This window comes from Noviluteimonas lactosilytica (assembly GCF_020866925.1).
Classification (GTDB): domain Bacteria; phylum Pseudomonadota; class Gammaproteobacteria; order Xanthomonadales; family Xanthomonadaceae; genus Noviluteimonas; species Noviluteimonas lactosilytica.
Window position 1 is genome coordinate 111,506 of record NZ_JAJGAK010000001.1, and the last position, 55,029, is coordinate 166,534.

Here is a 55,029-nt window from a genome sequence, read left to right on the forward strand (position 1 = left end):
CCGAGGAAGCACGCCGACCAGCCGACGCCGAACAAGGCTTCGGGGTTGGTGCCGGGCTTGCCGCTGCCCGGCATGGCGAGCTTGACGTCGAGGTGACCGTCCTCGGAACGGCCGGTGCCGTCGTGGCGGCCGCCGACGACGTGGGTGTGCATCGTGAAGAGCGCCTTTTCGATCGGCGCGACGTTGGACGTGGACGAGTTCATCGCATGGCTCCTGTCGTGGGGGATGACGCGTTGGAAGTGCGTGCATCGATCAGTTCGCGTGCGAGCGTATGCACGAGTTCGCCTGCCGGCATCGCGCGTGCGAGCGGCGCGCCCTGCCCGGCCCACTGCGCACCGTAACCGCTGGAACCTGCTGCCTTCGCGGCGGCGTGCAAGGCCTTCCCCGCTGCGTAAGCGATCGGGTAATCGGGAATGTCGGCGTCGTCGAGCGTCGCGCCCAGGCGCGTGAAGTCGTTGGGCAAACCGCGCGCGGGGCGACCGGAGATCGCGCGCGTCATGACCGTGTGGTGCGCATCGGACCCGAGCAGGCGCTCGCGATAGGCAGCATCGGCGAGCGATTCATCGGTGGCGACGAACGCGGTGCCCAGTTGCGCGGCGCTCGCACCCAGCGCCATCGCGGCCGCGATACCTGCGCCAGCCATGATCCCGCCCGCCGCGACGATCGGCAGCGACACGTTGCGCGCGAGCACGCGCGTCAACGCGAAGGTGCCGAGACGCGCGTCTTCAGCTTCCGGATCGAACATGCCCCGATGTCCGCCAGCTTCGTACCCCTGCGCCACGATGGCGTCGAGTCCCGCGGCTTCGATCGCACGTGCTTCGTCGAGGTTGGTCGCGGTCGCGAGCAACACGATGCCGGCATCGCGCAGCGCCGCGACCTGCGCCGCGTGCGGAAGACCGAAGTGGAAGCTCACCACGCGCGGGCGTTCTTCGACGAGCAGCGCAAGCACGTCTGCGTCGTCGAGGAACGACACGTACGGCGAGCGCAACGCCTCCGGCGGTTGCGCGCCGAAGCGCTCGAACCCGGGACGCAGGCGTTGCAGCCACGCCGCTTCCCTGCGCGCATCCGCGACCGCGCTGCGGTGCACGAACACGTTGACGTTGAGGGGTCCCGTGCACAGCCGCTTGAAGGCATGGATCGCTTCGCGCGCCTGCGTGGCATCCATCGCGCCGACCGCGATCGCACCCAGGCCGCCGGCCTGCGAAACGGCCGCTGCCATCGCGGGCGACGACACACCCGCCATCGGCGCCTGCAGGATCGGAAGCGGGATGCCGAGCGATTCGAGCAAGGGGCGCATCGCGCGATTGTGTCATCCGCCGCCGCTCCCGGCATGGTGCGGCCGGGCACGACCAGAATCGAGGGATCTGCGACATTCAGGCCATCGGTCTCCGCGCGTAGATTGCGGCCTCGCCCCCGCCCCATCACGCGGGGCAATCAAGACACGAGGTGCTCCATGTTCGAGAACGAATCCCCCGCCCGCAGCGCGTCATCGCACGAGGCCGACAAGCTCGCCGAACTGGGCGTGGCGAGCGCAGCAGCGGCCATTCGCGATGGCGCGATCTCGTCGGAGCGCTATGCCCTCGCCCTGTTGCAGCGCGCTCGCGATCACGCGAACTTGAATGCCTTCATCACCATCGATGAAGCGGCCGTACTCACCGCGGCGCGCGATGCGGACAAGGCGCGCGCCACTGGCGCCACGGCCCCGTTGCTTGGCGTTCCGTTGGGCGTGAAAGACAGTTACCTGACGCGTGGCATTCGCACCACGCTCGGCGTCGGGAACCTCGCGCACTACGTGCCCGATCGCGATGCCGCGCTCGTCGCGACGCTCAAGCATGCAGGCGGCATCGTGTTCGGCAAGAACAACCTCGTCGAGATGTCCTATGGACTCACCGGCAACAACGCGCCCTACGGCCAGGCGAGGAATCCGCGCAACCCCGACCATGTCACCGGTGGTTCGTCGAGTGGCGCAGGCGCTTCCGTCGGCGCGCACATCGTGCCTGCCGCGTTCGGTGGCGACACGGTCGGGTCGATCCGCGTGCCGGCTTCGCTGACCGGCGTGGTGGGCTTCAAGCCCACGCCGGGGCGCTGGTCGGGCGATGGCGTCGCGCCGATTTCGCACACGCTCGACACGCCGGGCGTGCTCGCGCGGTCCGTCGAGGATTGCCTGCTGATCGACCACGTCGTCACGCGTTCGCCTTTCACGGCGACGCGCGGACCCGCCGATCTGCGTGGCGTTCGCTTGGCCTATGCGCCCAGGCAGCATCTCGAACGGATCGAACCGGAGGTCGAGGTCCGTTTCAACGAAGTGCTGCGTCAGTTGCGCGCGGAAGGCGCGGACATCGTCGAGATCGATCTCGGCGACGACTACGCGTCGATCGTCGAACGGTCGACGTGGCGCATCTTCTTCCACGAAACGATGGACGCCGTTGCGGAGTTCCTGCGCATCAACGACGTGCCCGTCGTGTTCGAGGAGATCCTGCGCGACCTCAAGCCCGGGCTGAAGGAAGCCTGGGGGCACATGGTGCTTCCCGGTGGCGCAGGCTTCTCTCGCGCGGAGTACGACCAGGCAGTCACCGTCGATCGTCCGGAGATCCAGCGCCGATACGACGCCGCATTCACGGCCGGCAACGTCGACGCGCTTCTGTTCCCCACGACGCCCACCACGGCGCCGTCGATCGCGCACCAGTCGAACTTCTTCATCGCGGGCCACGAGGTCACCGACCTGGCCCTGGCGAAGCACACCATCGGCGCAAGTCTGGCCGGCTTGCCGGGCATCAGCCTTCCGATGGGCCGCTCGAGCGTTAGGCTCCCGCTGGGCTTGGAACTGGATGGTCCGCGCGGCCAGGACGGCCGCTTGCTCGATCTCGCGCGCCGCGTGGAAGCCGTCCTGGGAGGATCGAGCCCCGGATGAAACACCCTGAAACCGAAGGAATTTGGCGGAGGGAGTGGGATTCGAACCCACGGTGACATCGCTGCCACGCCGGTTTTCAAGACCGGTGCCTTAAACCGCTCGGCCATCCCTCCGAAGGCGCGCCGCGCCTCGCGGCCGCCATGCTACCGGCTGTCGGGGGTCGGCGACCACGCGGCGATTTTCACATCCCCCCCGCTACCATCGTTCGCTATCCAGCGTCGAAGGATCCGACCGATGCCCCAAGAGACCCCCGTACAGCTGCTCTGGACTGGCGGGTGGGATTCGACCTACCGGCTGTTGATGCTGCTCCTGCAGCTTCGCCTCCCGGTGGCGCCGATCTACATCTACGACGCCAAGCGCGCCTCCGCGCCCGTCGAAATGCGGACGATGGAGCACCTGCGCGAGGCGATCGCGACATCGTATCCGCACGCGCGCGCGTTGCTGCAACCGACGACGGTCGTGTGCATGGAAGACATCGCACCCGACGAGGACATCGAACGCGCGTTCAATCGCGTCCTCCAGAAGGTCCGCATCGGCGACCAGTACGCGTTCATCGCGCGCTACTGCAAGCAACATGGTTTGGACGGCGTCGAGTTGTCCGTCGAGAACGCGCCGCGCGGCGCGCACGCGGCCCTCGAGAGGAACATGGAGTTGGTGGCATCGCCCGCGGGCCCCACCTATCGCATGCGAAACGACGCGGAAGACGACATCCGCAAAGTCTTCGGCCCGTTCTCGTGCCCGATCTTCATGACGCGCAAGGAAGACATGTCCGCAGCGGTTACCCGCAACGGGTGGCAACCCTTGATGGCGATGACGTGGTTCTGCCACAAGCCTTCACGCAAGATGGAGCCGTGCGGCTTCTGCAATCCCTGCCAGTATGTCCTGCAACAGGGCATGGGACATAGGATTCCGCGCAGTCGGCGCACGTTGTCGCGCCTCTACAGTTTCACGTTGATGCCGTTGCGTGCACGCACGCGTCAATGGTTGCGACGCATGCGCGCGCAGACTTGAACCAAAATTCCCCGAACCGGGGGATACACAACCAACCCCACTATTGGCGAGTATGCGGCCACTCCCGCGTGGCTGCTTACGAATGTCCGAGACGCTCAACGTCTACTGGCACGAGGATGGTCATTATCTTTTCGTACCAGGTCCACCCGTCGACAAGATGATCGGCGCCAAGATCGCATGGCTTGGCACCATGCAGCGCGAGTGCATCGGCCCCGTGTTGCGCAAGGGAATCGAGGAACAACTGCAGTTCCGCACGTGCGCCACGATCACTGCGGCGCAGTTCTACGCTCCGTCGCACGCGCACCACCGCGCGAAGACGCATTGAGCGCCTTCTGTTCCTCCGGCGGGCAGTTGCGGCAATGCAGTCGCGACTCCTCGATCAACTGCGGCATGCGTTCGGCGAGGAAGTCGATCATCGCGCGCACCGCGGGCAACAGGCCGCGACGCGATGCGAACACCAGGTGCGCGATGCCCTGCGGCAGGCGCCAGTTCGGCAACACGACTTCGAGTTCGCCGTTGCGGATCGCTTCGGCGCACACCGTTTCGGGCAGCATGGTGATGCCGATGCCCTGTCGCGCGAGCGCCATCAACATCGGGAAATCGAAGCCGGCCAGGCGCGGCTTGAGTTCGACGCGGCGCGTGTCGCCGCCGGCGTCCTGCAGGTCCCAGCGCTGGCGCGCTTCGTCTTCGCTCATGCTGAGCGTGACGTGCTCCTTCAGATCGTCCGGATCCTTGGGGCGTCCCATGCGATCGAGATAACCGGGGCTGGCGACGAGCAATTCCTGGATCTGGCCGAAGGTGCGCATCACCAGGCTGCCGTCGTCGTCGAGCTTGTTGCGCACGCGGATCGCGAGATCGAAGCCTTCGTTGATCACATCGACGCGGCGGTTGCTCACGTGGAGCTGCACGCGCACCTGCGGATACTTGGCGAGGAACTCCGGCATCAGCTTCGGAATCATCTCCTGCGCGATGCTCACCGGCAGACTGAGGCGAATGGTGCCGCGCGGTTCGGAGCTCAGGCGATCGACGACTTCGCGCGCGGCCTTCGCTTCCTCGAGCATCGTCTGCGCATGGCGATGCACCGCGCTGCCGACGTCGGTGACGGCGAAGCGCCGCGTCGAACGTTGCAACAGGCGCACGCCGAGTTCATTCTCCAACGCGCTGATGCGCCGGCTCAGGCGCGACTTGGGGATGCCGAGCGCACGCTCGGCGGCGGCGAACCCACCGTTGTCGACCACGGCGGAGAAGTAATAGAGATCGTTGAGATCCTGCATGACCCGTCTCCCGGCTCATTCATGAGGTCGTTGCATCACAAGCAACGATGCGTGGCATTGGACCACCTTTATCCCATTCCTGCAACGGCCTAAAGTCCTCCCCAACGCAGCAGCCCCGCTGCCGAGCATTGAGGACCGGACCATGAAACTGCTCCACCTGGATACCAGCGCCCTGGGCGCCAACTCCGTCAGCCGCGAACTGAGCGCAGCGATTGTCGCGCGCTGGCAGGCGGCCGTGCCGGGCCTGACCGTCGACTACCGCGATCTCGACGCCAATCCGCTCCCCCACCTCACCGGCGCCGAGCTGACCGGTGCGAACGCCGAGGCCAAGGCCGCCGGCGACGCCACCATGGATCAGTTCCTCGCCAGCGACGTCATCGTGATCGGCGCGCCGATGTACAACTTCGGTATCCCCTCGACGCTCAAGGCGTGGATCGACCGCGTGGCGGTGGCCGGCAAGACGTTCCGTTACACCGAAGCCGGTCCCGAAGGCCTGGCGAAGGGCAAGAAGCTGATCGTGGCGAGCGCGCGTGGCGGCATCCATGGCCACGACGCCGACTTCCAGGAGAACTACCTGCGCTACGTGATGGGCTTCCTGGGTGTCACCGACGTCGAGTTCGTGCGTGCCGAAGGCATTGCGTACTCGCCGCAGCACCGCACCGACGCCATTGCCTCGGCGCATGCGTCGATCGGCGCCTCGAACGTCGAAGCGCGCGAACTCGAAGTCGCGTAAGCGCGTCCGTCGAAGCGATCAGCCGATCGCTTCGGCCCCGCCCATGTAAGGGCGCAACACCGGCGGCACCGTGATGGTGCCGTCGGCGTTCTGGTAGTTCTCCATCACCGCGATCAACGCGCGGCCGACCGCGACGCCGGAACCGTTGAGCGTGTGCACCGGCTCGGTCTTGCCCGACGCCGGATTCTTGAAACGCGCCTGCATGCGACGCGCCTGGAAGGCATCGCAGTTCGAGCACGACGAGATCTCGCGATACGTGTCCTGCGACGGCAGCCACACCTCGAGGTCGTACGTCTTCGCCGCACCGAAGCCCATGTCGCCCGAGCACAGCAACACGCGGCGATACGGCAGGCCCAGCTTTTCCAGCACGACTTCGGCGCAGCGCGTCATGCGTTCGTGTTCTTCGCCGGATTCCGCCGGGCGCGCGATCGACACCAACTCCACCTTCTCGAACTGGTGCTGGCGGATCATGCCGCGCGTGTCGCGGCCATGGCTGCCGGCTTCCGCGCGGAAGCACATCGAGTGCGCGGTCATGCGCATCGGCAGGCGCGCGTCGTCGATCATCACGTCGCGCACGATGTTGGTGAGCGGCACTTCCGAAGTCGGAATGAGATAACGGCGCGCCGCGTCGTCGCCATGGATCATCGTGGCGAACAGGTCTTCCTCGAACTTCGGCAACTGGCCCGTGCCGCGCATCGAGTCGGCGTTGACGAGCAGCGGCACGTTGGTTTCTTCGTAACCGTGCTCGCCGGTGTGCAGGTCGATCATGAACTGCGCGAGCGCGCGATGCAGGCGCGCGAGCTGGCCGCGCAGGATCGTGAAGCGCGCGCCGCTGAGCTTCGCCGCAGTGTCGCCGTCGAGCCAGCCGTTGCGTTCGCCGAGTTGCACGTGATCCTTCACCGCGAAGTCGAACGCGCGCGGCGTGCCCCAGCGATGCTGTTCGACGTTGTGCGCTTCGTCTTCGCCGGGCGGCACGTCGTCGTAGGGAATGTTGGGGATCACGAGCGCGAGCGCTTCGAGCTCGCCGCGAATGCGCTCGAGTTCGATCTCCGAAGCCTTGAGCTCGTCGCCGAAGCCGGCGACTTCCGCCATCAGCGCGGCGACGTCCTCGCCCTTCGCCTTCGCCTGGCCGATCGCCTTGCTGCGCGTGTTGCGCAGGTTCTGCAATTCCTGCGTGCGCACCTGGATCCGCTTGCGCTCGGCTTCCAGCTGTTCGATGTACCCGACCGGCAGGTCGAAACCGCGCGTGGTGCGGAGCTTCTCGGCAAGTTCGGCGGGTTGGTTGCGCAGCAGCTGGGGGTCGAGCATGGGGCCACACGATTCGATACGGGGGCTGAATTATGGCCTCCACGGGCGCTTCGTGCCGACCGGCAGTTGGGATCGCGCGTGACAGAATCGGGTCATGACGAGTTCGACCGCTGCCCTCACCCGCTGGATTCCATCGCACCGCGGGCTCATCGCCATCGGCGCCGCCTTCCTCGCGGGGCTCCTGTTGTTCCTCATCGTGTGGTCCGGCCAGCGCGGCGCCTCGCCCGCACCGGTCCGCGCGACCGCCGACGCACCCGGCTTCACACCGCTGCCCGCCCCCATGCCCCGCGACGCCGATGGCGCGAGCGGCATGGAGGAACCGGACGAACAGGCGCTCGCCGACCAGCCGCGCCTCGAAGAAGCCCCGCGCCCCGCGGCCGCACCTGCGGCACCCACCGCGCCGACCCCGTCGCGCGCACCGAACGCGATCGCCGAAGCTTCATCGCCGACACCGATCTCCTCGCCAGCCCCGCGTTACCCGCAACGCGCATTGCGCCGTCGCGAAACGGGCACGGTGCGCGTGCAGGTGGAAGTCGGCGCCGACGGCGTTCCGACCGACGTCAGCGTCGCCGCGAGCAGCAATTCGCGCGACCTCGACCGCGCCGCGCTCGACGCCGTCCGCAAGTGGCGCTTCGCGCCTGCGATTCGCGACGGGCAGGCGGTTGCGGGCACTGTCGTCGTGCCGATCGAGTTCCGCCTGTAAGCGACGAAGCGTAGGGTTGCGTCGGCCTCGGCAAAACAGGGGTCAGAGCACCATTTCCGTGGAAATGGTGCTCTGACCCCTGTTTTGCGCACGGGCCTTGCCTGGCCATTGATGGCGCTTGGCAGGACCGGCGGGGGTACATGCGCATGCACGCGCCGAGCCGCCGTTCAAACACTCGCGGCCTCCATTCCTCCAACCCGACCCTCAGGCGTCGCGCAACCCAAACCCTGCCGCACGCGCAAGTCGATCGAAGCCAGGGAATGAAGTGGCGACGTTCGCGACGTCGCCGATGCGCACGACGTCCTCGCACACCTGGCCTGCGATCGCGAACGCCATCGCGACGCGATGATCGCCCTGCGAGGCGATGCTGCCGCCACGCAACGGCCCGCCGTGGATAGTTGCGCCGTCGGGGGTTTCGTCGACGACGACGCCGAGTGCGCGCAGCCCCGCGGACATCGTCGCGATGCGGTCGGATTCCTTGACGCGCAACTCCGCCGCGCCGCGCACCGTCGTCGTGCCCGACGCGCAGGCGGCCGCGATGAACAACGCGGGGAACTCGTCGATCATGTCGGGCACCGCATCCACGGGCACGTCGATGCCGCGCAGCGGTGCGTGGCGCACGTGGAGGTCGGCGACGGCTTCGCCGCCTTCCTCGCCGAGCCCTTCGATGTCGATGTGCGCGCCCATCGCCCGCAGCACGCGCAGCAGGCCGGTGCGGCGCGGGTTCATGCCGACGCGGCGCAGCACGATGTCCGATCCCGGCACGAGCGTCGCCGCGACGAGGAAGAAGGCGGCCGCCGAGAAGTCCGCCGGCACCGACACCTGCGTCGCGCGCAGGCGATGCCCGCCCGACAACTTCGCGACCCCCGGCGAGAAATCGATCGGCCAGCCGAACGCGCGCAGCATGCGTTCGGTGTAATCGCGCGTCGGGTGCGGTTCGCGTACTTCGGTTTCGCCCTGGGCCTGCAACCCTGCGAGCAACACCGCCGACTTCACCTGCGCGCTCGCGATCTCCGACGAATACGCGATCCCGCGCAGCGCCTGGCCGCCCGCGATGCGCAGCGGCGGGAACCCGTCGTGCGACGCGATCGACGCGCCCATGCGCACGAGCGGATCGAGCACGCGCCGCATCGGCCTGCGCGTGAGCGACGCATCGCCGACCAGCACGCTGTCGAACGGTTGTCCCGCGAGCAGCCCCGCGAGCAGGCGCATGCCGGTGCCCGCGTTGCCGCAATCGAGTTGGTGCTGCGCGGCCTGCAGGCCGTCGAGCCCGACGCCATGCACGACGCGCGTGCGCGACTCGGGCGTTTCGATGCGCACGCCCAGGCGTTCGAAGATCGCCGCCGTCGCCAGCGTGTCCTCGCCTTCGAGGAAGCCTTCGATGCGCGACGTGCCGTCGGCCACCGCCGCGAGCATGATCGCGCGATGCGACACCGACTTGTCGCCGGGCGCATGGATGTCGCCATGCAGCGGCCCGCCGGGCGATGCGACCCAATCCTCGCGCAGCGCGACGCTCATCCGATCTCGTCCAGCACGGTCAGCAGGCGGCGGTTTTCGTCGCGATCGCCGACGGTGATGCGCAGGCACCCGGGCAGGCCGTAGCCGCCCATCGGGCGCGGGACGACGCCGCGTTCGAGCAGCGCGGCCTCGATGGCCTGCGTGCGATCGCCGAATTCGACCAGCAGGAAGTTCGTCTGCGAGGGATGCACGAACCAGCCGCGCGACGCGAGCGCATCGGCCAGCGCCGCGCGTTCCTCGGCGTTGCGCGCCAGCCCCCATTGAAGATGTTCGACATCGCCGAGCGCCGCTTCCGCGGCGGCCAGGCCCATGCAGTTGACGTTGAAACTCTCGCGCACGCGTTCGACCACTGCGATCAACCCCGGATCGGCGACGGCAAAGCCGACACGCAATCCTGCCAGCGCGTACGCCTTGCTGAAGGTGCGCGCGATCACGAGGTTGGGATGCGACGGCAACAACGACAGCGCCGTCGCGCCGCCTTCGACGAACTCGGCGTACGCCTCGTCGACCACGACGACGACGTCGCGCGGCACGCGCTGCAGGAACGCGTCGAGCGCGTCGCTGCCGAACCACGTGCCGGTCGGATTGTTCGGATTGGCGAGGTACACCAGCTTGGTACGCGGCCCGATCGACGCGGCCAGCGCATCGAGGTCGTGCCCGCGCGGCATCGACGATGCGCGCGACAACGCCGGGGCGGCGCGCAACGTCGCACCCACGGCCTGCGTCGCGATCGCATAGACGGCGAACCCGTATTGCGATGCGACCACCTCGTCGCCCGGCTCCGCGAACACCTGCGCGAACTGCATCAGCAACTCGTGCGACCCGTTGCCTAGGATGATCTGCGCCACGTCGACGCCGTGCTTCGCCGCAAGCGCACGCTTGAGGTCGCCACCGAGCGGATCGGGGTAACGATGCATCGCATGCAACTGGTCGAGCACCGCCGCGCGCGCCGCCGGGGATGCGCCCCACGGATTTTCGTTGGATCCGAGTTCGACCAGCGAAGGCCCGACGCGACGCCGCCACGCCACGAGATCGTGGCCCGGGTCGTACGCACGCAAGGCCTGGATCGCGGGGACCGCCAGGCGCTCGAAGCTCACGGCACCGCCACCGGGTACGAGCCGAGCACGGTCACGTTCTCCGCGAAGTCCTCCAGGTCCGAGACGACGTCGCGCAGCGGCGCGTCGTCGATGTGCCCGCCCACGTCGATGAAGAACGCGTACTGCCACAGGCCCGTATGCGCGGGCCGCGACTCGATGCGATTCATGCTGACGCCGCGGCGCGCGAGCGGTTCGAGCACGCGGAACAACGCGCCGGGCTGGTCGCGCACGAACACCATCAGCGAGGTGCGGTCGTTGCCCGACGGCGGGAACACGTTGCGGCCGATCACGAGGAAGCGCGTCGTGTTGTCGGGGCGATCCTCGATCGGACCGGCGACGATGCGCAGGCCGTAGACGTGCGCGGCGTTCTCGCCCGCGATCGCGGCCGCATCGTCGGCGTTGCGTGCACGGCGCGCGGCTTCGGCGTTGCTCGACACCGCGATCTTTTCCGACTTCGGCAGATGCTGGCGCAACCACGACTTGCACTGCGCGAGCGACAGACCGTGCGAATACACGCGTTCGATGTCTTCGATATGGCCCGTGCGCGACAGCAGGTACTGGTGCACGCGCAGCTCCACTTCGCCGCAGATCTTCAGCGGCGAGGAGAGGAACAGGTCGAGCGTCGACTGGATCGTGCCCTGCCCCGAGTTCTCCACCGGCACCACGCCGAAATCGGCGTGGCCCGCGGCGACTTCGTCGAACACTTCCTCGACGCTCGCCAGCGGCAGGCCTTTCGCCGAATGGCCGAAGTGCTTCTGCACCGCCTGCTGCGAGAACGTGCCTTCCGGCCCGAGGTAGCCGATCTTCAACGGCTCCTGCTGCGCCAGGCACGCTGACATGATTTCGCGGAACAGCCGCACCAGCACGTCGTCGGCGAGCGGCCCTTCGTTGCGATCCACGACGCGGCGCAACACCTGCGCCTCGCGTTCGGGCCGGTAGTAGTCGACCGCGGCGGCGAGCTTGCCCTTCGCCTTGCCGACCTGCCGCGCGAACTCCGCGCGTTCGGCGATCAGCGCCTGGATCTGGTGGTCGATGCCATCGATCTGCGCGCGCACGGCGAGCAGATCGGGCTTGACCTCGGGCGCTGCGACGGGCGCCGGCTTGGCGCGCGTCGCCACCTTCTTCGCCTTCTTCGCGGCCTTCTTGCGCTCAGCCATGTCGCTTCCTGAAGTCGTCCATGAAGGCCACCAGCGCCTGCACGCCTTCTTCCGGCATCGCGTTGTAGATCGACGCACGCATGCCGCCAACCACGCGATGGCCCTTCAGCGCGATCAGACCCGCCGCCTTCGATTCGGACAGGAACGCCTTCTCCAGCGCTTCGTCGTGCAGGAAGAACGGCACGTTCATGCGCGAACGCACGGCGGGGTCGATGTCGTTGCGATAGAAGCCGCCGGAGTCGTCGATCGCGCCGTACAGCAGCGCGGCCTTGCGCGCGTTGCGCTTCGCAAACTCTTCGACGCCGCCTTCGTCCAGCATCCACTGCACGGTCAGGCCGAGCATGTACCAGTTCCAGGTCGGCGGCGTGTTGAGCATCGACTCCGCCTTGAGCTGCGAGCGGTAGTCGAAGATGTCGGCACGCGGCTGGCCGTCGCGTTCGAGCAGGTCGCGGCGCACGATCACCACGCTGATGCCCACGGGGCCGAGGTTCTTCTGCGCGCCGGCGTAGAGGATCCCGAACTTCGACACGTCGAGCGGCTCGCTCGCGATCGAGGAACTGAAGTCGGCGACCAGCGGCACGTCGCCGACATCGGGAATGTCGCGGAACTCGCTGCCGTGGATGGTTTCGTTGGCGGTGATGTGGACGTAGGCCGCATCGCTCGCGAGCTGCCACGTGTCGCGCGCAGGAATCGTGCGATAGCGATCGGCTTCGCTCGACGCCGCCACGTGCGTGGCGACATACGGAGCGGCCTGCTTCATCGCCGTCTTGCCCCAGTGGCCGCTGATCACGTAGTCGGCCGGTTGCCCGGGCGCGGCGAAGTTCAGCGGGATCAGCGCCTGTTGCGTCGTCGCGCCGCCCTGGGTGAACAGCACCGCGTAGTCGTCGGGGATCGACAGCAGCTTGCGCAGCGCGGACTCCGCGGCGGCCGCGACTTCCATGAACTCCGGCCCGCGATGGCTGATCTCGACGATCGACGCACCGGCGTCGCGCCATTCCAGCATTTCCGACTGCGCGCGGCGCAGCACCGGTTCGGGGAGCGTGGCGGGACCGGCACTGAAGTTCCAGGCGCGTGGCATCGTGTATGGATCGCTAACGTGGGGTGGTCCCGCAGTATGCAATACCGAAATTAGTGCCGACACTCGGCCATCGCATCCGCTCGACGCTTTCAGGCGTAACTGTCGGACAGTCGAGGAGAACACCACCACCATGTCCCTGCGCGACGCCCTCCGGATTCCCCTGCGCGAAGTCACCGACGAAGCGGTGTACGCCGATCGCCGCCGCTTGCTCGCCGCCCTCGCCGCCTCGCCGGCGCTCACGCTCGCCGGTTGCACCGAAGCCGCGCCACCGCCGCCGCCCGCGAAGACCGTCATCACCCCCGAACAGGCGAAGGCGGGCTTCCGCACGGACGAGGAACTCACCCGTTACGAAGACGTCACGAGCTACAACAACTTCTACGAGTTCGGCAGCGGCAAGGCCGACCCGTCGCGGGCGCGCAAGACGCTGCGGACGAGTCCGTGGCACGTGCTCGTCGGCGGCGAATGCGCGAAGCCCGGCCGGTTGTCGCTCGACGATCTGCTGAAGGGCATCAAGCCCGAGGAACGCATCTACCGCCTGCGCTGCGTGGAAGGCTGGTCGATGGTGATCCCGTGGCTCGGCGTGCCGCTGTCCTCCGTGCTCAAGCGCTTCGAGCCGACGTCGAAGGCGAAGTACGTCGCCTTCGTCTCGCTCGGCGATCCGGCGCAGATGCCGGGCATCCGCGTGCCGATCCTCGATTGGCCGTATCGCGAAGGCCTGCGCATCGACGAGGCCATGCATCCCCTCGCCTTCCTCGCGACCGGCCTGTACGGCAAGCCGCTGCCGCAGCAGAACGGCGCGCCGCTGCGGCTGCTCGTGCCGTGGAAGTACGGCTTCAAGGGCATCAAGTCGATCGTGCGCATCGAGTTCGTCGAGAAGATGCCGGAGACCGCGTGGCACGCTTCGCAGCCGGAGGAATACGGGTTCTTCTCCAACGTCAATCCGGATGTCGACCATCCGCGCTGGAGCCAGGCGAGCGAACGCCGCATCTCCGGCACCGCGAGCAAGCTGTTCGCCGACCGCATCCCGACGCGGCCGTTCAACGGCTACGGGCCGCAGGTCGCGTCGCTCTACGCGGGCATGGATCTGCGCAAGTGGTTCTGAACCGCGTGGCCATCGCCAAGGGGATCGTGCATGCGCTCGCACTCGTCCCCGCCGCCTGGATCGGCTGGAAGATCCGCGAAGTCGCGCAGACCGGCAGCGGCCTCGGCGCGGATCCGGTCGCGGAGATCGAACACTTCCTCGGCCTGTGGGCGCTGCGCTTTTTGATGATCGCGCTGGCGATCACGCCGCTGCGGCAACTCACCGGGCAATCGGTGCTGGTGCGTTTCCGGCGCATGCTCGGGTTGTATGCGTTCTTTTACGCGTGCCTGCACTTCTCGGCGTTCCTCGTGCTCGACCTGCGCGGCTACTGGACGCAGATCTTCGAGGAGATCGTGAAGCGGCCCTACATCACCGTCGGCTTCGCGGCGTGGCTGCTGCTGGTGCCGCTCGCGATCACGTCGACGAAGGGCTGGATCAAGCGCCTGGGCCGCAACTGGGTGCGCCTTCACAAGCTCGTCTATGCGGTCGGCGTGCTCGCCGTGCTGCATTTCTGGTGGCTGGTGAAGTCCGACATCCGCGAGCCCGCGCTGTATGCGGGGATCCTCGCGGTGTTGCTCGGGTGGCGACTGTGGAAGTACGTCGCCGGGCGGCGGCGCAACGCGGCGCTCGCGGTCAGCCCGGCGAACCGAACAGCAGGATCGCGCTGAGCGCGGCCGCCAGCAGCAACGCGGCGAACAGCAGCCACGGCAGGCGGCGCGTCGCGTTGCGGCGGATGTTCGGCGCGCGGATCGGGGCGTCGGAGTGTTCGAGGTCGATGTCGTCGGGCAAGGCCGGCGCCATCGCATCGTGCAGGACGTTCGGGCGCCCGGGCGATTCGACGACGAAGCGATGGTGCGCGTCGAACACGATCTGGTCGCCCGTGCGCAGCACCGCGTCGCGCGCGGCCTCGCCGTTGACCTGGCTCGGCTCGGCGTCGGCCATGCCGCGCATCACCACGAGGCCTTGCTGCACGTCGATGCGCGCGTGGCGTTCGGGGAAGGCGGGATCGTCGATGCGGATGTCGCATTCCAGCCCGCGACCGACCAGGCGCGGGCGATCGAGCGTGAAGCCGCGTCCGTGGTACTGGCCGCCGACGCCGCGCAGCAACACGCGCGCATCGCCGCCTTCGCCGCCGGGTGCGGGCAACGTGTCGGGTTCGCGCTGCGCGCCGAGCAGCAACAGTTCGCGGCCGTCGATGTAGATCGCATCGCCGATGCGCAACATCGCCATGTGCTTCACCGGGCGCCCGTTGACGTGCACGGTGCGCACGTTCTCGCCGAGTTTCAGCCACGTGCCGCGGCGATCGATGCACAACTGCGCGAGCATGCGCGCGCCGTCGGACACGGGCGCGAGCGCGCCATCGGCGTTGCGGCCGATGCCGTGCAGGCCCGGACCGACCGCAACGTCGGCCTGGTTCGAGTCGGGAAAGCGCAATCTGAGGGTATCCACCGCGAAGAAATCTAGCATGCGGCCGCGTTAGCATTGCGCCTTGTCTTCCATTCGAGCCTCTCGCCCATGTCCCGCATCGACATCCACCACCCGCATTCCCTGACCGCGGCCAAGGCGCGCACGGCGGTGCAGGAGGTCGCAGACAAGCTGGACGCCCGCTTCGGCATGCAGAGCCGATGGGAAGGCGACACGCTGCATTTCACGCGCTCGGGCGTCGACGGCCACATCGCGCTTGCGCCGAACGAACTGCATGTCACCGCGCAGCTCGGGTTCCTGTTGTCGGCGATGAAGGGGTCGATCGAACAGGAAATCCGGCGCGTGCTGTCCGAACGCTTCGGCTGATCGGCTCGCTAGACGCCGAAGGGATCCGGCGCGTCGGCGACCAGGCGCGCGGCCACTTCGCGTTCGACGCGCTGGATCTCCGCGAGGAACGCCTCGACGTCGCCCAACTGCTTGAACGCCGCGACCCCGCGCTCGAGGAACCCCTGCAACTCCGCCAGCCCCGCCGCGTGCGCGGGCCCGCGCGACATGCGCAGCAATGCCGTGATCCCGGGCAGGCGCAACGCGCCGCCGAGGCCGTGGCCGACGTCGTGGATCAGCGCGATCTGGCGTTCGCGCAACAACGGTTTGCCCACGAGGCGATAGGCCTCCCCGTAGCGCGCGGCATCCAGCTTGCGCCCGTTCGGCGACAGTTGGCCGAGCGCTTCGGCCATGCGCAGGTCGAGCGCATGCGTTAGCGCGCCGAGCGCGATCCCGTCGGCGACCGTCGACAGCAACGACGACGGCAGCAGGCGTTGCATCGTCGGCAGCACGCGCGCGATGTCGGCGTCGCGCTGGCTGAAGTCGCGATCACCGTACACGTCGGTGAGGAAGAAGCGCGCCGCCGCCGCACGCCGCGGGTCGTCGAGGAAGCGCTTGAAGCTGCGCTCCAGCCGCGCCGTCTGCCACCGCCGCAGTTCCGGCAACCAGCGCAGCCCGTTGCGGGGTTCGCGCACGGGGTCCTGCAAGGCCTGGTGGCAGGCCAGCCGGCGTTGCAGGCGATGGACGACGTCGGCGTGGCGCGACATGGGGGGAAGCATAAGAGCGGGAAACGGGAAACGAAAAGCGGGAAACGGGAGGCAGGCCAACGCTTCGGCCGATGGACTTTCGGCCGAGGTGGGGCCCTCTCTCCCGCTCTTTGTTTCCCGTTTCCCGCTCCTTGTTTCCCGTTTCCCGCTCTTCATGCCCTCCCGCTAAACTCGCCGCGATGCTCTCCCTCCACACCGCCCGCCAACGCCCGACCCCCTCCACCCCCCGCATCGGCCTGGCGGTCGCCGGCGGCGGCCCCATCGGCGGCATGTACGAACTCGGCGCCCTGCGCGCGCTCGACGAGGCGATCGACGGGCTCGACCTGACCCGCCTGGATTCGTACGTCGGCGTGAGCTCCGGCGCCTTCCTCGCCGCGGGCCTGGCCAACCGCATGGACACGGCGGAGATGTGCCGCATCTTCATCACCGGCGACAGCGACGACGTCCAGTTCCGCCCGGAGACGTTCCTGCGCCCCGCGTTCTTCGAGTACATGCGTCGCGCCGCGGGTGCGCCGCGCCTGGCGATGGAATGGTGGCGCGACCTGATCTTCAGTCGTGGCGATTCGCGCTGGTCCGATGCGATCAACCGCTTCGGCGGGCTCGTGCCGACGGGCCTGTTCGACAGCACCGAGATCGAACGCTTCCTGCGCGACGTGTTCTCGCGCCGCGGCCGCAGCAACGACTTCCGCGAACTCGCCGCGCCGCTGTACGTGGTCGCGGTCGAACTTGACAGCGGCAAGGTCGTGCGCTTCGGCGGCGAAGGTTGGGACGACGTGCCGATCTCGCGCGCCGTGCAGGCCAGCGCCGCGTTGCCGGGCCTGTACGCGCCGGTGGAAGTGCGCGGCAAGCATTTCGTCGACGGCGCGCTGCGTCGCACGATGCACGCGTCGTTGCTGCTCGAACGCGGCGTCGACCTGCTGATCGGCGTCAATCCGCTGGTGCCGTTCGATTCGAGCAACGCGCGCAGCACGCCCGAAGGCATCGACCAGCGCCTGTCGGAAGGCGGCCTGCCCGTCGTGCTGTCGCAGACGTTCCGCACGCTGCTGCAGTCGCGCATGCAGGTCGGCCTGCAGCGTTACGCGAACACCTATCCGAACATCGACCAGCTCGTGTTCGAACCCAACAGCGACGACGGCGAATTGTTCTTCACGAACGTCTTCAGCTTCGCCGCGCGCCGCCGCGTGTGCGAACTCGCGTTCCGCAACACGCTCGACGACCTGCGCAAGCGCGCCGACGACCTGCGCCAGGTGCTCGAAGCGCACGGCCTGTCGCTGCGCGAAGACGTGCTCGCCGATCCCGCGCGCTCGATCCTCGACGGCCTGCCGAAGCAGCCGCGCGCGACCGAAACCACCGCGCGCCTGCGCCGCGCACTCGACGAAGTCGACCACTTCATCGCCGCCCGGCGCTAGGAGCAAAAACAGGGGCAAAAACAGGGGTCAGAGCACAATTTCAGAGAGCTGGAAATTGTGCTCTGACCCCTGTTTTTGCTTTGACCCCTGTTTTTGTTTTTTTGCTCTAGACGGCGGCCCGATTCTCGGAAGCAATCCTCCAAAGGCATCCGCCATGGCCAAGCTGAAGAAGACCGCCGCGAAGAAGTCCTCCGCCCGCAAGTCGGCCGCCGCCAACGCGGCTGCGCAGGAGCAGGCCGATCGTCTGTCGAAGTCCATCAGCGAGTCGGCGCAGCAGATCTGGCTCGCCGGCGTCGGCGCCTTCGGGCGTGCGCAGGCCGAGGGCACGCGCCTGTTCGAAGGCCTGGTGAAGGAAGGCCTCAACTTCGAGCAGACCGCGCGCAAGATCGCCGGCAACCGCGCCGACGTCGTGCGCGACGCCGTCGAAAGCCGCGTGGGCGTTGCGCGTGAACGCGCCGTCGACACGTGGGACAAGCTCGAGAAGGTGTTCGAAGATCGCGTGCAGCGTGCGCTCGTGAAGCTCGGCGTGCCGGGCCGCGACGACCTCGCCGCGCTCGCCGATCGCGTCGATGCGCTCACGGCTGAGCTTCGCCGCGTCGGTCCGGCGCGTCGCACCACGACGTCCGCCGCGCCCGCGAAGAAAGCCCCGGCCAAGCACGCACGCAAGAAGGCGACGAAGAAGCAGCCCGTCGCCTGATCCCGGCTCCACCCGCCGCCCGCGGCGGAACAACTTACGGCCCGCCAGTCCCGAGCTCTCCCGTCGCTCCCCTCCCCTGACGGTTTCGGACTGGCGGGCTTCTTGTTGTTTGCCGTCCGTTGCACAAGCGGGCATGGGGGCTGGCGTATAGTCGCGGTCCCGATTCGGCCGGCAAAGACCCTGCATGTTCGACGTGCGTTCGATTTTGGTGGCCCTGCTCGTCGCTGCCGTGCTCGGAACGCTCGGCACGCTGTATTTCTGGACGATCCGCCGCCGCCAGGACGAAGCGCTCAACGGCGTGCGCGCGCTGTCGGCGATGCGCTGGCGCGAGTTCTCGCACTTCATCCTCGATGCGATGCGCCATCGCGGATACGACGTGCTCACCGCCGACGACGACGCCGACCGCGGCCAGCAAACCGAATTCCTCCTGTCGCGCAACGGCGAACGCGCGTTGCTCGGCGCCAAGCATGGTTCGGCGTATCGCCTGACCAGGCAGACGGTGGGCGAGTTCGTCGCGGCGATGAAGTTCCAGGGCGCACGCAGCGGCGTACTCGTCACGCCGGGCTCGATCGATCCCGACGCACGCAAGCACGCCGAGGAAGCGCGCGTCGAACTCATCGACGGCAACGCGTTGTGGCCCGAGGTCGCGCCGCTGCTCCCGCAGAGCCTGGGCGAGGACGTGCGCCGCGACGCTGCGCAGAAAGCGAAACGCCACGTGGGCATCGCGTGGTTCGGCGCGCTGGTCGTCGGGTTGATCGTCGGCTGGTTCGCGGCGGGCGAAGCGCCGCCGCCGCAAGCCGATTTGAGCGTGCTGAAGCCGAAAGCGACACAGGCCGTTGCGGCGCCTGCGATTGCTGGCCCATCCACCGCTGGTGCATCGCCTGCTGCTGCATCGCCGGCGACCGTCGCGGGCGCGACTGCCGCGAAGCCGCAGGTCGCGAACCCCGCGACCACCCTCGTCATCCCGATCACGCCGGAAGAAGAAGACCTGCAACGCGCCGAAGTCGTGCGCCGCGTCGCCTCGCTGACCGGCATCTATCGCGCGGTGTGGTCGACGAAGTCCACGCTGCTGGTGCAGGTCGACGAAACCTCGACGCAACGCTTCGACGAGATCTGCACGGTACTGATGCGGTACGACACGTTGCGCACGGCGCGCGTGCATTTGCAGCCGCCGGAGAACAGCGAGCAGATGTCGCGCTTCAAGCAGTGCGCAACCTACTAATGAAAAAAAAGGGGGTCAGAGCACTATTTCGCTTGGCGAAATAGTGCTCTGACCCCCTTTTTGCTCCTGCTTACCAGTGCACGCCGCGCATCAATGCGGCGAACGCGATCTGCTCGCCGCTCGGTTCGACTTCGCCCTTGAGCGCTTTCTTGTCGCCCTTCGCGGCGGCCGAATCGGGGAACAGTTCGAACGCGGTGTTCATGACGACTTCGTAGGCCTTCGGGGCCAGTGCGTTGATCACCGAGGCGAAGATGCCCAGGCGCGTGGCGATGCGGCTCGGGCGTTCGATGATCGCCTTCACGCACAGGTCCGCGGCTTCTTCGGGCGTCAGCGTCGGCACACTGTCGTACATCTTGGTCGGCGCAATCATCGGCGTCTTCACCAGCGGCATGTTGATCGTGGTGAACGCGATGCCCTTGCCCGACAACTCGCCCTGCGCGCAGCGTGAGAACGCGTCGAGCGCCGCCTTCGATGCGACGTAGGCGGAGAAGCGCGGCGAGTTCGCCAGCACGCCGATCGACGAGATGTTGATGATGTGGCCGCGGCGGCGATGGGTCATCCCCGGCAGGAAGCCCATGATCAGGCGCAGCGAGCCGAAGTAGTTCAGCTGCATCGTGCGTTCGAAGTCATGGAAGCGGTCGTACGACAACTCGATCGAACGCCGGATCGAACGCCCCGCGTTGTTCATCAGCACGTCGACGTGGCCGTGTTCCTCGAGCACCGTCTTGATCAGGCGATCGCAGTCGCCCATGTCGGCGAGGTCCGCCGTGTAGGCGAACACCTTGCCGCCCTTCGCCTTCATCTCGTCGCGCGCCTTGAACAACTCGGCCTCGCCGCGCGCCACGATGACCGTGATCGCGCCGGCTTCGGCCACGCGCTGCGCGGTCGACAGGCCGATGCCCGACGAACCGCCCGTGATCACCACGACCTTGTTGCGCACCTTGCCCTTCAGCGAGCGGTCGACGAACAGGTCCGGATCCAGATGGCGTTCCCAGTAATCCCACAGGCGCCACGCGTAGGTGTCGAGCTTCGGCACGTGGATGCCGCTGCCCTTGAGCGCGCGCTCGGCTTCGCGATTGTCGAAGCGCGTGGGATAGGTGATGAACTTCAGCGTTTCCTTCGGAATGCGGAAGTCGCGCAGCAGCATGCCGATGAAGCGCCGCACCGGCGGCAGGTTGCCCACCGCCATGCGCACGCCGCCCGGCACGAACGCGAACATGCGTGCGTCGATGCGCATCGTCATTTCGGGTGCGTGGCCGGCGCGCGCGAACGCGTTGAGCACTTCGCCGACACGCATCGGTTCCGGATCCGTCAGGTGGAACGTGTGTCCGTCGAGCTTCGGCTTGTGCGCGATGTGGTCCATGGCGTCGACCACGAAGTCCACCGGCACCAGGTTGATGCGCCCGCCTTCAAGACCCAGCATCGGCATCCACTGCGGCAGCATTTCGCGCAGCTTCTTGATGAAGGTGAAGAAGTAGTACGGGCCGTCGATCTTGTCCATCTCGCCGGTCTTCGAGTGACCGACGACCATGCCCGGGCGGTAGATGCGCCACTTGATGCGCTTTTCCTTGCGCACGAGGCCTTCGGAGTCGTGCTTGGTGCGCAGGTACGGATCGTCGAGGCCTTCGGCTTCGTCGAACATGTCCTCGCGCCACACGCCCGGATACAGGCCGGCGGCGGCGATCGACGAGGTGTGGTGGAAGCAGCCGGCGCCGATCGCGGCGGCGAGGTCGAGCGCGTTCTGCGTGCCGTCGACGTTGGCGACGCGCTGCGCCTCGGCCTTCGCGGTCAGGTCGTAGATCGCGGCGAGGTGGAAGAAGTGCTTCACCTTGCCGTTGAGCGCGCGCAACTGCGCGGCGGACAGCCCGCACTTCGGCGCGGCCATGTCGCCTTCGACGACGACCACGCGCTTCATGTCCCAGCCCATTTTCGCGGCGATCGCGTCGAACTTCTTGCGCGAATCCTTGCGCACCAGCACGTGGATCGGGCCCTTGCGCTTGAGCAGGTTGCCGACCAGGTGGCGACCGAGGAAGCCCGTGGCTCCGGTAACGAAATACGTCATGTGCAGCATGCTCCCCGATGTCCTGCCATCAACGTTGCCAGAGGCGGGCCGCGGCCACAATTCCCCCGCGTATTGAAAACGTCGACAACGCGTGCTGTGATGCCCGCCTGCCGCCAAGGGAGCGCCGCGCATGTCCGACCTGAAAGCCCGTTTCGAGCAGGCCGCCAAGGATGTCCAGGGCCTGTCCGAGCGCCCCGACAACGACACGCTGCTGCGCCTGTACGCCTTCTACAAGCAGGGCGCCGAAGGCGACGTCACCGGCCCGAAGCCGGGGTTCTTCGATTTCGTCGGCACCGCCAAGTACGAAGCGTGGGCCAAGTTGAAGGGCACCTCGCAGGACGAGGCGATGCAGAAGTACATCGACCTCGTGAAGAAGCTCACCGCGTAAGCGCGGCGCCCCGCGCATGGCCAGGCAAACCCGACAACGCATCCTCGATGCGTCGCTCGCGATGTTCAACGCGCAGGGCGAGCCCAACGTCACGACGAACCACATCGCCGACGAGCTGGAGATCAGCCCGGGCAACCTGTACTACCACTTCCGCAACAAGGACGACATCATCGAGCACCTCTTCGGCCGTTACGAAGAGCGCATCGATGCCGCCCTCGGCGCACCCGCCGACCGCCTGCCCGGCCTCGAAGACATCTGGCTGCAGTTGCACCTGGTGTTCGAGTGCATCTGGGACTACCGCTTTCTGTATCGCGACCTCGCGAACATCCTCAGCCGCAACCGCCGCCTGCGCATCCGCTTCGCGCGCATCCTGCGCCGCGCGGACGAACAGGCCCACGACGTGATGCGCGGCCTCTCGCAGGCCGGCGTGATGCGTGCTTCGGCCGACGAACTCGACGCCGCGGCGACGAACGTCCTCGTGATCGCGACATTCTGGCTGAACTACGCGAGCGCGCGCGGCGACAAGGACGAACAGCAGTCGATTCGCGCAGGCATCGTGCAGGTCATGATGTTGCTCGCGCCGTTCCTGCGCGATGCGGAGCGGGTGCATCTCAACACACTCACTCGGGCGTACATCGACTGAGCAAAAGGGAAACGGGAAACGAAAAGCGGGAAACGGGAAACGGGAGAGAGGACTTCGCTTCGGCCGATAGTCCATCGGCCGAAGCAAGGTTTTCTCTCCCGTTTCCCGCTCTTTGTTTCCCGTTTCCCGCCTAATGCGTCAGCGACCTTTGCCGGCAATCCTCCGCTGCGCATCCCGCTCCCCCGCCTTCCTCGACCCCGACGAATGCGCACTGCGCTTCGCCACCTTCTGCGTCGTCACGAACGGCGGCTCCACCGGCGGCTCCTCCGCGATCGGCGTGCGCCCGGCGATGCGATCGACCGAGCGGCGGAAGCGCGCGAACACGCCCAACCCAGCGAGCCAGACGTGGCGGAACGTGGTTTCCCTGGACATGCGTGCCTCCTTCGACTGCTGGCCGCGCAGCGTGCCGGTCTGCGTGTCGAGCAATCACACCACGGCCGATGCAAGTAACTTGCGAAGACCACCCGGCGGCGGGATGCTGCCGCTTCCCTCAACCCCCGAGGCACGCATGGCCAAGTCGAAATGGGCGCCCTTCCCTCTTGATTCGAAAGGATTCGCCTACGCCGGCGATGCGTTGAAGAAGGCCTGGCCGCAGCTGCATGCGGGCGACGCCGAGCCGTTCCCCGATGCGAAGCACGCCGCCGCGCTGCTCAAGGCCGCCGGCAAGACCGCGCCCAAGCTCGACGCCGACGCCCTCGCCGCCGCCCTGCAGGACGCCTGGCGCGCCTTCCATCGCGGCGACTTCCAGGCCGCGTTCGAAGCCGGCGAAAAACTCGGCCCCATCGGCGCTTCCGTCGCGGTGAAGGCCATCGGCATCCACGCGACCTACCTCGTCGACGGCGAAGCCGAAAAACAGAAACGCTTCGAACAAGGCGCGCAACTCGCCGAAGCCGCCATCAAGGCCCTCCCCGACGAAGCGAACAGCCACTACCGCCACGCCTTCGCCCTCGGCCGCTACAGCCAATCGCTGTCGATCGCCAAGGCGCTGAAGCAAGGCATCGCCGGCAAGGTGCGCACCTCGCTCGACAACGCACTGGAACGCGCGCCGAAACACGCCGAAGCCCACACCGCCCTCGCGCTCTACCACGCCGAGATCATCGGCAAGATCGGCGCGATGATCGGCGGCCTCACCTACGGCGCGAAGGCCAGCGAGGCCGAATCGCACATCAAGACCGCGCTGAAGCTGACGCCCGACTCACCGATCGCACACGTCGAACACGGGAACCTCATCCTGCTGCTGCAGGGCGAGAAAGGCGAAGACAAGGCCGCGGGCGCGTACGAGAAAGCCGCGAAGTGCAAACCGAAAGACGCCATGGAAGCGCTCGACGCCGCGTGGGCGCGCGACCAGATCGAGTAACCCATGCTCAACAAACTCGAAACCAAGGTACCGCCCCTCGTCGTGCTGCTCGCCTGCATGGCGATCGCATGGATGCTCGGCCATGGATTGCCGGGCCGCCCGATCGAACCGCCCTTCCAGGGCGCGATCATCGTGCTGCTGATCGCCGCGGGCCTGTACCTGAACCTCGCGCCGAAGTTCGCCTTCGACCGCGCCGAGACGACGGTCAACCCGCTCTCGCCCGAGAACGCGAGCACGCTGGTCACCACCGGCCTGTACCGCTGGACCCGCAACCCGATGTATCTCGGCCAGGCCGTGCTGCTGACCGCGTGGGTCGTGTTCGTCGACCGCCCCGGCGCCTGGCTCGCGGTGCCGCTGTTCGTCGCCTACATCACGCGCCTGCAGATCCTGCCGGAGGAATACATCCTCCACCGCCGCTTCCCGGGGCTGTATGTCTCGTTCTGTGAACGCACGCGGCGGTGGTTGTGAAGACCCGTTGCCCGAATGGCCGCGCTTCCGTAGAATGCCGCGCCTGCACCGCCTCAAGCGGCACAGCACGACCGGGCGGTTAGCTCAGCGGTAGAGCATTGCCTTCACACGGCAAGGGTCGCAGGTTCGAACCCTGCACCGCCCACCATAAAATCAAGTACTTAGGCCACCCGTCGCGGTGGCCTTTGCTTTTGTACGGATCGGTGTACGGATTTTCATCGGGGTTCGAATGCTCTACGGTGTGCTCAACACCAGTGGAGCAGGAGTCCGGCGTGCCGCGAGTCTCGTATGCAATGAAGCCGTTGGTCGAGGTTCGGAAACTCGCCCCCGACGCTCAGCTCTTGAAGTCGCAGTGCGTGCTCATCGTCGCGCAGCGATTGCGCGCGGGGCACTCGCCCCAGCAGCACACCTACGCGGCCGATCGGGTGAGGAAGCGTATCGCCGACCACGTTCGCGCCGGCGCACTGTCGATGTCGCAGCAACATCCGCAGCGCTTCGAGTGGCGACCGTTCGCGTCGTGGGTAGTCGCTCAGGACGACTGGAATCGTCAAGCCCGATTCGACGACATCCGTGCGTCGCTGCACCTGCACACGAGGACAGGGACGGTCTCGGTGACGTTGGGAGACGCAACGGTGAATGCGGTGGCGTCGGCGACGGCAACGAGCCTCGACGCGGAATCGGCGACGTTCATCAAGCGGATGCAACACGAGTTGGCCGAATCGAATCGCGATCGCGCCGACCTCCAACGCGAAATTACTTTGCTGCGCTCGAAACTCGATCGCGCGGAGCGGATCGCGGGCGTCCGCCAACAGAAGGTCGCTGGCGGCCGCAAAGGTGGTAAGGCTGGCAAGGGCGTGTCGAAAACGGGGAATTTTTAAAAAGCTTCCACCCTGAAACTCCCCGCGTATTCTGCGAGGGCATGTCTTCCAAACGCCTAGGAGCGCGGGACATGCCCAGCACCATCCTCAAGCTTCCCGAAGTGCTCGCGCGGACGAAATTGTCCCGCAGCCAGTTGTACGCGCTGATTGCCGAAGGCGCCTTCCCTCGCCAGCTTCGCCTGGCGTGCTCCGCCGTCGGCTGGCTCGAGTCTGAGGTCGACTTGTTCATTGCCGAACGAGTCGCCGAACGCGACGCCGCGTCCCCGAGTTCGGTCGCCTCCGTTGCTTCCTCCGAGGCCGCCTCGCCGAAGGGGGGCCGAATGACCGCCCGGCGCGATCTCGATGACCTCCACGATCTGATGCGACTGATGCTACTCGCCGAAGTCGCCCGCCTTTTCGCACGCGGCTACCTGCGCCGCCGGCGCGCGCCGAATCGCAAGAAGTCCGGACCGGCGCGCCAGCGTTTGCGACCGCCGCAGACTCTTGACTCGACGTGCACGCAGATCAAGTTGCTGGGCAACCAGGATTTGAGCCTCGTTGGGGAAGACGATTCCCCCGGGGGTGTTCAATGACCCGGCTCCGGACCCTGGCGAAGGTGAAATTGGTCGCGGCTCGTTGCGATCACCGGATTCCTGCATGGCCGGTGTCGCTCGCATTCCGGCTCCTGCGGCTGAAGGCGCTCTGATGGCCACCGAGCACTGGTTCCGCTGGCACCACGGCACGGTCAACGACCCCAAGTGGCAGGCCGTCGCCGCGCGTGCCGGCCGCACGTTGTCACGCAAGGTCACGGTTGGTCACGTCGTCGCGGTGTGGGCGGCGATGTTGGAGTGCGCCTCGCAAGCAACACCGCGCGGAAGCATCGCTACGTGGGTCGATGAGGACGTGGCCGCCGGCCTGGATATGGACGAGGCGGAGGTTTGCGCGATCCGCGAAGCGATGGCCGGCAAGACGCACGCCGGGGGCGCCCTGACCGCGTGGAAGACCCGCCAGCCCGTGCGCGAAGATGCGTCGGCGATGGAGCGCAAGCGCGTCCAGCGGGAGCGCGAACGCCGCGACGAGGGGAGCGTCACGCACGGTCACGAATCGTCACGCGCGGTCACGCTAGAGGAGAAAAGAGAAGAGGAGATAAGAAAGAAGCAAGAGCAGGAGCTTTGCGCATCGCCTACCGGCTCGCGCCTGCCGACCGATTGGTCCTTGCCGGACGACTGGCGGGAATGGGCGCAGGCCGAACGTCCCGAGCTGGACATCGGCGTCGAGGGCGAGCGCTTCGCGGACTACTGGCGCGGGATCGCCGGAGCGAAGGGCCGCAAGGCCGACTGGCTGGCGACGTGGCGCAACTGGATTCGCAACGCGAACGCACCGCGCGGCATGCGCGGAGCCGTTAGCGGTGACGTGTTCGCGGGGGCGCAGTAATGCGCGCGGCGGACCTGGCAACCATGCTGGCGCAACGCGCCGAGGATGTGGCGGCGATGCTGCTACCGGAAGGCGCGCGACAGGGCCGAGAGTGGTGCGTCGGCTCGCTCGGTGGCGAAGCGGGGGCGAGCCTCAAGGTGCACCTGGGCGGCAGCAAGGCCGGGGTGTGGGCGGATTTCGCCACCGGCGAATCAGGCGATCTGCTGGACCTCTGGGCCGGTGTGCGCGGACTCACGCTGACTCAGGCCATCGCGCAGGTGCACGCATACCTCGGGCTACGCGAACACCGGATTGAAAACCCGGGTCGAAGTTATCGCCGTCCATCGCGCGAAGGCGTGTCTTCGCTGCCTCCGCAGATTGCCGAGTGGCTTTCGACGGTGCGCAAGATCAGTCCGGAGACGGCAGTCCGATTCAAGCTCGCCAGCCGCAAGGGCGCGCTGATGTTCCCCTACCTGCGCGGTGGCGAACTGGTGGCAGCGAAGTACCGCAAGGTGCCCGCGAAGGAGTTCTTCGTCGACGCCGACTGCGAGCCGTGCCTATTCGGCTGGCAGGCGCTGACGGGACGTGAGCGAAGCGTCGTGCTGTGCGAGGGCGAAATGGATGCACTCGCCTTCGCCGAGTACGGCGTGCCGGCGCTGTCCGTGCCCTTCGGCGGCGGAAACGGAGCAAAGCAGGCGCGCTGGATCGAGAGCGAGTTTGATCGGCTGTCGCAGTTCGACACGCTGTTCCTGGCGCTGGACGACGATCTGGCGGGCCAGCAGGCCACGGCCGAAATCGTCAAACGTCTGGGCCGGGAGCGCTGCCGACTCGTCACCCTGCCCCGCAAAGATGCGAACGCATGCTTGATGGATCAGATTCCTCGCGACGAGATCGTGGCCGCGCTGTCGGCGAGCCGCACGCTTGACCCGGAACAGTTGCGGCAGGCCTCGGAGTTTGCCGACGCGCTCGTTGAGGAGTTCGCCGCCGCAGTCGGACAGGAAGCCGGCATCCGGTTGCCTTGGCAAAAGGCCGGCGATCAGGTGGTGCTGCGTCCCGAGGAAGTGTCGATCTGGCTCGGTGTGAACGGTCACGGCAAGTCGCAGGGCATGGGCCAAGTAACGCTGGGCGCGCTTGTGCAGGACTACCGTTGTTGCGTGGCGAGCATGGAGTTCAAGCCGGTGAAATGGCTCAAGCGCATGGTCCGGCAGGCCACGGCTACCGAGCAGCCGACGGCCGGCTACGTGCGCCACGTTGCTCACTGGTTCCACGACAAGCTGTGGGTGTTCGACACAACCGGCACGGCGAAGGTGGACGTGATTCTGGAAGTATTTGCCTATGCCGCGCGTCGCTACGGCGTGCAGTTCTTCCTGATCGATAACCTGGCCAAGTGCGGCTTCGACGAAGACGACTACAGCGGCCAGAAGCGCTTCGTGGACCGCCTGACCGACTTCGCGAAGGAGTACAGCGTGCATGTGGCGCTCGTGCACCACATGCGCAAGGGCGAAACCGAGGACAAGCCTGGCGGCAAGCTCGACGCCAAAGGCAGCGGCGGCATCACCGACATGGTCGATACCTGCGCGGTGTGGTGGCGCAACAAGCCTAAGGAACGGGCGATCAAGAAGGCGCGGCTCAAGCGTGAGGAGCCGGAGGAGGACGTGCTGGGCAAGCCCGACGCGCTGCTGTTGTTCGACAAGCAGCGCAACGGTGAGTGCGAGCCGACCTTCGCGCTGTGGTTCGACCAAAGAAGCACCCAGTTTCTCGCCCATGTGCGCGAGCGTCCTACCCGTTTTGTGTGCCCTGCTGTTGCCGATGACCTCGGCCCCACCCGTGCTTAGTCAAGGAGATGCAGAATGACCACCGAAATCAAAGCGTCCGAATTGGTCGCACTGGCCAAGGAGCTCAACCGCCAAATCTGCGACCTCAACGCGCAGGTGAACACGTTGCGAGCTCAGTTGCTGGAAGCGGCACACACGTCGCGAGCACGCGATCGATCCCGCATGACGCGGCGCCCCCTCGGCCGCGGCGCTTCGGCATCCCCGACGATCTGGCACTTCGGACCCGAGCCGGGCGAACTGTCACTCGATGGTCGTTGTCACCTGTTGGAGCTCCCGCATGACGCGCGCGATTAACTTTGGTGGTGATGACGTCGAGCCAGAGTCGCACCGCGTCAAGGTCCCCTGCGGAGGCCGTCGGCGGTGCGACGGCCTCCCGTGCGAGGCCCCCAGCATCCCTGGTAAGCGACGATGCAAATGGCACGGCGGCTGCTCAACCGGCCCACGAACGTCGAAGGGCAAGGCAAAGGTCGCGTTCAATCTGCCTCGCATCCGCGCCGCGCGAAATCGATAGGCACCTAGTTCCTTTGCTGCGCAGGCGATCATCGTTGTGGGGCCCCATTCCTGGGGGGGGCTACCTTGAAACCACCGGAAACCGGGGGGGCTTCTAGCGGGGGAGCCCTAACCACGTTCGCGAAATGTGGGACCACATGCACAGCTCAATGACGTGTACGCGCAAGCAACCCTCACCCGCCAGGCGGCCGGCTTTGCGAAGCGTCGTCCGCCAAGCCGCTTCTTCGCCTTCCCCTCCGCTTACCTTGAATCGCGAGATGCGCTATCGCAGACTCGCCGCGCCCTTCCTGCCCAACTTCTCCGCAGGCTCACCGCGTGTTGCGGCGGTTCATTGCAACAAGCAGATTGGTGACGGCTCAAGGCAATGGCTCAACGCCAAGCTCCGCAAGAAACGCGTTGTAATGCTGCTTCGCTTCGACGATTTCCAGTTGGATTGCCTCCAACTTGGCGTGCACTGCGCTGAGCTGAATCTCCTTCTCCGCTTCAGAAGTGCTGACATAGCGCGAGATGTTGAGGTTGTAGTCATTGTCGATGATCTCCTGCATCGGCACGCGCCGAGCATACCTTTCGACAGGACTCTCTGGGCGTTGCCGGTACGTCTCAATGATCTTGGCGATATGCTCCCGCCCTAGCTGATTCTGTCGGGTTCCCTTGATGAAGTGCTCCGCGGCATTGATAAACAGGATGTCGTCCGGCTTCTTGCACTTCTTTAGCACTAGGATGCAGACCGGGATGCCGGTGGAGTAAAACAAGTTAGCTGGCAGGCCAATTACAGTATCGATATGTCCGTCGGTGATCAGCTTGGTGCGGATATCCGCTTCTTTTCCGCCGCGAAACAGCACGCCGTGCGGCAGGATGATTGCCATCACGCCGTCGTCCTTCAGGTAGTGCAGCCCATGCAGCAAGAAGGCGAAGTCGGCGGCGCTCTTCGGTGCCACGCCGTGATTCTTAAATCGCATGTCCTGCGCCATCGCCTCGCCTGGCTCCCAGCGGTAGCTAAAGGGAGGGTTGGCCACTACGGCGTCGAACTGCGGCCTCTTTGCAGGGTTGGTCTCACGCAGCCAATCCCAGTCGTTTGCTAGGGTGTCTCCATGCCAGATTTCAAACTCGGTGTCCTTCACCCCATGCAGCAGCATGTTCATGCGCGCCAGGTTGTAAGTAGTTACGTTGTACTCTTGGCCGTAGATTTTTCCGATCGTTCCGCCGCTTTCTTTCATGCGATGGCGGATGTTGAGCAATAGCGATCCGGAGCCACACGCAAAGTCGAACACGCTTTCCAGCTTGCTGCGTGGCCCGGTGGACGGCTCTTGGCTGTCCAGCGTGACGATTGCGGAGAGGACATTTGAAATCTGCTGCGGGGTATAAAACTCGCCAGCCTTCTTGCCTGATCCAGCGGCGAACTGACCGATTAGATACTCATACGCATCGCCCAGCGTATCGCTGTCTGTAGAGAACAACGCCATGCCACCGGCGATATCGCTGATAACCGCGCACAGCTTCGCGTTGCGGTCTGAATACTTTCGCCCCAGCTTGTCCGACGCCAGGTTGATTTCCGAGAAAAGGCCTTGAAACTTGCTCTCGAACGAGTCTTCCTCGATGTACTTGAACCCTCTTTGAAGGGTATTAAGCAGCTCGTCGCTCTGCGATTTCGCAAGAAATACGATGTGGCCCCACAGGTAGTCGGGCTTAATCACATAATGCACTTTGCGGCGCATCTGCTGCTCGAACTGCGGCACATCACCTTCGTTCTGCGCATACCAAAGTTGCAGCGGAGTGGTGGCCTCGCCGTTGACCAGATTTGGGTAGTCCGACCCCAGCTCCTTCCTCGCCGCCGCTTCGTAATTATCCGAGAGATAACGCAGGAACAAAAACGACAACATATAGTCGCGGAAGTCATCCGCATTCATCGCGCCGCGCAGCTGGTCAGCGATGGACCATAGAGTCTTTCCGAGTTCTTTCTGGTCTTTATCGTTCATTGTGCCGGGTCTGCGTCAGCGATGGGGTCAGCGGGGAATAGCGCCTTGTTGTACGGGTAGCGATCGAGAAAGTCCCGCACGATCTTGCGGAAGAACCTCTTAGTTTCGTCTCCCATTTCGACAGGCTCGTAGAGCGAGTACTTTCCATGACTAAGAAGATCAACGAATCGCTGATGCAAGACGCCATCAGCGTCACCAGGGTCCTTCTTGATGCAGGCGCCGAAGTGCGTGTAGCCGTGAAAGAGCGCCGTCTTCTCAAGAACAGCACGCAGCATATTGAAATGATGGGTTTGAATCGCTTGCCCCCGCGCAACCTTGTCGAGCTCGACGAGCGCTGCTACATGATGAAAGGCGGGGGTGTCTCCGAGCTGTTGGCGCAAGTCATATCGATTAGTCAGCCGCTCCCTGCCAAGCACGTACTGCGACGCCTTCCCTTTGAAGTAGTTCTTTAACTCATAGTGCAGCACGTTGAAAAAGAGATTGTGATGGGTGGAGATGACAGTCCCGACCTCGACCTTTTCCGCCTCCCTATACAACTGGATCAGGTGGTTGGCCACGACGATGGCGTTATGCTCGTCCAGCGACGAGATCGGGTCGTCGATATAGACAAACTTCACCCACCTGTAGGCTTCTGCACCGTCTAGCACCAACTGCACGATTGCCAGAAAGAAACACCAGATAAAGATGTTTTCCTCACCACGCGAAACCTTTATCGGGATCGGGTCGCCGTTCTCCTCACGATCACGAAAGAACGTCACCGCGGGAGGAAGCGGATCGCCAGGCTCATCTGGGGAATCCGAGGGCTCGCGGCGATCGTAGTCAATGTAAAAGTTGAAGTCGGCATAGCGCTCCAACAACTTTCCGATCTTCACTTCCATTTCCAGATCGCGAAGCCCTGCGAAGAACTTCGAGTCAGAATTGAGCTGAAGCACTCGCTTCTTCTCGTAAGTAAGATCGTTATCCCAAGAAAATAGGTCTTCGGTGTACGCATTGAAGTAAAGCGTATCTCGCCGTGTCGTTTCCCCATCGGCGTTCACCGCGCGCCCCAAATCGCGAAAAGCGCCAGACAAACGCGTCTTTCCTACGCCGTTGTAAGCGTGAAGCAAAACAAACTTCTTCTTATCCAGGTCCTCTCGCACACGCTGCGCAAGCGTAGGCAAATCGGAGAAAGACGCAACGTCCATGTCTAGCGAGACTCCAACGAAGGAAACAGTTGTTGAATCAACGCCTGCTTGTGCACTTTCAACGCCGCAAGCTGGTCGGACTCGGCAGCAATCTGGGCGTCGACTGACAAGAGGCAATCCGCGATCCGTTCTTGCTCGTTGCGGCCGGGAAGGAAGAACTCCATCGCCTTCAACTTGTCGGTATCGAGCTTGCCGGTACCATGTCCCGCAATATCTACCAGCCTCAAAAGTCGCGCCTTACTCGCAATCAGCATGAAGGCGATGAACCGCCCATCGCTCGTCGGCTTCACGCGGAGGGCTTTCAAATCCTGATTGAAGCTCATCTCTCGAAGCAAGACGCAGATTGGGACGTCCTTGAGAAGCGTCATCCCGCGAGTGAGGATCAAGATCGCACGCGCTGGCGCGAGCTTGGCGCCGGCTTCGACTGCACTGGTGGAAATGTGATCTTGCGTGTCGTTGAGCAAGAAGGTCTTCATGTCCTTGGCAGAGACCCACGGAATGGTGCCGTTCCAGAAGTCGGGATTCTCCTTCGACGGCGTACCACCCGACCTAAACTCAACAAGCTGCTCCAAACTCTGAGGCGCCCATTCTGGCGCGTCGGAAAATTCTGGAAACCGAAGACGCGGCTGAGTTTCACCTTCGCGGGGAAATAGCTGCTGAATAAGGCCCCGCTTGTGGGCCTTCAATACCTTCACCTTTCGCCCTTGAATGGCGATTACGTTGTCAAGCGACGTCAGGCAATCTGCGATTCTCTTTTGCTCGTCGACCTGAGGAGCGAGAACGTCGCCGCTCAGCACGACGACGTTGTTGACCTTCATGTCGTTCTTTGCGCCCTTTCTGACGATCGGCTGCAAATAACTATTCAGGTTGTAGTCTCGCGAGAAGTAGTGGTCCAAGAACGCAGGATGCCCAGAGGCCGTCGCGCGGTACACGGCGTAAAGCGTGGAAACAATTCCAGGGCGGCCCTTGTTTTCTTTGATAATTCCAAACGGATTCTTCTTGAGCGGGCTCTTCGTATAAACGATATCGCCGGTATCCACGACGCGGTAGTTTTCTACGCTTACGCCCGCGTATGAACGACCGAGAAGCTCGATTTGGTTGACGCATCCATGCTCACCAGAAACCGACAAAACATCTTGCGGTCCGAACTTTAGGCTCTTGTTCCGCTTCTTCTGCTCGACGAGCAAATCGCTAAGCTTTTTTGTTTCCCAGGGTTTGGCCCGCCGAAACTCGGGAAAGCGCAGACCTGGTGTAGCCGTCTTCTTCGGTTCGTTCGCCATCCCTAGTCCTCATACACCTTGAGACCTGCGATCTCCCGCGCGCCCGAGCGCCTCTTCAGCAGTGGCAGCAGCTCGCCCATTAGCGCCAGTTCTTTCTCGGTGCGCGCCTTCCATCCCAGATTGAGCGGCGCCAGCAATTCTGTGAGCTGCTCGCCGTCGAAGATGCGGCGAGTAAGTATGGTCTCCACGAAAGCCTCCAACGCGCCTGCGGGCAAGCCGTGCCTTTCCGACAGGACAGACAGCTCGCGAGCTGCCTTGTCGGCCTTGAAATCCCGATACCCGAGGCGGATGTCACGCTCACTCAAGCCTTCGCCGGCTTTCAGGCTGCGAACGTACTCACTGATGTCCTCTCGCTCGTCCATGAACTTGGCGTCGCCGGCGATTAGACCTATCAGCTGCTCGCGACTCATAGTGGCCTTGCCAGGCGTCTTCGAGGAGTACTCGGCAATCAACTTCATGATGTAGTCATAGTCAATCGTGCTGGACGCGAACAACACAAACTCGAAATCGAGCTGATCAATGTGATCGTTCTTGGACTCGCCCGGCTTGTCCTGCTGCGCGCGGAGTCGCTGAGCAGTTTCTAGGTACGCGCCGCGGAATGAGTTGAGGACATCGCGCGGCAAGATGCGATCGATGGTCTGGGCCTGTTCCGCACTCAGATCGGTGTACTGGTCAAGCTGGGTCTTGAGCTTTTGCACCTGCTTGAAGTGTTCGACGAAGGCGGCACGAGCGGCGTCGCCCTTGAGGTTGGCGATGTCATCGGGCTTGCCAGAGAGGCCCTGCGACTGCATGAAGGTATCGAGGTTGGCTCGGGCTACCTTGAACTTCTCGATGACCACAGGCGCCGTGTCTACGAGCCAGATTTCCCGCGCTTTATCAGCCTTGGCCCCAGAGAAAAGTGCAATTGCAGCGTCTACCTCGTCCTGTTGGCCGCGAAAGTCGAGAATGTTGCCGTAAGGCTTGGTGTCGTTGAGTACGCGATTGGTTCGGCTGAAGGCCTGGATAAGACCGTGGTGCTTGAGGTTCTTATCAACGTACAGGGTATTAAGAAACTTGCTGTCGAAGCCGGTGAGTAGCATGTCCACCACAATCACTACGTCCACCTTCTCGCCACCCTTCATGGGCAGATCAGCATTTGGGAATTGTTGATCCTTGATACGCTGCTGCACGTCCTGGTAGTACGCATCGAATTCCTCGATACGGTGATTCGTGCGAAAGCGAGTGTTGTAGCGGGCGATGATGGCTTTTAAAGCAGCCTTCTTGCCCTCTGGGTCCTTCTTGTTGTCTTCCTGTTCCTGAGGAAGGTCTTCTTGCAACTGCTTGACATCGGCGCCGACGTCGGCCGGAGGGGAAAACACGGCTGCAATTTTGAGCGGCGACCACTCAGGGTCAACTTTCTGCCTGCCTGCCTGTGCCTGCTCGAAGAGCTGATGGTACTCAATGGCGTCATTGATCGAAGCTGTGGCGAGGATCGCGTTGAAGCGGCGCCCACCAGTGGCCGCATCGTGCTTACTGAGAATCGCCTCGACTACGGCCCTCTTGGCTACCAGTTCACCAGGCTTGGCTACGTGCTTTCCGTCCGGCTTGTAGTAATCGACATGGAACCGCAGAACGTTGCGATCCTCGATGGCGTGGGTGATGGTGTATTCGTGCAGAGACTTTTGAAACAAATCTTCGGTGGTCTTGAGAGTCTGCTCGTCTCCCTCGATGCGCTTGTAGCTGGCGTTCTGCTCAAAAATCGGTGTGCCAGTAAACCCAAAGAGTTGGGCCTTGGGAAAGAAGGCCTTGATGGCCTGGTGATTCTCACCGAACTGCGATCGGTGGCACTCATCGAAGATGAACACAATGCGCTTGTCACGCAGCGGCTCCAACTTCTGGCGGTAGTCGGCGCGCGAGGAGTCTAGTGCGCGACCGAGCTTCTGGATGGTGGTGACGATCACTTTGTCGGCGAAGTCGTCCGAGGTGAGACGCCGCACTAGGGAGTCGGTGTTTGTGTTCTCCTCGACGCACCCTTCTTGGAAGCGATTAAACTCTTCTCGGGTCTGTCGATCCAAGTCCTTGCGATCTACCACGAACAGGCACTTCTCGATGGCCGGATTGGCCTTGAGCAAGGTGGATGCTTTGAAGCTGGTGAGGGTCTTGCCACTGCCGGTCGTGTGCCAGATATAGCCGTTGCCAAGGTTAGTATCGATGCACTCGACGATATTCTTGACCGCGTAGATCTGATACGGCCGCATCATCAGCAGCTTCTGCTCACTGGCCACGAGAACCATGTAGCGGCTGATCATTTGCCCTAACGTACATTTCGCCAGGAACGCATCAGCGAATGCGTCGATGCCGTTGATCTTGCTGTTGTCCGGCGAGGCGAACTGGTAGATGGGCAGGAAGCGCTCATCAGCATTGAACGCGAAGTGGCGCGCGTTGTTGTTCGCGAAATAATAGGTAAAGTCACGGTTGCTGACGATAAACAGCTGGATAAAGCACAGCAGCGTGCGGCTGTAGCCATTGCCAGCATCGTTCTTGTACTCGACGACCTGTTCAATTGCGCGGCGCGGGGTTATGCCAAGCGTCTTTAATTCGATCTGGACGGCAGGGACGCCATTGATCAACAGGATTACGTCGTAGCGGTGGTGACTATTGTCGGTGTTGATGCGCAACTGACTGGCGACTTCAAACGTGTTTTTGCACCAATCAGTGATATTGACCAGCGTGTAGTTCAACGGCGTGCCATCGTCGCGCGTGAAAGCATTGCGGTGGCGCAGCGTATGCGCAGCTTTGAACACGTTGGGAGTGACAATCTCCTCCAATAGGCGTTGAAATTCGGCGTCCGTCAGGGTGACCCGGTTAAGAGCTTGAAATTTATCGCGGAAGTTGCGCTCCAACGAGGCTCGGTCGCGAATGTCCGGGCGCAAGGTGTACTTGAGGTCGCCGAGCTTTTCGATCAGCTCCTGCTCGATGGTGCTTTCCCTAACGTGCATGAATCCTCATCCTCATTTGCGCCCATGAACAACGTTCCGGCGACCTGTCGGTCAAGAAACTAAATCGAATGGCTCGGAATCCGACCGGGCGGCAGGCCGCAAGACGCCGAGCATCTCCGACGCTTCGTCGCGGTCTACGGCGCGCTTGTAAGCTCCCCGCCCCATTCCTGCCGCCCTCCTTAGTCCATGGTATCGCGACGACGGGCCGCGCAGGCTGGGAGCACGCGATCAGCGGCTTCGCTCCCCTTTTCAGCAGAAACCGCCTTCGACTGGGGACGAGGGCCCAATGCTGCGGGCGGCCCCAAGTTCATCGGTTGGCTAAACGAAATTAACGAGAGACAGGCGTTCGCGCGCGGCGGTTTGAGCCAGGTGCCCGTAATGCTTGTCGATCATGACCAACGACGTCCCGACCAATCGAGCAACATCCAGGGGTGACAGGCCGCCACCTATGGCTTCGGTGATGAAGCTGTGGCGCAGGGTATAGAGGCAGACCCCGGCTGGCAGCTTCGCCGCGGTTGCCGCATCGCGCACCAGCTTGTCCCAATCGGAGGGCGCCCACGGCTTGCCGTCGTCGCGGACGAAAAGGTTGTCGGCGGCTGACTTGTCGCGCGCAAGTCTCGCGAAGAGCGCAACGGCAGGTGGCGACAGCGGAACAGATCGTTTACCGGTCTTCCCGTCAAACGTCATAGAGGAAGTCCTCGCATCGAACTGCGAACACTTGGCGGCGGTCAGTTCGCCAGCTCGCGCCCCGGTGAGCATTACAGCTTCGATCAAGTCGCGTACGCCGCCGTTGGAGCTGGCGAGAAGCGCCCGGCGCTGCGCCAAATCAAGAAACAGGTCGCGACGGTTGTCGACCTTGAAGGGCTTGACCAGGCCCCACTCGATGCCCCGCTCCGCCGAGACATACCGGCGCGTGACCGCGTAATTCAATGCTGCCTTCAGCGACGTGAGCGTGCGATTGAGGCTCGCCTTCGATAGCCCAGGCTGGCGGCAATCCGGCTTCGCCAGTTCATCGCGCCAGTCCTCGATGCGCTTTTGCGTGATCTTGGTAAGGGCCAAGCGGCCAATCGGTGCGTCGTAAACCGTTCGCTTGAAGCGGAGCTCGGCATCGTGTGCAGCCGCTTTCCCCCTCCGCTTTTCGCAGTCCTGCACATATTCCCGACAAGCGTCTGCGACGCTATCGATACTCGTAAGCGTGACCCCAGCATCGATGTGCCGCTTCCAAGCCAGCGCGCTATTGCGCGCCGCTTCGTAGTCAAGACCGGGGGAGACCGGCCCAACGCTGTGATAGCGGTGGCGCTTCTCGTCGTCGTGAACCCGCGCAATCCAAGTACCGCCGGTCTTGGTACGTCGGAACCCCAGGAATAGCCCGCGAGCGATCGGAGCTCCCCAATACGGTTCGCGCCTCGGTTTCAGCCGACTTCGGACCGTCGCTTTATCGATGCTCAGTCGCGCCATGATGCGATCCGTACGGACGTAGTACGGATACACTCTAGCGGATTACGCTGGACCTGTACAGATGTTTTGTTATATATTTCAACACATTAGAGGACTTGCGTGGAAGGCTGTGGATCAGATTTATTGCCTTCACACGGCAAGGGTCGCAGGTTCGAACCCTGCACCGCCCACCAGATTTGAAGCGAAAGGCCACCTTCGGGTGGCCTTTTTTCGTTTCAGTGCCCCGGCGGCAAACCACTGATTTAGACTCGGCTCCATCAGGGGATGTGCAGGGGCACCGCATGACGGAACGCAATGCGTTCGAGGCTGCAGCATCGAGTTTCGTGCATGACTTGGACGCGATCCGGGAGATGCTGGACCCTGTGATGTTCATGGCCTACTCCGTCCATAAGGATCTGCGCAAAAAGCACCTCAATCTGCTCGAAGAGCATGGGACGCTCCGTGAGGCTCATCCGAAAGGCGACAGACCCAACGTCCGCTTTGGGTCGGAAGCGGTCACTGCCACCCGGCGCAAACCCGCGCCTGCCGAAGGGCGCATCAGCCTGGGCATTCGGAATTGGTCTGCCCCCTTGCTACCAGCCAGACGCAGTCATAGGCACGTCCGTTCGTCGTCGACGCCGTCGCGCCATTTCAGGAAGAACGCGTCGACCGCATTGTGCTCCCTGCGTCGGCTGGCGATGCTGGGCGCGTACTCCTTGCCGAGCATATCGGCCACTTGGCGTGTCAGCGCGGCCACCTCGGGCGCGCGCAATTCGGCGCCTTCGTCCACGGAAAGGTAGGTGACGCCATCCGCCAGGCTGACGAGCCGCATCATCTGGGCGGTGTCGCAATACAACAGGACACCCATACGCGCGTCGTGCGACTTCAGTGCGACGATGCCGCGTGCACGATTCCGCTTCGCGTAGTCGACCAGAAGGTCCCTGGCCTCCACGAACCTCGCGTCGGACAAGCGGCCGCTGTACGAGTCGGCCGCGGTCACCGTGGGATAGAGGATCCATACGGCCGCGGCGATGGCCATCAGGGAGACTGCGACGGCGATGTCCTTCGTCTTCATCTGCAACTCCTCCGTATGGCAACCGGGCGAAGCTTATGCAAGCAGAGCCCGGCGAACAAACGCAAATTCGAAGCCGATGAGTTCGTCGTGAGCTAGGCTACCGGTCCTGCTTTTATTCCCGGAAGCCGCCATGAAACGATGGGACCAGGGCCGCGTCGCGCACATCATCCCGACCTCCAGCCACGCCCGGTTCCTCATCAAGGTGTCCGTCACCGAAGCGCTCACCGCGACACCGTACCTCGCCGTGAACGAACGCAAGATCGCAGGTTCCCAGCGCGGGCCGAGCGGGCGCTTCTGGCGATTCGACGTCGAAGGGTTGGAACCAGCGACGCAGTACGAGCTGCGGTTGTTCGATGCTGGCGGCGCGCCGCTGTGCGATCCGTGGCCGCTGCGCACCTTCCCGCGTCCCGACGCTGCCGCGGAAAGGCTACGCATCCTCGCCTACACGTGTCCCGGCGGTTTCGACGGCCCACCGTTCCAGGGCAAGACCTTCTGGCTCGACATGGATGCGCGTCGGGCCCTGCTCGCGCGCGGGTTGTCTTTCGAACCCGACGTGGTGATCTCCAACGGCGACCAGATCTACTGGGACCTCAAGACCGTCCTCAACAAACCGTTCGCGAAATATTTCCAGGAACAGGTGTGGCCGCAGTTCGGCGATCCGCTCGACGTCGGCGTGCCGATGCTCCACCCGCGCAACATCGCCACCTTCACCGCCGTGTGCGACTACCAGATCGCTGGACTCTACGGCGCGAGCCTGCGATCGATCCCGTCGTTCTTCCTGACCGACGACCACGACTTGTTCGAGAACGACGAGTTCACCGCGGGCATCGCCTCGTTGCCGCCGGACACCTATGGCACGCTCGGCGCCGAGCAGACGCAGGATCTCTACTACCCCGAGTTCCTGCCCGACGCCAACCGGCCAGCGTGGCTGCCGGGCGGCGACAAGGCGTGGACTGCGCCAGGGTGCAACTTCACCTTCGGCACCTTGCGCTACGGCACCTTGCTGGAAGTTGTGCTCTACGACTGCCGCCGATACGTCAACTACAAGGGCAACCAGGCGACCATCATTCCGAAATGGGCCGAGGACTGGCTGCTCTCGCGCACCCTGGCCGAAGATACGGCGCAGTTCATCCATGCGCCGTCGCTGCCGTTCGCGTATTCCTCGGGCAAGCTAGGCGACTGGTATCCCGATTTGCTCGACGCCGAATCCGGGCAACTGGTGCTCTACGAGGCGAAACCCGGCTGGCAACGCGGTTGGCTGCACCAACACCAGCGCCTGATCGGCGCGCTTGCCGCGCAGAAGCAACGTGCGCCGCTGCTCGTGCAGGGCGACTTCCACGCCTCGGGCGCGGGCGCGGTACATCGATCCGGTGAACTGAAGTTCGATCGGCACGTGCACGTCGTGACGGGCGGCACCCTCGCCAGCGGCGACATCGCCTTCCCCTCGTGTTTCCGGGGCGTCGACTCCAAGCCGTCGCAGTTGATCGGAATGGATGAAGTGCTCGCGCCTACCGAGAAGAACGGGTTCTCCATCATCGACGTGACGCCGGAAAAAATAAGCATCCGGATGTTCGCCTGGCGGCCGCCGGAATCCGTCGAGGCCATCGCGCACCTGGAGCCGATGCTGGTATATGAAGTCGCGCGTTGACCGCAGACTTGCATCGAACCGGGGGCCCACATGGACATCATCGGACCTGTTTTTGGTCTTGTCGTATCAGCCTGGCTCTTGATGCACCATTACCGTCTGTTCCGCGCGTTTTGGTTTCCTGAGACAGCGGACGACCGCGCGCGGCTCGCGGCCAATGTGTTCGGCAGGCGCTTCGCTCTTTTCCTCCGCTGGAGCAGCCCGTTCATGCTCGTGCTCTACGCGTTGGGGGTATTGCTCAACTTCGTCCTGCTCGTAGTCGGCGCGTGGCAGCGCGTTGGCGCAAGCACGGGCTAAGGGAAGTCGTCTCGCTCACCGAGTCCTTCACGCAGCGTGCGCGAGCATCGCGGCATGAGCGCCTCGCCCCACATGCCAGCGCTGTTCCTCGGCCATGGCAGCCCGATGAACGCACTGGAACGCAACCGCTACTCGGCGGCCTGGCGTGCAGTCGGCGCGCAGGTGCCGCGACCGCGCGCGATCCTGATGGTGTCCGCGCACGGGTACATCAACGCCACTGCGGTGACGGCGATGGCGCGCCCGAAAACGATCCACGACTTCTACGGGTTTCCGAAGGCGTTGTTCGACGTGCAATACCCGGCGCCCGGGCTTCCGGAACTCGCGGAGGAAGTCGCCGATGTCGTGCACCCCGAGTATGTCGGTGCGGATCGCGACAGCTGGGGGCTCGACCACGGAACATGGTCGGTGCTCGTCCATGCGTTTCCCGATGCCGACATCCCCGTCGTGCAACTGTCGATCAACGCGGCAAAACCGCCCGAGTATCACCTGGCGCTGGGAGCACGACTCGCCGCACTACGAGACCGCGGCGTGCTCGTGATGGGAAGCGGCAACGTGGTGCACAACCTTCGCGCCATCGACTGGAATGCAAAGGACGAAGGGTTCGATTGGGCGCGACGGTTCAACAAGGATGCGATTGCGATCGCGACGTCGACGCCTGGGAACACGCCCGCGCTGATGCATCGGCAAGACTTCCTCCAGGTCGCGCCCACGCCCGAACACTTCCTTCCCTTTCTTTACGTCGCAGGGTTTGGCGCCGAGACGAACCAGCCGCTCGACGTCGTGATCGACGGATACGCCTACGGGTCGCTATCGATGACCTGTTTCTCGGTGGGCATGGAACAACCGGCTAGCCAGCAGGTCTCTGCGGGGGCAGCGGACCTGGGCAGCAACGCGCCGCCTGAGAACGCGAACATCTGATCAACCGATCATCCCGCGCAGACTCGAAGTTCCATCGCGCCGCCAGATCAGGCAACGGTTGTTCGCCGGCATCGCCACGTCGTCGACGACGCGCAGACCGACTTGCGCGGCGAGCGCCTGCACCGCTTCGACATCGCGGATGCCGGAACGCGGATCGCGCGCCTTCAGCCACGCATCGAAGTCGCGGTTGCTCTCGCTCGTGTAGCTTCCACCCGCATTGAAGGGGCCATACACGACGAGCATGCCGGCAGCGTCGAGCACCTGCCCGACGCCCGCGAAGAACGCCTCGACCCCGGGCCAGCCGACGATGTGCAGGATGTTGGCGCTGAACACCGCGTCGTAGGGGCCGGTCGGCCACGGCCCGCTCACGTCCAGCGCGAGCGGCGGCGGTGTGTTGGGCAGGCCTGCCTCGTCCAGCCACTGGCGAATGCCGGGCAATTGCGGCGGGAGATCGGCGCACTGCCAGGACAGCCAGGGCATCGCGGCCGCGAAATGCACGGCGTGCTGCCCGGTGCCGCTGCCTACTTCGAGCACGCTGCGGCAGTCGGCGAACTGCGTACGCAGCACCTCGAGGATCGGCTCACGGTTGCGCTCGCATGCGGGCGCGAAGGGCTTGGCGTCCATGCCGTCAGCCTGCGGCGCGACTGCGCTTGGGCCGTTGCGCTAGCCAGCGATCAAGCGCATTGGCGAACGCCTGGCGATCGCGTGCGTGGAAGGCGGATGGGCCGCCTGTCTGAACGCCGGCGCCGCGCAACTCCTCCATGAAATTCCGCATCGACAGGCGCTCTGCCATGTTGTCGGGGGTATACCGCTCACCGCGCGGATTGACCGCCACCCCACCCTTCTCGATCACGCGTGCGGCCAGCGGGATGTCCTGGGTGACGACCAGGTCGCCGGGCTGCAGACGCTCCACGATCTCGCTGTCCGCCACGTCGAACCCACCTTGCACCTGGAGCGCGCGGATGTACTGCGAAGGCGGACATCGCAGCCACTGATTGGCGACGAGGGTGACGCGAATGCGCTCGCGCTCTGCTGCGCGGAACAGGATCTCCTTGATCACGCCCGGGCAGGCGTCGCCGTCGACCCAGATTTGCGGCGGGTCTGCGTCGGAGGCGTTCACTTTTGGGGAGGCGTCTCGCGTACGGCATCGGCGGGCTTCGCAGCTTCGCGCGCGGCCTTCTTCTTGGCCTGCTTTTCGTCCTGTTGCTTCTTCTTCGCGATCTCGCGCTGGCGCTTTTCGAATGAGTAGTTGGGCTTTGCCAAAGGGCTTTCTCGCAAGGATTGGGGAGGAAACAGGCTGACACGATCGATGTCGCGGCGATGCTCAGGCGGCGGCAGAGCTACTCCACGCGGTCAAACGGCCGCTTTCGGGTGCGGAGCGAACCCAATCTAGGGCACGGGCGCGACGTACTGCAACACGATTACGATGAACTCCCCTGCCCTCGACGGCGCCACGCCGAACTCCAGGTTGAGGATCCCCGCTTCGACATCCATCGCGGTCGTCGTGCTCGCGTCGCAACGCACGAAGTAGCTTTCGTTCGGCGATCGGCCCTGGAACGCGCCCTGCTTCCAGAGCCCGTGCAGGAAGGCGCCGACGTCGCGTTGCAGCTTTGCCCACGACGTTTCGTCGTTGGGTTCGAACGTCGCCCATTGCGTGCCACGTCGCACGCTCTGCTCGATGAACAACACGAGTCGGCGCACGGGGACGTACTTGTACTGGTCGGCCAACGCATCCGCGCCGCGGCGTGTGCGGGCGCCCCAGGCGACGAGCCCGGTGTTCGGAAACACGCGCAGCGCATTGATGCCGTTGCGACTGAGTCGCTCGTTCGCCGCATCGTCCAGCGCTTCGGTCAGGTCGGCGACACCCACGAGATGCGCGTCCGTTCCCGCCGGCGCCTTCCACACGCCTCGCGTGGCATCCGTGCGCGCGTACAGCCCCGCGATGGCGCCGGAGATCGGCCTCGTAGCCTGTGGAAAGTAGACGGCGGCGTTGCGCGAGTTCGGCAACTTGAGGGTCAACGCTGCAAACGACTCCTGCGTCGTCTCCGCAGGCAACTCCATGATGTAGAACGCGCGCAGCTTCTCGCACAATCGTGCGGCATCTTCGAAGACGATGCTTGCGTCGATTTCCGACAACACGCAGGTGTCCGGCACGCAAAGCAGGTTGAACAAGTCGATTTCACGGAGCTGCTGGAGCGAGACAAGCAACGCCGCGGCATCGCCGAGCGTCTCCACGCGCACCACCCAGGCATCGGTGCCGCCGTTCTCGAAGAACTGTTGCACCGCCCACGCCATCGGCGCGCCGTCAAACGTTCCGCCGAACGTGCGTTCGAATGCGACATGGCCATCGATGCGCACCGGCGTTCCGATCGGGCCGTTCGGCGCGTAGCCGACAAACGCGGCAATGGCTGTCGGCACGCCTTCGATGAAACGCGGTGGCGGTGTCTCGACGATGTCGATGTACGGCTCCGTCTTGCGATGCTCAGCTGCCGCCCGGGACTACGCGCGGCGCGTCCGGCGTCGGCCACGAATCCGACGGTCGGTCGCTACGACAACCCCGCTCTCTGGGTGAACGAAAACGAACATCTACGCGCAAGGGGAACGTGTCTATCGGACAGACGCGAACTGCGGCTGTCGCAGCCTCAAGCCATGTTGGCGATCTTCGGCAAGTAGAAGTACGCCAGCAACAACCCCACCGCGCAGAACATCGCCAGGAACAGGTTGAGCGCGGCAATCACCGCAGCCGCGAACAGGCGCGTATCGATTGGGCGCCGCGAACGCCACAGGTAGATTCCAAGCATGGCGGACATGGCCGTGCACGTACCCAGCAACATCGGCGCGCGGGAAAGCCACCCCAACCAGGCACGGGAGACAGCGGGCACGACGGGGCCAAACGATTCAATGTGGCTGGCGGGGTATTGGGCGAGAACGCCGGCGAGGAACGCGGCAGTCGTCAACGTGCCTATCAAACCCGCCAGGTAGATCCAAACAGCGACAATCGCTTTAACCATGGTTGATCTCCCCGGATCCCGATGACTGAACTGCCCTCGGCCAGGACGAACGTTAGCAAGCGGCTCCGCCTTGCGCGATCTCGGCCCGCTTGAGCGCGCGCGCCAACCTGCGCGCATGCCGCAATGCCCGCTTCTCGGAATTTGCGGGAACGAATGGACGTCCGCTCAGCCTGCGCCCAGCAGCGCGTCGACCCGTCCCCTGACCCGGGCGACTTCGTCGGGGATCATCTCGGCAACCCGGACGAACAAATCATGGGTTGCCGACCTGTCCGGATTCGACCACACCAATTGCGAGATGCAGCCATCGGTCACGCGAACCGCCGCGGCGCGTTGCGCCAGGTCGCGCGTGACCTCTTCCAGGTCGAACAGCCTTTCCATGCGCAGGAGGTGGTCCCACGCGCGCGTATCGCGTGGTCTCACGGTCATCGGAGCGGGCTCGGGAGAAACGCGGGCGACGCGACCGCGTGCCACGGCCCCCATGCCATTGTGCGTGATCAGTTCCGTCAGTTCGGGCACGAGCGCGGAGGTGCGCCTGACGGTCTCGCGGATCTGTGCCAGTTCCTGGCGCAACGCGGCGCGCAGGAGCGCGCGTTCGTCCCGCGCGGCGGCGAGCCGGGACGACAAGGACTCCAGTGCGGGCTTATCCACCGGCTGAGCCTAAGAGGGGATTCATTAGCGCTGCGTCAGGATCCGACAAGGCTGCGCCAAGGCCTTGCGGCGGCGCCAGGACGCCACGACGAAAGCGCAGCGAAGATCAGCGCACCGGCGCCGAGCGCTACCGCAGGGACGCAGTAGCAACGGCCGACAGGAAGACCCGTCCCCCGGCAAGTGCGCTGGCGGCTGATGCGATCGCAAACAGCCAAATCAGGATGCGCTGTTTCATTTCGATGCCTCGAGAAGGTGGCTCGGAAATCCTTCCCGCATCCCCTTTGCAACTGGACCCATCGGAATTAAGCCCGACAAATCGAATGTCTGCCATGGTCGTGAGCGGTCACTCCGTGACCGCCTGTCACGCGGGTAGCCGGAGGGGCCGCCGAATGTCCGCTTACGACCCAAAGCGGACATTCGCTCGGAGGGCGCCATCGGTCCAGAGCCTGCTACGCTCGTCTCAAAGCGCTCGACTCAGAGTCACTGGATAGCCTCATGGATAACGGCTGGATCCTTACCGCCGCGTTGCTGGCGCTGGCCGGGCCCGCATTCGCAACACCTGTCGACGGCGCCCTGCGAGTCGACTTGAACGGTGACGGCAAAGCGGAAGCAGTGACAGTCAAGCAGTCACCAAAGACCATCACTCTCGACGTTCAGTCGAATGTTTCCGGCGAACCGCAAACGCTTGAATTTGGCGTGGATCGCGCGCGCCAAGATGCTGTCTGCAAGTCTCCGGTGGAGCTAAAGGTCGTTGATCTGTTGTGCGATCCCATGGACGAACCGTTGTCCGGCTGCAAGGTGGGCAACGGCGCAAAAGGGCTAATCCTCGTCGACGGCGAGTGCGACCCGATCCAACTCTACTGGGATCATGAAAACGAAAAGCTGACTTGGTGGCGTCTGTAATCGCGGTCTGCACGGCTCGCGTAGCTTTCACGAGCTTCCGCTTTTGGCCGATAGCGGACATCGTTCATCGGAGGAATGAATTGGACGCGCGATGCAATATCTGTGGGCGTCTACTGAATAACGCTGGCGATCCCCTTTCCGTTGATTGCGGCGGGGATTGCTGGGGTTGCATCGGCCCGATGGAAGCCGGTTGGCCACCGTCAGCCACGAAGGTCGCTGAAGAGATCCTTGAGGGGCTCCGGGAGCCGGATGGGACGGCGAAACCACCGCCCGACTAATGTCCGCTTCTGGCCGATAGCGGACACTCGTCCCGGTGGCAGCTTCCGACCCAAAGCGGACATTCGATAGGATCATGTGGGGCCGATCCGAGCTCGTTGAGTGCCAGCACACATGAAGGAATCAAAGCGCACGATTACCTCCGGTGCGGCCATCGTGGTCGGCACTCTGGTCGTGAACCTGCCGGTGTTCGCGCTGCTTGCCGGCCCTGCGTTCATCGCGTCGAGCATGGGGCGCGACGACCTGACGCTCGGGATCTTGCTCTTGTCGTTCGTTGCAGCCTGGGGCTGGTGGTCGCTTTCCGTGCCCCGCTGGCGCTTGTGGGCGTATGAGCGCGTCGAGAGCACATCCGAAGTCCATCGAAAAGCCTTAGCCGCTGGTTTGCTTTGGCCTCGGGGCAGCTTCCTCGAGCGCACTGAGTTCAAAAGCCTTGCCCAGCGAAAGCGGCAAGAGCAACTGGAGCGCCGCTTTCCGTAGATATCCGCTCCTGGCAGACAGTGGTGCGGCCCGCGGTCTGGCGATGCGCAAGGCTTGGTAAGCTCAGCGGAAATAAAGCCCGGTCACGTAGGCTGCGGCGGCAAAGGGGAAACCAGCCAATGCGCAGGATCGGAATTGGAGTGGCGCTAGCGTGTGCCTTTTCCTCATGCACCACTGACGCAGACCGCCCGTTGCCCGAGTTGCGCGTCGCGGCTACGACTGAAGATGCAGTCGTCGTCACGATGTACAACCTTGTCACGACGCCGGAACGTTACGACGGCAAAGTCGTGCACGTGATCGGCGTTGGCCGCTTCGAGTCGGGGTTTGGTGCCGAGGATGCGTGGGCGCTTTATCCGACGCACGATGACTCGAATCACATGACCTGTTCGATGGTTTACGTCGAGAACCTGGTTCCCGAACTCCAGCCAGAGACACCGAAGCTCGCAGCCTTGATGGACAAGTACGTATGGGTCACCGGGACGTTCAGGGCAGCGCCCCCGTTGGCTCCCGGCGTAATTTCCATGCGCCCTTGCCCAAACGCGGGCGAGCTGCATGCGGTTACTCAGGTCAGCCATTGGGAGTACGGAGACTGACACGGGGAGGATGCATGCGCGACCTGACCGATTCAGGTTGAAGAGGTGCAGCGTCCGGGGATGGGCGCTATGTTCGGCGCGTGAAGCTCACCGTCTACCGCGCAAGCGCCGGATTCGTCGTTTCGCCCGATTGCATGCAGGCGCCGTTGGCTGTTCAACAGGCGCACCCCGCGGTGTGCAATTGCGGGGAGTTCAACGTCCCGAACGACGGCACGGCGCGTCTGCTGCGACGGATCACGCGCGATGGCTTTGTCTTCGTCGGCGAAGGCGACCCGACGGCCTACGAGGTGCTCGTTCGCCTGTGCTCCGAGCGCTACCCCGAAGCCGATCGCTCCGACTGATCAACTTTACGCCGCCCTGAGCGGCGGCAGATTCGAACGAATCAGGTCCGCGGTTTCGGCAAGTTGCTTCGCGGAGACCTGGACGCGCGTTCGACGTTGCGCGTCTCCGCCTGGGTCGTGCGATATCCCCCGCCGACGTCCGGCGCCATCGAATGTCGCGAGTTGCGGCGGGCCGATGCCCCAGTCGCTCCCCGCCTGCCGCGGCACGACATGGAAATGGAAGTGCGGCGTTTCCTGGCCGCTGTACACCCCGTTGTTCTGGAACGTCAGGATTCCGAGGGGGTCGTAAGCCTTCACCAACGCCTCTGCGACTCGCTTGGCCGCGACGAGGATCGACTCGCATTCCTCGCGCGAAAGATCGAGCAGCGTCGCGACATGCCGACGCGTGATGACGCAGCACTGGCCCGTTTCGAATTGCCACGGATTGATGACGGTGAGCGTATGTTCGCTTTCGTCGATGATCGCCCATCGTTCTTCGCGACCCGCCACTTCGCAGAGGTCGCACGGATCTCTCACGGGAAGTTCGATCATTGGCCCCCTCCGAACAGCAAGGCCGCCAATATATCGGGCAACGAGGCGTGTGAGGCCCCTCGCCCGTGCATTGATCCCTCTCCTTTGCGCCCCATCTCTGCAGCAGTCGCACCCGCAATCGGAGACCCCCATGTCCGACTTCCGCAGGACCCCCGAAGCCATCGCCAAGCTCACCCGTGAGCAGTACCTCGTGACGCAGGAAGGCGCGACCGAGCGCCCCGGCACCGGCGAATTGCTGCACAACGAGCGGCCGGGCATTTATGTCGACATCGTGTCCGGCGAGCCGTTGTTCGCCTCGTCGGCGAAGTACGAGTCGGGCTGCGGCTGGCCCAGCTTCACCAAGCCGATCCAGTCCGAACACATCAAGGAACTCATCGATTCCACGCACGGCATGGTGCGCACCGAAGTGCGTTCCGCGCACGGCGACAGCCACCTCGGCCATGTGTTCAACGATGGGCCGCGCGATCAGGGCGGTCTGCGTTACTGCATCAACTCGGCGTCGTTGCGTTTCGTTCCCCTCGAGGAGATGGAAGCGGCCGGCTATGGACCCTGGATCGACCAGGTGGAAACGCTGCGCTGATCTTCGGCGCATGAGCCTGCCCGCGTGAACGCTGCCGCGTTCGCGCTCGGGCTGCTCGCGATCGGCCTGCTCGGGTTCGCCAACCAGCGTGGCGGGCTCTGCACGGTGCAGGCGATCGAAGACATCCTGCGGCGTCGCGACTTCGGTCGGTTGGTCGCACTGATCGAAGCCGCGTTGTGGGTCGCCGCCGGTCTGGTGTTGCTCGGGGCCGTGGGCGTGCGGCGCGTGATGCCAGCGGCTTACGAAGCGACGCTTTACACGGTGATGGGTGGTGTCCTCCTCGGCATCGGCGCAGTGATCAACGGCGCCTGTGCATTCGGCACGATCGGGCGCATCGGTCGCGGGCATTGGGCGTATCTCACGATGCCGCTCGGGTTCTTCCTCGGTTGCCTGGCGATGTCGCAGTGGTTCGCGCCGGCGCAACTCGCGGCGCACACGATGTTGACCCTCGTGCCGGCGTGGGTGGTGATCGCGTGCGTCGTGCTGATCGCGTGGCGCGTCTTCGTGCATGGCCGCCTGCTGCGGCGCGCGGGTCCGCGACCCTGGTCGCGCCATTGGTCGCCGCACGCCGCGACGGTGTGCATCGGGTTGTCATTCCTCCTCGCGTTCGTCGTGCTCGGGAGTTGGGCGTACACGGATTCGATCATCGGCCTGGCGCGCGGCACGATCGGCAATGTCGGAACGCAGTTGGCATTGATCGCTGCGATCTTCGCCGGTTCCCTGGTGGGTGCGTGGACGTCAGGCGACTTCCGCCCGGTGGTGCCGCGCGCTCGCAATATCGCGCGCTGCGTCTTCGGCGGATTTCTCATGGGCGCCGGTGCTTTCGCGATCCCGGGCGGCAGCGATGGGCTCGTGCTCGTCGGCATGCCGATGTTGTGGCCGTACGCATGGCTGGGATTCGCGACGATGTGCGCGACGGTGTACGTCGCGCTGCGGCTGGGGATGCGCGTTGGCAACGCGATGTCGCCGGATGGCGAAACCTGAAACGCTCAACCGGCGAGCATGCCTTCCTTCCGGCACGCGTGCTGGATTTCGTCGGCGACGATCTCCCACGGGGGCGTCCCATCGTCCCGCAGGTCCTCCCACGCCGCGGCGAGCACCGGCTCCAATTCATCCCAGTGATTGTGCGAACACTCCTCGCGCGCGACCTTGAGGATCGCCAGCAGGAGATGGGTGTCGACGCTGCTCTGGCTCATGCTTTCGGCTTACGCCGCATGCCTGTCCTGCGTCGTGAAGGTCGCGTGCGGGAGCGTGAACGATTCAGTCGTCGCTGGCCTGCTGCAGGAGTGACGGTAGACTCCGAGCGCTCGAGCGCATCACTTACGACGGGTGCCATGCCTCTGTTGCTCTTGCCTTTCGCCCTGCTCGCACTGGTCGCAACGTGGCTGGTGCTGTTGCCGGTCTCGCTGTGGGCGCGTTATGCGTCCGGCCGCGCGCGTCGGCGCGCGCAGGGATGGGTCGTTCGCGGGAACGCGTTTCTGCTCGCGATGTCGCTCCCGATCTTCCTGTTGTCGGCCTGGGCCGCTGCGCACTGGATGGACGACGCGTTGCGCGATGCGTGCGTGGGGCTCTTGGTCGGCGTCGTCGTCGGCGTCGTCGGGGTATGGCTGACGCGTTTCGAACGCGACGCGAAGGGGTTGGTGTACACGCCCAATCGCTGGCTCGTGCTGGGACTGACGTCGATCGTCGCATTGCGTGTCATCGCGGGGCTCTGGATGACGTGGCGGCATGTGTCCGGCGACGTGTCCGGCACCTTTGCCCACTGGCTGGACGCAGGCGCATGGACGGGCATCGCCGGCGTGTTGCTCGGCTATGCCCTCGCCTTCACGTGGGGAGTGCGTGCGCGCTTGTCGCGCCGTTGACCAGCGGGGCTGGGTGCACCTGACACCACGCGGCAGGTGCCGACGAAAGGCCACCCAACCACTGGCCCGGGGGTGTACGACTCCCGCATGTCGCCCTTCGAGTACGAGCTCGTCCTCGTCACGATCATCGTCGGCCTAGCGATCACGGACAAACTCGTCTCGCTGCACCGTCTTCTGAGGTCGCGAACGAAGGTGCACTGGCACTGGCTTCCGCTCATCGCGGCGTTGCTGGTGTTGTTGACGCTGCTGCAGTTCTGGTGGGGCTTCTATCGGCTCGGACGCATCGAAGTCTGGAACCAGTACGGCGCGTTCCTCCTGCTCCTGCTGCAGTTGATCCTGATGTTCCTGCTCGCATGCGCGGCGTTGCCGGACGACGAACGCGACGGGTTTGATCTCGCGGAATACTACGCGCGCAATCGTCGCTACTTCTGGACCCTGTTCTCGATGGTGGCGCTGATGGCGACGATCACCAATCTCGTCGTTGCCGCTCCACGCGATGCGCCTGCGACGCTCCTGGCCAAAGCGATCCCCAACGTGCTGTATATCGCGGCGATGCTGACGCTGGCGCTCGTGCGCGCCAGGCCGGTGCACTACGTGCTCGTGCCGCTCTTGCTGGTGGTGATGGTGTTGGGGTGGTTCCCGTTGCGCATTCGATGACGTGCGTCGCGGCCCTCACCGCGTCGTGCGCACCACCGTCTCGACCTTGCCATCCCGCGTGATTTTCCGCACCCGCGGCAGCCACTCGCTGCGATCGTCGGAGGCGGTGTGCAGGTACTCGAGCACGTAAACCTCGCCGTTCGCGACGGCAACCGCGGTCGGCGAGTACGGCGGCGTCGAGCGCAGGACCGTTTTCGCTTCCCCCTTGGGCGTCACCATCAGCACGGCGCCGCAGCCAGCGGCGGCGACGAAGATCGTGCCGTTCGGTGCGAGGGACAGGCCGCGCAGGTACGGGCCGCTCGGCGCTTCGGTGCCCGGGATGCGCGCGCAGTCCGGCACGACGATATTGTCGGCGATCGTCGAGACACGCCCTTTCGCGTCGACCTTGTGGATCGAGCGATCGAACGTGAAATACAGCGCGCCGTCGGCACCGCTCGCGAGCCCGTTGACGTAGCGCAACTCACCATCGGATCGCTTTGAAGCGGGGAATGTTGCGAACACGGTGCGTGCGCCGGAAGGCGCGACGCGGAAGAGGTTCCATTCCTTCTCGCCGTCGGGGCGCGGGTAATACAACGCGCCATCGCGTCCGACGATCACGGGAAAGTCGCTCGACAACACGACCGTCGGCTTCATGCCCACCGCATCGATCTCGGAACCGGGGATCGACGGCCACGGCGTTTTCGACAATCCCGACGCTTCATCCAGTGCGAACCAATGGAACGCAGGCCCGGGGTGCTTGACGAGCTTGCCGTCGCGTTCGATCACGAACACGCCGCCGCCGGTGTCGACGAAGAACACGCGCCCATCCGCCGCGACCTGGATGGCGGCTCCCGGATGCGCGAAGGCAATGCCGGCGAGGCCAATGAGGAAGGTCAGCAGCACGATGCGCATGGCCAGCTCCCTGTGAAGAACCATCGCGGTTCGACAAAGCTACGCGCGTCGGTGACCATCGGATGCAGCGAAGCTCGACAGGTGATCCGATGCGCTCCGAAAAAGAGAAGATGCTCGCCGGCGAACCGTACAACGGGTTCGATCCGCAACTCGTCGCCGAACGCACGCGGGCGCGCGAACTCTGCCAGGCGTTGACCGCGCTGCCACCGTCGAACGACGCCGAGCGCACGGCGCTGCTCGAACAACTATTCGGCGCATCGACCAACGTGTACGTGACGCCGCCCTTCTACTGCGACTACGGCAGGCACATCACGCTCGGCCGCAACGTCTACTTCAACTTCAACTGCGTAATCCTCGACGTGGCGCCGGTCAGCATCGGCGACAACGTGTTGTTCGGGCCCTCGGTGCAGGTCTACACCGCGACGCACCCGCTGGATGCGGACGAACGCCGCAGCGGCATCGAATCGGGCCAGCCGATCGCGATCGGCGACGATGTGTGGATCGGCGGCGGCGCGATCCTCTGTCCCGGCGTCACGATCGGCGCGCGTTCGGTGATCGGCGCGGGGAGCGTGGTGACGCGCGACATCCCGGCCGATGTGTTCGCGGCCGGCAATCCGTGCCGCGTGGTGCGTACGCTGCGCGGTTGAGAATGGCCCCCGAAAGTCGTCGGAATTGGCCGCCTCGGTCCGCGAGGCGCTGCCTAGCATGCGTGTCACCCCTGACCACGCCATGCACCGCCGATCATGTCCGAACACCCTCCCCTCGTGGCACCGCCGCTCGATCCGGATCCCGCCGAAACGCGGGACTGGATGGAGTCCCTCGACGCCGTGTTCCAGCACGCCGGTCCCGACCGCGCGTCGTGGCTCCTCTCGAAGTTGAATGGACATGCGCGGCAATCCGGCGGCGTCATCGACTTCAACACGACGTCCGATTACGTCAACACGATTCCCGCCGACCGGCAGGCCGTCAGTCCCGGTGATGCCACGCTGGAAAAACGCATCAGCGACATCATTCGCTGGAATGCGATGGCGATGGTCGTGCGCGCGAACCGCAAGCCGGGCGATCTCGGCGGCCACCTCGCGAGCTTCGCGTCGTCGGCCACGCTGTACGACGTCGGCTTCAATCACTTCTGGCGTGCGCCGAGCGCCGAGCATCCGGGCGATCTCATCTATACGCAGGGCCATTCGAGCCCCGGCATCTATGCGCGCTCGTTCCTCGAAGGCCGCTTCGACGAAGCGCAACTCGATCTCTACCGCATGGAAGTCGAAGGCAAGGGGCGCGGGCTCTCGTCGTATCCGCATCCGTGGCTGATGCCCGATTACTGGCAGGTCGCGACCGTCTCGATGGGGCTCGGGCCGCTGCAGGCGATCCACCAGGCGCATTTCTGGCGCTACCTCGAACAACGCGGCCTGATGCCCAAGAGCGACCGCAAGGTGTGGGCGCTGCTCGGCGACGGTGAGCTCGACGAACCCGAAACCGTCGGTGCGCTCGCGCTCGCCGGTCGCGAGCGGCTGGACAACCTCGTGTTCGTCGTCAACGCGAACCTGCAACGGCTCGACGGCCCCGTGCGCGGCAACGGCAAGATCATCCAGGAAGCCGAGAGCGTGTTTCGCGGCGCCGGCTGGAACGTCATCAAGGTCGTGTGGGGCAGCCAGTGGGATCCCCTGCTCGCCCGCGACACCGACGGCGAACTGCGCCGCGTGATGATGGAAACCGTCGACGGCGAATACCAGGCATTCAAGACGCTCGGCGGCGCGTACACGCGCGAGCACTTCTTCGGCAAGAGCGAGAGCACCCGCCGCCTGGTCGAAGCGTACTCGGACCACGACATCGAAGCGCTCAACCGTGGCGGCCACGATCCGGCGAAGGTCTTCGCCGCGTATCACCAGGCCGTGCACACGCAGGGCAAGCCGACCGTGATCATCGCGAAGACGATCAAGGGCTACGGCCTCGGCGAGACGCTGCAGTCGCAGAACACGAACCACAACAAGAAGAAGATCGACCTCGACGTCGTGCGCGAACTGCGCGATCGCCTGTCGATCCCGATCCCCGACGATCGCCTCGAAGACGTGCCCTACTTCCACCCGGGCGCCGATTCGGCCGAAGTGCGCTACATGCACGAACGCCGCGAAGCGCTAGGCGGCTTCCTGCCGCAACGCCGGCGCAAGTCGAACGTCGTGCCCACTGCGCCGACGCTCGAGGCGTTCGATCCCTTGTTGCA

Annotated in this window: 61 protein-coding genes and 2 tRNA genes (2 of these 63 only partly in view); 35 read left to right on the forward strand and 28 right to left on the reverse strand. The window is 64.7% G+C overall.

The genetic code is table 11. The features are described 5' to 3' along the window. Positions 1–203, reverse strand: partial view of an organic hydroperoxide resistance protein gene (locus LK996_RS00555; RefSeq protein ID WP_425493688.1) — the beginning only. Its footprint begins 241 nt before the window's first position; only the first 203 of its 444 coding nucleotides appear in the window; the start codon lies at positions 201–203; the stop codon falls past the left edge of the window. Further along, complete coding sequence (locus LK996_RS00560; protein WP_230525230.1) at positions 200–1,297, reverse strand: NAD(P)H-dependent flavin oxidoreductase; 1,098 nt, start codon at positions 1,295–1,297, stop codon at positions 200–202. The genes LK996_RS00555 and LK996_RS00560 overlap by 4 nt, the downstream gene beginning before the upstream one ends. Positions 1,298–1,453: 156 nt before the next feature. Here LK996_RS00560 and LK996_RS00565 point away from each other — a divergent pair, with 156 nt between their 5' ends. Then, entirely contained in the window at positions 1,454–2,911 is a 1,458-nt protein-coding gene (locus tag LK996_RS00565; protein WP_230525231.1) for an amidase family protein, read from the forward strand. 23 nt (positions 2,912–2,934) lie between these two features. Here LK996_RS00565 and LK996_RS00570 read toward each other — a convergent pair. Then, a tRNA-Ser gene (locus LK996_RS00570) sits at positions 2,935–3,024 on the reverse strand. A gap of 121 nt (positions 3,025–3,145) precedes the next feature. Here LK996_RS00570 and LK996_RS00575 point away from each other — a divergent pair. Further along, positions 3,146–3,922 (forward strand): hypothetical protein, encoded by a 777-nt coding sequence (locus tag LK996_RS00575; protein WP_230525232.1) that lies wholly within the window; start codon positions 3,146–3,148, stop codon positions 3,920–3,922. A gap of 82 nt (positions 3,923–4,004) precedes the next feature. Further along, positions 4,005–4,247 (forward strand): hypothetical protein, encoded by a 243-nt coding sequence (locus LK996_RS00580; RefSeq protein WP_230525233.1) that lies wholly within the window; start codon positions 4,005–4,007, stop codon positions 4,245–4,247. Here LK996_RS00580 and LK996_RS00585 read toward each other — a convergent pair. Next, entirely contained in the window at positions 4,189–5,196 is a 1,008-nt protein-coding gene (locus LK996_RS00585) for a LysR family transcriptional regulator (RefSeq protein WP_230525234.1), read from the reverse strand. The genes LK996_RS00580 and LK996_RS00585 overlap by 59 nt on opposite strands. A gap of 142 nt (positions 5,197–5,338) precedes the next feature. Between LK996_RS00585 and LK996_RS00590 the strand changes: the two genes are divergently transcribed. Continuing rightward, complete coding sequence (locus LK996_RS00590) at positions 5,339–5,929, forward strand: FMN-dependent NADH-azoreductase (protein WP_230525235.1); 591 nt, start codon at positions 5,339–5,341, stop codon at positions 5,927–5,929. Between the two features lie 18 nt (positions 5,930–5,947). Here the strand turns inward: LK996_RS00590 and serS are convergent, their stop codons facing one another. Then, a complete protein-coding gene (gene serS / locus LK996_RS00595; protein ID WP_230525236.1) occupies positions 5,948–7,237 on the reverse strand; it encodes a serine--tRNA ligase in 1,290 nt (429 codons plus the stop codon). 94 nt (positions 7,238–7,331) lie between these two features. Here serS and LK996_RS00600 point away from each other — a divergent pair, with 94 nt between their 5' ends. Continuing rightward, positions 7,332–7,940 (forward strand): energy transducer TonB, encoded by a 609-nt coding sequence (locus LK996_RS00600; RefSeq protein WP_230525237.1) that lies wholly within the window; start codon positions 7,332–7,334, stop codon positions 7,938–7,940. A gap of 204 nt (positions 7,941–8,144) precedes the next feature. Here the strand turns inward: LK996_RS00600 and aroA are convergent, their stop codons facing one another. The 4 genes from aroA to serC are packed head-to-tail and all read right to left on the reverse strand — an operon-like array spanning position 8,145 to position 12,790. After that, positions 8,145–9,458, reverse strand: a complete 1,314-nt coding sequence (aroA, locus tag LK996_RS00605) for a 3-phosphoshikimate 1-carboxyvinyltransferase (protein ID WP_230525238.1) — start codon at positions 9,456–9,458, stop codon at positions 8,145–8,147. After that, positions 9,455–10,555 (reverse strand): histidinol-phosphate transaminase, encoded by a 1,101-nt coding sequence (gene hisC / locus LK996_RS00610; protein ID WP_230525239.1) that lies wholly within the window; start codon positions 10,553–10,555, stop codon positions 9,455–9,457. Before hisC ends, aroA begins: the two co-directional genes overlap by 4 nt. Further along, a complete protein-coding gene (gene pheA, locus LK996_RS00615; protein WP_230525240.1) occupies positions 10,552–11,712 on the reverse strand; it encodes a prephenate dehydratase in 1,161 nt (386 codons plus the stop codon). The genes hisC and pheA overlap by 4 nt, the downstream gene beginning before the upstream one ends. After that, the gene (gene serC, locus LK996_RS00620) at positions 11,705–12,790 is read right to left on the reverse strand and encodes a 3-phosphoserine/phosphohydroxythreonine transaminase (protein ID WP_230525241.1); all 1,086 of its coding nucleotides are present in this window, start codon (positions 12,788–12,790) and stop codon (positions 11,705–11,707) included. Before serC ends, pheA begins: the two co-directional genes overlap by 8 nt. 130 nt (positions 12,791–12,920) lie before the next feature. Between serC and msrP the strand changes: the two genes are divergently transcribed. Further along, positions 12,921–13,892, forward strand: a complete 972-nt coding sequence (gene msrP / locus LK996_RS00625; RefSeq protein WP_230525242.1) for a protein-methionine-sulfoxide reductase catalytic subunit MsrP — start codon at positions 12,921–12,923, stop codon at positions 13,890–13,892. Between the two features lie 5 nt (positions 13,893–13,897). Continuing rightward, the gene (gene msrQ / locus LK996_RS00630) at positions 13,898–14,539 is read left to right on the forward strand and encodes a protein-methionine-sulfoxide reductase heme-binding subunit MsrQ (RefSeq protein ID WP_230525243.1); all 642 of its coding nucleotides are present in this window, start codon (positions 13,898–13,900) and stop codon (positions 14,537–14,539) included. On the opposite strand, the gene LK996_RS00635 is transcribed toward msrQ, so the two are convergent. Further along, positions 14,505–15,320, reverse strand: a complete 816-nt coding sequence (locus LK996_RS00635; protein ID WP_230525244.1) for an FHA domain-containing protein — start codon at positions 15,318–15,320, stop codon at positions 14,505–14,507. The two genes, msrQ and LK996_RS00635, sit on opposite strands and share 35 nt — an antisense overlap. A gap of 66 nt (positions 15,321–15,386) precedes the next feature. On the opposite strand from LK996_RS00635, the gene LK996_RS00640 reads away from it, so the two are divergent. Then, positions 15,387–15,662, forward strand: a complete 276-nt coding sequence (locus LK996_RS00640; RefSeq protein WP_230525245.1) for a polyhydroxyalkanoic acid system family protein — start codon at positions 15,387–15,389, stop codon at positions 15,660–15,662. Between the two features lie 8 nt (positions 15,663–15,670). On the opposite strand, the gene LK996_RS00645 is transcribed toward LK996_RS00640, so the two are convergent. After that, positions 15,671–16,387 (reverse strand): DUF8198 family protein, encoded by a 717-nt coding sequence (locus LK996_RS00645; protein WP_230525246.1) that lies wholly within the window; start codon positions 16,385–16,387, stop codon positions 15,671–15,673. A 179-nt stretch (positions 16,388–16,566) separates the two neighbouring features. Between LK996_RS00645 and LK996_RS00650 the strand changes: the two genes are divergently transcribed. From LK996_RS00650 to LK996_RS00660, 3 genes are all read left to right on the forward strand, one after another. Then, a complete protein-coding gene (locus LK996_RS00650) occupies positions 16,567–17,796 on the forward strand; it encodes a patatin-like phospholipase family protein (RefSeq protein WP_230525247.1) in 1,230 nt (409 codons plus the stop codon). A 154-nt stretch (positions 17,797–17,950) separates the two neighbouring features. Next, positions 17,951–18,493, forward strand: a complete 543-nt coding sequence (locus LK996_RS00655; protein WP_230525248.1) for a phasin family protein — start codon at positions 17,951–17,953, stop codon at positions 18,491–18,493. A gap of 193 nt (positions 18,494–18,686) precedes the next feature. Further along, positions 18,687–19,715 (forward strand): restriction endonuclease, encoded by a 1,029-nt coding sequence (locus LK996_RS00660; protein WP_230525249.1) that lies wholly within the window; start codon positions 18,687–18,689, stop codon positions 19,713–19,715. Between the two features lie 70 nt (positions 19,716–19,785). On the opposite strand, the gene LK996_RS00665 is transcribed toward LK996_RS00660, so the two are convergent. Continuing rightward, positions 19,786–21,777, reverse strand: a complete 1,992-nt coding sequence (locus LK996_RS00665) for an SDR family oxidoreductase (protein WP_230525250.1) — start codon at positions 21,775–21,777, stop codon at positions 19,786–19,788. Positions 21,778–21,907: 130 nt separating this feature from the next. Between LK996_RS00665 and LK996_RS00670 the strand changes: the two genes are divergently transcribed. Then, complete coding sequence (locus LK996_RS00670) at positions 21,908–22,165, forward strand: acyl-CoA-binding protein (protein ID WP_230525251.1); 258 nt, start codon at positions 21,908–21,910, stop codon at positions 22,163–22,165. Between the two features lie 16 nt (positions 22,166–22,181). Further along, on the forward strand, positions 22,182–22,808 hold the full coding sequence (locus LK996_RS00675; RefSeq protein WP_230525252.1) for a TetR/AcrR family transcriptional regulator: 627 nt from the start codon (positions 22,182–22,184) through the stop codon (positions 22,806–22,808). A 138-nt stretch (positions 22,809–22,946) separates the two neighbouring features. Here the strand turns inward: LK996_RS00675 and LK996_RS00680 are convergent, their stop codons facing one another. Continuing rightward, complete coding sequence (locus LK996_RS00680) at positions 22,947–23,180, reverse strand: hypothetical protein (RefSeq protein ID WP_230525253.1); 234 nt, start codon at positions 23,178–23,180, stop codon at positions 22,947–22,949. 136 nt (positions 23,181–23,316) lie between these two features. On the opposite strand from LK996_RS00680, the gene LK996_RS00685 reads away from it, so the two are divergent. From LK996_RS00685 to LK996_RS16720, 9 genes are all read left to right on the forward strand, one after another. Further along, a complete protein-coding gene (locus tag LK996_RS00685; protein WP_230525254.1) occupies positions 23,317–24,165 on the forward strand; it encodes a hypothetical protein in 849 nt (282 codons plus the stop codon). Positions 24,166–24,168: 3 nt separating this feature from the next. Then, the gene (locus tag LK996_RS00690; protein ID WP_230525255.1) at positions 24,169–24,633 is read left to right on the forward strand and encodes a methyltransferase family protein; all 465 of its coding nucleotides are present in this window, start codon (positions 24,169–24,171) and stop codon (positions 24,631–24,633) included. A 73-nt stretch (positions 24,634–24,706) separates the two neighbouring features. Further along, positions 24,707–24,781 (forward strand) — tRNA-Val (locus tag LK996_RS00695). A 145-nt stretch (positions 24,782–24,926) separates the two neighbouring features. Then, entirely contained in the window at positions 24,927–25,511 is a 585-nt protein-coding gene (locus LK996_RS00700) for a hypothetical protein (RefSeq protein WP_230525256.1), read from the forward strand. Between the two features lie 71 nt (positions 25,512–25,582). Continuing rightward, on the forward strand, positions 25,583–26,083 hold the full coding sequence (locus tag LK996_RS00705; RefSeq protein WP_230525257.1) for a helix-turn-helix transcriptional regulator: 501 nt from the start codon (positions 25,583–25,585) through the stop codon (positions 26,081–26,083). A gap of 112 nt (positions 26,084–26,195) precedes the next feature. Beyond that, the gene (locus LK996_RS00710; RefSeq protein WP_230525258.1) at positions 26,196–26,924 is read left to right on the forward strand and encodes a hypothetical protein; all 729 of its coding nucleotides are present in this window, start codon (positions 26,196–26,198) and stop codon (positions 26,922–26,924) included. Between the two features lie 23 nt (positions 26,925–26,947). Further along, positions 26,948–28,738: a toprim domain-containing protein gene (locus LK996_RS00715; protein WP_230525259.1), complete on the forward strand. Its 1,791-nt coding sequence runs from the start codon at positions 26,948–26,950 to the stop codon at positions 28,736–28,738. Between the two features lie 15 nt (positions 28,739–28,753). Next, positions 28,754–29,032, forward strand: a complete 279-nt coding sequence (locus LK996_RS00720; RefSeq protein WP_230525260.1) for a hypothetical protein — start codon at positions 28,754–28,756, stop codon at positions 29,030–29,032. Continuing rightward, positions 29,016–29,249, forward strand: a complete 234-nt coding sequence (locus LK996_RS16720) for an HGGxSTG domain-containing protein (RefSeq protein WP_425493689.1) — start codon at positions 29,016–29,018, stop codon at positions 29,247–29,249. Before LK996_RS00720 ends, LK996_RS16720 begins: the two co-directional genes overlap by 17 nt. A gap of 355 nt (positions 29,250–29,604) precedes the next feature. Here LK996_RS16720 and LK996_RS00725 read toward each other — a convergent pair whose 3' ends face one another. The 6 genes from LK996_RS00725 to LK996_RS00750 all read right to left on the reverse strand — a co-directional run bounded on the left by LK996_RS00725 (position 29,605) and on the right by LK996_RS00750 (position 39,178). Further along, positions 29,605–31,224 (reverse strand): type I restriction-modification system subunit M, encoded by a 1,620-nt coding sequence (locus LK996_RS00725; RefSeq protein WP_230525261.1) that lies wholly within the window; start codon positions 31,222–31,224, stop codon positions 29,605–29,607. Continuing rightward, on the reverse strand, positions 31,221–32,408 hold the full coding sequence (locus tag LK996_RS00730) for an AAA family ATPase (RefSeq protein WP_230525262.1): 1,188 nt from the start codon (positions 32,406–32,408) through the stop codon (positions 31,221–31,223). Before LK996_RS00730 ends, LK996_RS00725 begins: the two co-directional genes overlap by 4 nt. A gap of 2 nt (positions 32,409–32,410) precedes the next feature. Continuing rightward, on the reverse strand, positions 32,411–33,688 hold the full coding sequence (locus LK996_RS00735) for a restriction endonuclease subunit S (RefSeq protein ID WP_230525263.1): 1,278 nt from the start codon (positions 33,686–33,688) through the stop codon (positions 32,411–32,413). A gap of 2 nt (positions 33,689–33,690) precedes the next feature. Continuing rightward, positions 33,691–36,666, reverse strand: a complete 2,976-nt coding sequence (locus tag LK996_RS00740) for a type I restriction endonuclease subunit R (RefSeq protein ID WP_230525264.1) — start codon at positions 36,664–36,666, stop codon at positions 33,691–33,693. Positions 36,667–36,984: 318 nt separating this feature from the next. Then, positions 36,985–38,124: a tyrosine-type recombinase/integrase gene (locus tag LK996_RS00745; protein WP_230525265.1), complete on the reverse strand. Its 1,140-nt coding sequence runs from the start codon at positions 38,122–38,124 to the stop codon at positions 36,985–36,987. 589 nt (positions 38,125–38,713) lie between these two features. Continuing rightward, positions 38,714–39,178, reverse strand: coding sequence for a hypothetical protein (locus LK996_RS00750; protein WP_230525266.1), 465 nt, complete (start codon positions 39,176–39,178; stop codon positions 38,714–38,716). A gap of 130 nt (positions 39,179–39,308) precedes the next feature. Between LK996_RS00750 and LK996_RS00755 the strand changes: the two genes are divergently transcribed. From LK996_RS00755 to ygiD, 3 genes are read left to right on the forward strand one after another with little or no spacing between them, the layout of a single operon-like run. Next, on the forward strand, positions 39,309–40,826 hold the full coding sequence (locus LK996_RS00755) for an alkaline phosphatase D family protein (RefSeq protein WP_230525267.1): 1,518 nt from the start codon (positions 39,309–39,311) through the stop codon (positions 40,824–40,826). 30 nt (positions 40,827–40,856) lie between these two features. Then, entirely contained in the window at positions 40,857–41,120 is a 264-nt protein-coding gene (locus LK996_RS00760; protein WP_230525268.1) for a hypothetical protein, read from the forward strand. Positions 41,121–41,174: 54 nt separating this feature from the next. Then, positions 41,175–42,038, forward strand: coding sequence for a 4,5-DOPA-extradiol-dioxygenase (gene ygiD / locus LK996_RS00765; RefSeq protein ID WP_230525269.1), 864 nt, complete (start codon positions 41,175–41,177; stop codon positions 42,036–42,038). Here ygiD and LK996_RS00770 read toward each other — a convergent pair whose 3' ends face one another. From LK996_RS00770 to LK996_RS00795, 6 genes are all read right to left on the reverse strand, one after another. Then, complete coding sequence (locus tag LK996_RS00770) at positions 42,039–42,662, reverse strand: DUF938 domain-containing protein (protein WP_230525270.1); 624 nt, start codon at positions 42,660–42,662, stop codon at positions 42,039–42,041. It lies immediately after the preceding gene. A 4-nt stretch (positions 42,663–42,666) separates the two neighbouring features. Then, entirely contained in the window at positions 42,667–43,158 is a 492-nt protein-coding gene (locus LK996_RS00775) for a YaiI/YqxD family protein (protein WP_230525271.1), read from the reverse strand. Continuing rightward, positions 43,155–43,301 carry a hypothetical protein gene (locus tag LK996_RS00780; RefSeq protein WP_230525272.1) on the reverse strand — a complete coding sequence of 49 codons (147 nt, stop codon included), beginning with the start codon at positions 43,299–43,301 and terminating at the stop codon, positions 43,155–43,157. Before LK996_RS00780 ends, LK996_RS00775 begins: the two co-directional genes overlap by 4 nt. 126 nt (positions 43,302–43,427) lie before the next feature. Continuing rightward, entirely contained in the window at positions 43,428–44,456 is a 1,029-nt protein-coding gene (locus LK996_RS00785; protein WP_230525273.1) for a phage tail sheath family protein, read from the reverse strand. Between the two features lie 224 nt (positions 44,457–44,680). Then, complete coding sequence (locus LK996_RS00790) at positions 44,681–45,049, reverse strand: hypothetical protein (RefSeq protein ID WP_230525274.1); 369 nt, start codon at positions 45,047–45,049, stop codon at positions 44,681–44,683. A 165-nt stretch (positions 45,050–45,214) separates the two neighbouring features. Beyond that, complete coding sequence (locus LK996_RS00795; protein ID WP_230525275.1) at positions 45,215–45,697, reverse strand: hypothetical protein; 483 nt, start codon at positions 45,695–45,697, stop codon at positions 45,215–45,217. 495 nt (positions 45,698–46,192) lie between these two features. Between LK996_RS00795 and LK996_RS00800 the strand changes: the two genes are divergently transcribed. From LK996_RS00800 to LK996_RS00815, 4 genes are all read left to right on the forward strand, one after another. Next, on the forward strand, positions 46,193–46,600 hold the full coding sequence (locus LK996_RS00800) for a hypothetical protein (RefSeq protein WP_230525276.1): 408 nt from the start codon (positions 46,193–46,195) through the stop codon (positions 46,598–46,600). 390 nt (positions 46,601–46,990) lie between these two features. Continuing rightward, positions 46,991–47,353 carry a hypothetical protein gene (locus tag LK996_RS00805; RefSeq protein WP_230525277.1) on the forward strand — a complete coding sequence of 121 codons (363 nt, stop codon included), beginning with the start codon at positions 46,991–46,993 and terminating at the stop codon, positions 47,351–47,353. Between the two features lie 191 nt (positions 47,354–47,544). Continuing rightward, positions 47,545–47,946: a hypothetical protein gene (locus LK996_RS00810; RefSeq protein WP_230525278.1), complete on the forward strand. Its 402-nt coding sequence runs from the start codon at positions 47,545–47,547 to the stop codon at positions 47,944–47,946. Between the two features lie 80 nt (positions 47,947–48,026). Next, positions 48,027–48,287, forward strand: a complete 261-nt coding sequence (locus tag LK996_RS00815) for a hypothetical protein (protein ID WP_230525279.1) — start codon at positions 48,027–48,029, stop codon at positions 48,285–48,287. Between the two features lie 6 nt (positions 48,288–48,293). On the opposite strand, the gene LK996_RS00820 is transcribed toward LK996_RS00815, so the two are convergent. Beyond that, complete coding sequence (locus LK996_RS00820; RefSeq protein ID WP_230525280.1) at positions 48,294–48,818, reverse strand: HIT family protein; 525 nt, start codon at positions 48,816–48,818, stop codon at positions 48,294–48,296. Between the two features lie 130 nt (positions 48,819–48,948). On the opposite strand from LK996_RS00820, the gene msrB reads away from it, so the two are divergent. Continuing rightward, positions 48,949–49,398 carry a peptide-methionine (R)-S-oxide reductase MsrB gene (gene msrB / locus LK996_RS00825; protein ID WP_230525281.1) on the forward strand — a complete coding sequence of 150 codons (450 nt, stop codon included), beginning with the start codon at positions 48,949–48,951 and terminating at the stop codon, positions 49,396–49,398. A 24-nt stretch (positions 49,399–49,422) separates the two neighbouring features. Beyond that, on the forward strand, positions 49,423–50,382 hold the full coding sequence (locus LK996_RS00830) for a YeeE/YedE family protein (RefSeq protein ID WP_230525282.1): 960 nt from the start codon (positions 49,423–49,425) through the stop codon (positions 50,380–50,382). A gap of 5 nt (positions 50,383–50,387) precedes the next feature. Here LK996_RS00830 and LK996_RS00835 read toward each other — a convergent pair whose 3' ends face one another. Continuing rightward, complete coding sequence (locus tag LK996_RS00835) at positions 50,388–50,594, reverse strand: hypothetical protein (RefSeq protein ID WP_230525283.1); 207 nt, start codon at positions 50,592–50,594, stop codon at positions 50,388–50,390. A 138-nt stretch (positions 50,595–50,732) separates the two neighbouring features. Between LK996_RS00835 and LK996_RS00840 the strand changes: the two genes are divergently transcribed. Further along, on the forward strand, positions 50,733–51,260 hold the full coding sequence (locus LK996_RS00840; RefSeq protein WP_230525284.1) for a CcdC protein domain-containing protein: 528 nt from the start codon (positions 50,733–50,735) through the stop codon (positions 51,258–51,260). An 87-nt stretch (positions 51,261–51,347) separates the two neighbouring features. Beyond that, entirely contained in the window at positions 51,348–51,917 is a 570-nt protein-coding gene (locus tag LK996_RS00845; RefSeq protein ID WP_230525285.1) for a hypothetical protein, read from the forward strand. A 15-nt stretch (positions 51,918–51,932) separates the two neighbouring features. Here the strand turns inward: LK996_RS00845 and LK996_RS00850 are convergent, their stop codons facing one another. Beyond that, positions 51,933–52,808 carry a hypothetical protein gene (locus LK996_RS00850; RefSeq protein ID WP_230525286.1) on the reverse strand — a complete coding sequence of 292 codons (876 nt, stop codon included), beginning with the start codon at positions 52,806–52,808 and terminating at the stop codon, positions 51,933–51,935. Positions 52,809–52,897: 89 nt separating this feature from the next. Here LK996_RS00850 and LK996_RS00855 point away from each other — a divergent pair, with 89 nt between their 5' ends. After that, positions 52,898–53,455, forward strand: a complete 558-nt coding sequence (locus LK996_RS00855; RefSeq protein ID WP_230525287.1) for a sugar O-acetyltransferase — start codon at positions 52,898–52,900, stop codon at positions 53,453–53,455. Positions 53,456–53,551: 96 nt separating this feature from the next. Beyond that, positions 53,552–55,029, forward strand: partial view of a pyruvate dehydrogenase (acetyl-transferring), homodimeric type gene (gene aceE / locus LK996_RS00860; protein ID WP_230525288.1) — the 5' portion only. The gene runs 1,219 nt beyond the window's last position; only the first 1,478 of its 2,697 coding nucleotides appear in the window; the start codon lies at positions 53,552–53,554; its stop codon lies beyond the right edge, outside the window.

Coding starts and splice junctions, on each gene's coding strand:
- LK996_RS00590 (WP_230525235.1), top strand. CDS start 5,339: ATGAAACTGCTCCACCTGGATACCAGCGCCCTGGGCGCCAACTCCGTC.
- LK996_RS00725 (WP_230525261.1), bottom strand. CDS start 31,224: ATGAACGATAAAGACCAGAAAGAACTCGGAAAGACTCTATGGTCCATC.
- LK996_RS00665 (WP_230525250.1), bottom strand. CDS start 21,777: ATGACGTATTTCGTTACCGGAGCCACGGGCTTCCTCGGTCGCCACCTG.
- LK996_RS00845 (WP_230525285.1), top strand. CDS start 51,348: ATGTCGCCCTTCGAGTACGAGCTCGTCCTCGTCACGATCATCGTCGGC.
- LK996_RS00645 (WP_230525246.1), bottom strand. CDS start 16,387: ATGTCGCGCCACGCCGACGTCGTCCATCGCCTGCAACGCCGGCTGGCC.
- LK996_RS00650 (WP_230525247.1), top strand. CDS start 16,567: ATGCTCTCCCTCCACACCGCCCGCCAACGCCCGACCCCCTCCACCCCC.
- LK996_RS00755 (WP_230525267.1), top strand. CDS start 39,309: ATGAAACGATGGGACCAGGGCCGCGTCGCGCACATCATCCCGACCTCC.
- LK996_RS00790 (WP_230525274.1), bottom strand. CDS start 45,049: ATGGTTAAAGCGATTGTCGCTGTTTGGATCTACCTGGCGGGTTTGATA.
- LK996_RS00685 (WP_230525254.1), top strand. CDS start 23,317: ATGGCCAAGTCGAAATGGGCGCCCTTCCCTCTTGATTCGAAAGGATTC.
- LK996_RS00560 (WP_230525230.1), bottom strand. CDS start 1,297: ATGCGCCCCTTGCTCGAATCGCTCGGCATCCCGCTTCCGATCCTGCAG.
- LK996_RS00675 (WP_230525252.1), top strand. CDS start 22,182: ATGGCCAGGCAAACCCGACAACGCATCCTCGATGCGTCGCTCGCGATG.
- LK996_RS00800 (WP_230525276.1), top strand. CDS start 46,193: ATGGATAACGGCTGGATCCTTACCGCCGCGTTGCTGGCGCTGGCCGGG.
- LK996_RS00690 (WP_230525255.1), top strand. CDS start 24,169: ATGCTCAACAAACTCGAAACCAAGGTACCGCCCCTCGTCGTGCTGCTC.
- msrP (WP_230525242.1), top strand. CDS start 12,921: ATGTCCCTGCGCGACGCCCTCCGGATTCCCCTGCGCGAAGTCACCGAC.
- LK996_RS00680 (WP_230525253.1), bottom strand. CDS start 23,180: ATGTCCAGGGAAACCACGTTCCGCCACGTCTGGCTCGCTGGGTTGGGC.
- LK996_RS16720 (WP_425493689.1), top strand. CDS start 29,016: ATGACGCGCGCGATTAACTTTGGTGGTGATGACGTCGAGCCAGAGTCG.
- LK996_RS00820 (WP_230525280.1), bottom strand. CDS start 48,818: ATGATCGAACTTCCCGTGAGAGATCCGTGCGACCTCTGCGAAGTGGCG.
- LK996_RS00840 (WP_230525284.1), top strand. CDS start 50,733: ATGCCTCTGTTGCTCTTGCCTTTCGCCCTGCTCGCACTGGTCGCAACG.
- LK996_RS00655 (WP_230525248.1), top strand. CDS start 17,951: ATGGCCAAGCTGAAGAAGACCGCCGCGAAGAAGTCCTCCGCCCGCAAG.
- LK996_RS00580 (WP_230525233.1), top strand. CDS start 4,005: ATGTCCGAGACGCTCAACGTCTACTGGCACGAGGATGGTCATTATCTT.
- LK996_RS00740 (WP_230525264.1), bottom strand. CDS start 36,666: ATGCACGTTAGGGAAAGCACCATCGAGCAGGAGCTGATCGAAAAGCTC.
- LK996_RS00705 (WP_230525257.1), top strand. CDS start 25,583: ATGCCCAGCACCATCCTCAAGCTTCCCGAAGTGCTCGCGCGGACGAAA.
- LK996_RS00575 (WP_230525232.1), top strand. CDS start 3,146: ATGCCCCAAGAGACCCCCGTACAGCTGCTCTGGACTGGCGGGTGGGAT.
- LK996_RS00720 (WP_230525260.1), top strand. CDS start 28,754: ATGACCACCGAAATCAAAGCGTCCGAATTGGTCGCACTGGCCAAGGAG.
- LK996_RS00760 (WP_230525268.1), top strand. CDS start 40,857: ATGGACATCATCGGACCTGTTTTTGGTCTTGTCGTATCAGCCTGGCTC.
- LK996_RS00805 (WP_230525277.1), top strand. CDS start 46,991: ATGAAGGAATCAAAGCGCACGATTACCTCCGGTGCGGCCATCGTGGTC.
- LK996_RS00770 (WP_230525270.1), bottom strand. CDS start 42,662: ATGGACGCCAAGCCCTTCGCGCCCGCATGCGAGCGCAACCGTGAGCCG.
- aroA (WP_230525238.1), bottom strand. CDS start 9,458: ATGAGCGTCGCGCTGCGCGAGGATTGGGTCGCATCGCCCGGCGGGCCG.
- LK996_RS00745 (WP_230525265.1), bottom strand. CDS start 38,124: ATGGCGCGACTGAGCATCGATAAAGCGACGGTCCGAAGTCGGCTGAAA.
- LK996_RS00710 (WP_230525258.1), top strand. CDS start 26,196: ATGGCCACCGAGCACTGGTTCCGCTGGCACCACGGCACGGTCAACGAC.
- LK996_RS00835 (WP_230525283.1), bottom strand. CDS start 50,594: ATGAGCCAGAGCAGCGTCGACACCCATCTCCTGCTGGCGATCCTCAAG.
- LK996_RS00600 (WP_230525237.1), top strand. CDS start 7,332: ATGACGAGTTCGACCGCTGCCCTCACCCGCTGGATTCCATCGCACCGC.
- LK996_RS00855 (WP_230525287.1), top strand. CDS start 52,898: ATGCGCTCCGAAAAAGAGAAGATGCTCGCCGGCGAACCGTACAACGGG.
- pheA (WP_230525240.1), bottom strand. CDS start 11,712: ATGGCTGAGCGCAAGAAGGCCGCGAAGAAGGCGAAGAAGGTGGCGACG.
- serC (WP_230525241.1), bottom strand. CDS start 12,790: ATGCCACGCGCCTGGAACTTCAGTGCCGGTCCCGCCACGCTCCCCGAA.
- LK996_RS00565 (WP_230525231.1), top strand. CDS start 1,454: ATGTTCGAGAACGAATCCCCCGCCCGCAGCGCGTCATCGCACGAGGCC.
- LK996_RS00640 (WP_230525245.1), top strand. CDS start 15,387: ATGTCCCGCATCGACATCCACCACCCGCATTCCCTGACCGCGGCCAAG.
- LK996_RS00850 (WP_230525286.1), bottom strand. CDS start 52,808: ATGCGCATCGTGCTGCTGACCTTCCTCATTGGCCTCGCCGGCATTGCC.
- LK996_RS00670 (WP_230525251.1), top strand. CDS start 21,908: ATGTCCGACCTGAAAGCCCGTTTCGAGCAGGCCGCCAAGGATGTCCAG.
- LK996_RS00730 (WP_230525262.1), bottom strand. CDS start 32,408: ATGGACGTTGCGTCTTTCTCCGATTTGCCTACGCTTGCGCAGCGTGTG.
- LK996_RS00715 (WP_230525259.1), top strand. CDS start 26,948: ATGCTGGCGCAACGCGCCGAGGATGTGGCGGCGATGCTGCTACCGGAA.
- LK996_RS00735 (WP_230525263.1), bottom strand. CDS start 33,688: ATGGCGAACGAACCGAAGAAGACGGCTACACCAGGTCTGCGCTTTCCC.
- ygiD (WP_230525269.1), top strand. CDS start 41,175: ATGAGCGCCTCGCCCCACATGCCAGCGCTGTTCCTCGGCCATGGCAGC.
- msrB (WP_230525281.1), top strand. CDS start 48,949: ATGTCCGACTTCCGCAGGACCCCCGAAGCCATCGCCAAGCTCACCCGT.
- serS (WP_230525236.1), bottom strand. CDS start 7,237: ATGCTCGACCCCCAGCTGCTGCGCAACCAACCCGCCGAACTTGCCGAG.
- LK996_RS00750 (WP_230525266.1), bottom strand. CDS start 39,178: ATGAAGACGAAGGACATCGCCGTCGCAGTCTCCCTGATGGCCATCGCC.
- LK996_RS00700 (WP_230525256.1), top strand. CDS start 24,927: ATGAAGCCGTTGGTCGAGGTTCGGAAACTCGCCCCCGACGCTCAGCTC.
- LK996_RS00585 (WP_230525234.1), bottom strand. CDS start 5,196: ATGCAGGATCTCAACGATCTCTATTACTTCTCCGCCGTGGTCGACAAC.